The organism is Kiritimatiellia bacterium (assembly GCA_028715905.1).
In the GTDB taxonomy this organism is placed as follows: domain Bacteria; phylum Verrucomicrobiota; class Kiritimatiellia; order JAAZAB01; family JAAZAB01; genus JAQUQV01.
This window is the reverse complement of the sequence record JAQUQV010000013.1, coordinates 1-46,462: the sequence shown is the minus strand read 5'-3', so window position 1 is coordinate 46,462 and position 46,462 is coordinate 1. Positions and strand designations below refer to the sequence as shown.

Below are 46,462 nucleotides of genomic sequence, written 5' to 3'. Positions count from 1 at the left end.
GTAAAAGTTACCGTGCGGCATTTAAGCGCATTAAACGATCCAAACCTGGCAAACAATACAACGACTGCCGCCGGGACGGTCAGGGTCAAAGACCTCGGACCAAATTCAATCGGCCGGGGCTTGAACGATTACGATGGCGACGGCAAGGCCGATCCGACCATTTGCGCCGCCGACGGGTCAATCTGGAAAACCATGCTTTCCGGCGATAAATACACGAACATCGTGGAAGTGGACCCGGGCCGGAGCGGCTGGATAGACGTGCCGGGCGACTACGAAGGCGACGGGCGGACCGGGGTTGGGATTTACGTGCCCTCTTACAGCCTCTGGTATGTCTGGCTCACTTCCCGCGGACACGGAGAATACGGTTACCTGGGCGGACCGGACTTCATGGCCGCGCAAGGCGATTTTGACGGGGATTCCCTCACCGACCCAGCCGTCTACCGCGCAACGGACGGCTATTGGCTCGGTGGATTTTCGTCATGCCAATACGCGCTTTATGAAATTTATCTGGGTGGAGCGGGCTATTTACCTCTGCCGGCGGATTACGACGGCGACAGCCTGGCCGACCCGGCGGTTTATAACCAGAGGACAGGTCTCTGGATATTCAGTCTTTCCTGCATCGGTTATGAATGTATAACCGGATCATTTGGGTGCTCCGGACTGACGGCGGCCCCGGCCGATTACGATGGCGACGGCATAACCGACCCGGCCATTTACAATCCGGAAACGGCCGAATGGCAGATACTGCTTTCCGGCTCGCTGGAAAGCCAGGGACATCACACCCTCTGGGCCGGGACTGCCGGAAACATCGGCGGCCTACCGGTGCCGGCCGATTACGACGGCGACGGTCTTTCCGACTTGGCGGTGTATCATCAGGCAACCGGCGTCTGGGAGGGCCTGCTTTCGGCATATGGCTATTGCCTGATTTCGGGCGGCTTCGGCGGCCCGGATTATCTGCCGATTATTGAATAAGCGATTATTTCCGGCTACCCCGCTGAATTCAGGCCGGATTTTCAAAATCCGGCCTGAATGTTTTCTTCTCTCCAACGCCGACAGCGCCACCCCCTGCATTGCCGCGTTAATCGCTTGCATTACAACATCCGGAAAGTTAGAATGCGAGGCAATTTTCCGGAAAGAAAAAAAACGATGGCACACCGCATTGAAATCGGCCTGAAAGAAGGAATCCGCGACGCGCGCGGCGAAAACGTTGTCGCCGGGGCCCGCCGGTATTTCGGCATGGAACTCAAGGCCGCGCGGACCAGGACTGTCTATAAAATTGACGCGGAACTCACCCGGAATGAAATTGCGTCCGTTTGCCGCCATTTTTGCGACCCGGTCATTGAAGCCGCCGCGCTCGGCCGCCTGAGCCCGCCGGCCGGATTTGACTGGCTGATTGAGATCGGCTACAAACCGGGCGTTACCGATAATGTCGGCCGCACCGCGCTTATCGCCCTGCAAGACATCATTAACCGCGATCCCGGCGAAAACGCGCAGGTCTATACCGCGGCCCAGTATTTTATCAAGGCAAAAGGAATGACGCGTTCCGCCGCGCAAAAACTGGCCGGCGACCTGCTGGCCAATCCTTTGATCCAGACCATCACGGTTTATTCCGCCGCCGAATGGAAAAAAACGCATATTGACTCCGCCGTGCCGGCGATCCGCGAAAAAAACGAGCCGACGGTCGGGACTTACGACCTGCGCGGCAGTGATGCGGACTTGGCGAAAATCAGCCGGGACAACATCCTTTCTCTTTCCCTGGAAGAGATGCATGCCATCCGCGATTATTTCCAGCGCCCGGCCGTCAAAACCGGCCGTAAAAAAATGGGCCTGCCGGACCAACCGACCGATCTTGAGCTGGAATGCATCGCCCAGACCTGGTCCGAACATTGCAGTCATAAAATCTTTTCCGCAAAAATCAAATACACGGACGAACACGGACGGGTTGAAAACATTGATTCGCTTTTCAAAACATATATCCGCGGCGCAACCGAGAAAATCGGCAAAACGAAAAAATGGCTCGTTTCAGTGTTCAAGGATAACGCCGGCATTATCCGTTTCAACAAACGGCTGAACCTGGTTTATAAAATTGAAACGCACAATTCCCCCTCCGCGCTTGACCCTTACGGCGGTGCCATGACCGGCATTGTCGGCGTCAACCGCGATCCGATGGGGACCGGCATGGGCGCCAACCTGCTTTGCAACGTCTGGGGGTATTGCCTCGGTTCCCCATTTTACAGGGGAAACCTGCCGGCCGGCCTGATGCACCCGCGCCGCATCCGCGACGGCGTCCACCAGGGCGTGATTGAGGGCGGCAATCAGAGCGGTATTCCATGGATGCGCGGTTTTGAAATATTTGACGACCGCTACACCGGCAAGCCGCTTGTTTTTTGCGGCACGGTCGGCACTCTTCCCGTCAAAACCGGGGGAAGACCATCGGAGCGCAAGGAGGTTTTTCCGGGCGACGCCATTGTCATGCTGGGCGGCCGGATCGGCAAGGACGGCATTCACGGCGCGACTTTTTCCTCCGAGGAACTGCGCGAAAAATCGCCCGTCCAGGCCGTCCAGATCGGCGACCCGATCACCCAGCGTAAAATGTATGAATTTCTCATGGAAGCCCGCGACCGGGGACTTTACCGCTGTATCACCGATAACGGCGCCGGGGGATTGAGCTGTGCGGCCGGCGAAATGGGGAAATTGAGCGGCGGCGCCGACCTGGACCTGGCAAAAGCGCCGTTGAAATACGAGGGTTTGAAGCCGTGGGAAATTTTCCTCTCCGAGGCCCAGGAGCGCATGACGCTCGCCGTTGCGCCCGGCAAAATAAAGCCCTTTATGGACCTGGCAAAAAAACGCGACGTTGAAGCCGCCGTCCTGGGGACATTTACCGGCTCGCCCGAGCTCGTGGTGCGTTACGGCAGCCGGATAGTCGGACGGCTGGACATGGATTTTCTATACAACGGCTGTCCGGTTCTGCAATTAAAAGCCCGGTGGTCTCCGCCCGCCGCGCAAAAACCGCGCCCGCCGCGCAAAAACCGCGCCGACTATAACAAACTCCTGTGCGAACTGCTGGCCGACCTGAACATCTGTTCCAGGGAATTCAAGAGCCGGCAGTACGACGGCGAAGTCAAGGGCCTGAGCGTCATCAAGCCCTTTGTCGGCGTCTTCTGCGATGTGCCGGCCGACGCCGCGGTCATGCGGGTTGAATACAACCGCAATGAGGGCATCGTCCTTGCCGAAGGAATCAACCCGTTCTATTCCGACCTGGACGCTTATCACATGGCATCTGCCGTAATAGACGAGGCCGTCCGGCGCGCGGTAAGCGCCGGGGGCCGGTTTGACCGGATCGCCGGTCTGGATAATTTCTGCTGGCCGGACCCGGTGCTTTCGGAAAAAACCCCGGACGGTCTGCACAAACTGGCCCAGTTGGTCCGCGCCTGCCGGGCGCTTTACAACGTCACCACCGCCTACGGCGTTCCCTGTATTTCCGGAAAAGACAGCTGTAAAAACGACTCCACGCGCGGCGGTAAAAAAATTTCCATCCCCCCCACCCTGCTCTTTTCCACAATCACCAGAATTGACGACGTGCGCAAGGCGGTAACGGTTGACTTCAAGCGCTCTGGAGACATGATATATGTCGCCGGCCTCACGAAAAACGAACTCGGCGCTTCTGCCTTTTGCCGCCTAACATCAGAAAACACTTGTTCCGGCAAAGTGCCCGAACTCAACGCAATGTTCGGCAAGCGGGTCTGCCGGCAAATGGCAGCGGCGATCGGGCGCGGTCTGATCCGTTCGGCGCACGCCCCCGCCCGCGGCGGCCTGGCCGCCGGGTTTGCCTTGTGCGCCCTGGGAGCAAACCTCGGGGCGGAAATTGATCTGGCCGGCGCCCCGCGCGATGGAAACTTGTCTAATGACGAACTGCTCTTTTCCGAATCCAACAGCCGTTTCATTTTCAGCGCGGCGCCGGAAAACCGGAAAAAACTGGAAAACATTTTCAAGGATATTCCGCATGCCTGCATCGGCAAAGTAACCGGCGCAAAAAAACTCGCCATCCGGGGCGCGGATGGGCGCAGGATTGTGTTTATCGGGCTGGACAAGTTAAGAAAAGCTTTCAAAAAGACGCTCTATGGCGCTTAAACCTCCAATTCTGATTATTACCGGATACGGTGTGAACTGCGAGGCCGAATCCGCGCAGGCCTGGAAAATGGCCGGCGCAAAGCCGCGTATGATCCACCTGCATGACCTGCTGGAACGGCCGGCGCTCATGAATCAGTTCAAGGCCCTGATGTTTATCGGCGGATTCTCGTTCGGCGATCACATGGGCTCGGGACAGGTGCTGGCCCTGCGCCTGCGTTCGCGCGCCAAATATGAAATCATGAAATTTATCAGCCGGAACAGCCTGATCATGGGCGTCTGCAACGGTTTCCAGGTCATGGTCAAAATGGGTCTTCTGCCGGGATTTGACGGCAACTATCTCAAGCGCCAAATCACTCTGACCCATAACGACTGCGGCGTGTTCCAGAATTTCTGGGTCCGGCTCGGCTTTGAGCCGGAGTGCAAATGCGTCTTCACGCGCGGACTGAAGGAAATGCCCCTCCCAATCCGGCACGGCGAAGGCAAAATAATGGCATTGGATAAAAAAATTTTAAACCGGATTGAAAAGGATCACTGCGTTGTCTGCCGTTATCTTGACGCGCAAACGGGTAAACCGGCCCGGCGTTTCCCGGATAACCCCAACGGTTCAATGAACAGCATCGCCGGCCTGTGCGATCCGACCGGCCGGGTCTTCGGTCTCATGCCCCACCCCGAGGCCTATCTTTTCCCTGAAAATCATCCCCAGTGGCAGAGGCAGAATCTGGCCGGCACACTGCCGAAATACGGTCTGGGATTGCAGATATTCAAAAATGCGGTGGAATATCTTAACAAGTCGTGACAATAGAGTTGAGTTAATTTTGAAACCGTCGCTCGTCAAGCCCGAAGAATATTTTTACCACAGAGACGCAGAGGTCGCAGAGGTAAGATCAAATTTTAAAAAAAAGAAATCTTTCCTATCTCTGCGTTCTCAGCGCCTAGCGAAGCGAGCGGTGAACATTTTTTTATGAAAGAATCTTCTGAAAATCGGGATACAAATGATTGCCATTATTGATTATAAAGCCGGAAATCTGACAAGCGTCCAGCTTGCCTTCGCGTATCTGGGCGTGAAAGCGGAAATTACAGACCAACCCGAAAAAATCCTGGCCGCCGGCCGCGTCGTTTTCCCGGGCGTCGGCTCGGCCGGCGCGGCGCGGCGCAGTATCATGGCCCTGCGGCTGGAAAACGTGTTGAAAGAAATCGCCGCGCGCGGCACGCCCTTCCTCGGAATCTGCCTGGGCACCCAGATAATTTTTGATTCATCGGAAGAAGACGGCGGAACCGAAGGTCTCGCCCTGCTTTCCGGAAAGGTCCGGCGTTTTATGCCGGCCGACCGCGCCGACAAGGTGCCGCAAATCGGCTGGAATTCCGTCACAATCATTAAAAAACATCCGGTCCTGGAAGGAATTGAAGACCAGAGCGAATTTTATTTCGTCCACAGTTATTACCCCGAGCCGCGGAATAAGGCGGAAATTATCGGCGCAACCGATTACGCCGGAATAACCTTCGCTTCCATCGTGGGCAGAAACAACCTGGTAGCCACCCAGTTTCATCCGGAAAAATCGGGGAGGATCGGACTGAAACTGCTGGAAAATTTCAGCAGATGGAGCCCTTAGATTTTGGATTTTAGAATTTGGATTTTGGATTGAAAAATCATTCTTAAAAATAGAGTCATGAACGAACAGGAATTTAAAGACCGAACCAAATCATTTGCATTGAAGATCATTACGTTCGTTGATCAATTGCCGAAAACAACATCCGGCCTTATCATTAGCAAACAGTTGCTACGGTCGGCATGCTCTGTCGGCGCCAACTATCGCGCGGCATGCCGCGCGAAGTCAACGGCCGATATGATATCCAAGCTTTCGACGGCCGAGGAAGAAGCTGATGAATCCTTGTATTGGATGGAAATTCTTAATGACAGCGGAAAATGCGGTGCAGATAAACTTACCGCCATTATGACCGAATGCAATGAAATTACTGCCATTATCGTGGCATCAATCAAGACTTTGCGTAAACGATTGAATTGATATTCATAGTCTGTAATCCAAAATCGGCAATCCAAAATCCAAAATATAGCGATGCTGACAAAAAGAATAATTCCCTGCCTTGATATCAGGGACAAGAAAGTGACGAAGGGCGTCCGCTTCCAGGGCAATGTTGACGTGGGCGACCCCGTGGAAATGGCCGCCGCCTACAGCGCGGACGGATGCGACGAGATCGTTGTTTACGACATCACCGCCTCGGCCGAAAACCGTCCGATTGACCTGGAAATGGTGCGGGAAGTGGCGCGCGCCGTGCACATTCCCTTCGCGGTCGGCGGCGGCATTTCAGCCCTGCCCGACATGGAACGCGTCCTGCTGGCCGGCGCCGAAAAAATATCCATCAACTCGCTGGCGGTGAAAAATCCGCTTATCATCAGGGAGGGGGCCCGGGCTTTCGGATCGCAATGCATCGTCCTGGGCATGGACCCGGTGCGGGTGGCAAAAGAAAAATGCGCATGCGGATATGAAATCACGATCCGCGGTTTCCGGGAAAGAACCGGCCTGGACGCGCTCTCCTGGGCAAAAAAGGCCGTTGATCTGGGCGCGGGAGAAATCGTGGTCAATTCGGTTGACGCCGACGGCACGCAGGAGGGTTATGAGATTAACCTTACCAGGCTGATTGCACGGAGTGTTCCCGTGCCGGTGGTGGCTTCCGGCGGCGCGGGCAAACCCGAACATCTGGCAAAAATTTTCACCGAGGGCTGCGCCGAAGCGGCCATTATCGCCAGCATGATCCATTCCGGCAAATACACCATCCGCCAGATCAAGGAAGCGCTGGCCGCGGAAAATATTCCCGTGCGCCGGAAGTGGTAAAGCTTACAGGGAATGAAGCAGCAGGGCCACAAAGACGCCGAGCAACATTCCGAAAAACACCTCCAGCCGGGTATGCCCAAGCAGCTCCACCAGCCGGCCTTCCGTCACGCGCCGGGTTTTGAAAAGCTCGTCAATTATTTCATTCAGCACCCGCGCCTGTATGCCGGCCGCCCGGCGCACGCTCTGCGCGTCAAACATGACCACCAACGCTAATGCGCACGCCACTGCAAAAAGCGGGCCGCCTGTCCCCGCCCGCAGGCCGACGGAAGTCGCCAGAGCGGAGACAAAAGCCGAATGGGCGCTCGGCATGCCGCCGGTGCTGACCAGATAGGCAAAATTAATTTTCCGCGCGCGCGCGAAAAAAAAGGCCATTTTTATCGTCTGGGCCAGAAACCAGGCTGAAACCGCGGACCAGATGGTCGGATTGATTAAAAATCCCGGCAGATTTGAATTCATATTTCAACACTGTTTCATTGCAGGCATTCTTTTAAAATGATATAAATCAAGGCAAATAACAACACGAAAAACAAAAAAAATGCTTGCCCTTGTGAAATATGCCGCCGGCTCCGGCAACATGGAGCTGCGCGATATTCCTGAGCCTTCACCCGCCGCGGGCGAGGTAAAAATTGAAGTCAAGGCCGCCTCAATCTGCGGCTCCGATCTGCATATCCGCCGGGGAGATATCGGCATACCCATGAAATATCCGGTCGTGCCAGGCCATGAATTCAGCGGCATTGTCACGGAAACCGGCCAGGGCGTTGAGCGGGACTTGATCGGCGCGCGCGTAACCGGCGAAAACACCCGTTTTGCCTGCGGAAAATGCCGCTGCTGCGCCGCCGGCAGCTATAATCTCTGCAAGGAACGCCTTGCCACCGGATATGCTTTTGACGGCGCCTTCACCAGATACGTAATTATCCCCATCGCCCGCATCCACCGTCTGCCGCCCGAAGTTGACTTTGCCTCCGGGGCGTTGACCGACCCCTCCGCCTGCGCCTATCACGCCGTCCAGGAACTGACCCGCATCAATGCCGGCGATTTTGTTCTCGTGACCGGCCCCGGCCCGATGGGGCTTTTCTGCCTGCAATACGCGAAGGCCAACGGCGCGAAAGTGATCCTGACCGGAAGGGCGAACGACGCGCGCCGGCTGGAACTCGGCCGCCGGCTGGGCGCGGATTTTGTCTGCGCCGCCGATCAAGCCGAGGCGGAAATCATGAAAAGCTCCAACGGCAACGGCGTGGATGCCGCCATTGAATGCTCAGGCGCGGAAGCGGCCGCAAGCCTCTGTCTGAAAACCCTCCGGCGCGAGGGCATTTTTACGCTGGTTGGAATAGGCGGCCGCCCCGTACAATTTGATCTGGACCGGATACTTTACAAAGAACTGCGGGTTGCCGGCTCATTCAGCCAGAAATACTCCGGCTGGGAAAAGGCGCTGGAATTCTGCGCCGCCGGGCTGATCAAAGTTAAGCCGCTTATCACGCACGTTTTCCCTCTCGCCGAGTGGCAGAAAGCTTTTGACCTCTTTGAAAAAGGCGAGGGCATCAAGGTGGTTTTTGAAATGAAATAAGAGCGGACGGACAGCCATGAACGAAAAAAACAGCTGGACTGAAAAAAAATACTGACCCGGACTTTGCCGCGCGCCGCTTCATGCTAAACATAATTGAACACATGCCGCATGGGCGACCGGCAAAAGACCTGCCCGCTTTTTATTTCTGGACAAAAAAATTAATTATGGTGAGATTGTTGTTATTCATGGATTTTAAGGAGATTTGCGCATAATATTTTCCGACCGGGCCGGACATGAGCGTTCGCTATCAAGTAAAAGTTCTTAAAATATTCTGCAAAGGCTGCGGCCTGTGCGTCAATGTCTGTCCGCAGAAATTATTGGTCATTTCGCAAAATGTGAATAAAGGCGGATTTCATTTCCCGGAACAGGACAAAAAATCAGGCAAGTCGTGCGCCGGCTGCAAACAATGCGCGCTGATCTGTCCGGAAGCGGCCATTGAAATTTTCAGAATTGATGAAAAAAAACAAAAAAAGGCATGAGCCGCGCCGCCCCGCTGACACGGAAGAGCCCTGCGGTATTGCGCCGCAGTCTCCGCCGAAAACCGGCGGGAAACGGACATTCATGACGGGCAACGAGGCGCTGGCCGAAGGCGCAGTGCGCGCCGGATGTCGTTTTTATTCCGGCTATCCCATCACCCCGCAAAACGAGGTCCCGGCCTACATGGCCAAAAGGATGTCTGAATGCGGCGGAACATTTATTCAGGCTGAAAGCGAACTGGCGGCCATCAACATGGTTTTGGGCGCCGCGGCCGCCGGGGCGCGGGCCATGACCAGTTCCTCATCGCCCGGAATAAGCTTGAAGCAGGAGGGCATTTCATACCTGGCCGGCTGCCAATTGCCGGCGGTGATTGCAAACGTCCAGCGCGGCGGGCCGGGACTGGGAAGCATAGACCCGGCCCAGGGCGACTATTTCCAGGCCACAAAAGGCGGGGGACACGGCGACTATCATACGATCGTCCTGGCGCCGATGTCGGTACAGGAAATGCACGATTTCACCATCAATGCCTTCCGCCTCGCTGACAAGCACAGGATTCCGGTAACCATCCTGGCCGACGGCCGCCTGGGACAGATGATGGAACCGGTTTATTTGCACCGCGGCCCGCCGCCTCCTCCGCCGCCAAAACCCTGGACGCTGACCGGGGCCAGAAATCGCCGGCCGAACTGGATACGCTCTTTGCTGGTGAATGAAGGCGAACTGGAAAAACATAATTATAAACTCCAGAAATGTTACCATGAAATAGCGCGCCGGGAAACCCGTTGCGAGGAAATGCACGCGGCCAGTTGCGATTTGCTGGTTGCCGCGTGGGGTACCTGCGCGCGGATTGCAAAAGGCGCCGTCCTGGCCGCCCGCGCCCGCGGCTGGAAAGTCGGGTTTTACCGCCCAATCACCCTCTGGCCGTTTCCCGCGAAACGGCTTGCAACGCTCGCCCGGCAGGTCAAGGGAATCTTAACGGTGGAAATGAACTGCGGCCAGATGCTGGAAGACGTCCGCCTTGCCGCCGGCGGAGAGGCTCAAATCTTTTTCAGCGGCTATCCCGGCGGAAAGGTGCCGAGCGAATCCGAAATTTTAAAAACAATTTACAAAAACACCCGCCGTCTTTCCAAAATCCGGACACGCCGTCCGGAATAATGAGAAACGCGTTATGGCGAAAAAACAGAAAATTTACGGCCGACCCGAGGCCTTGTCGTCTTCCGTGATGCATTATTGCGCGGGATGCGGCCATAGCCTCGTGCACAAACTGCTGGCCGAGGTCATGGACGAGCTGCATATCCGGGATAAAACCATAGGGGTCGCCCCGGTGGGATGCGCCGTATTTGCTTATTATTACCTGAAATGCGATATATCCGAGGCGCCGCACGGCCGTACCCCCGCGGTGGCAACCGGTCTCAAGCGGGTCCGGCCCGGACGTATTATATTTTCCTATCAGGGCGACGGCGACCTGGCCGCGATCGGCATGTGCGAAACCATCCACACTGCTAACCGCGGCGAAAACATCACGGTCATTTTCATCAACAATACCGTCTACGGCATGACCGGCGGCCAGATGGCGCCCACGACCCTGGTCAAACAGCAGACCCCCACCTGCCCCGCCGGGCGCGAGACCGCCACCATGGGCGGTCCGATCCGTGTCTGCGAACTTTTAAACACGCTTGACCGGCCTTTTTATATTGAGCGCACCGCCCTTGACGGCATCCACGGCATTCTCAAAACAAAAAAGGCCCTCTTGACGGCTTTCAAGGCGCAAATGGACGAAAAAGGATACAGTTTTGTTGAAATCCTTTCGCCGTGTCCGACTTATTTCCGTCTTTCTCCGGAAGATTCGCTGAAATTTGTAAAAAACGAATTGAGCAGGCATTTTCCGGTCAGAGTTTTTCGAAAGGAAGGAGTTGTTATCAATGATTGAACGAATTATTATCGCGGGCACGGGTGGACAGGGGATTGTAACGCTTGGAAAAATGCTGGCCCGGACAGCCATGGATTCCTACCCTTTCGTAACTTTCTTTCCTTCTTACGGCGCGGAAGTCAGAGGGGGTGTGTCATCCTGCCAGGTGATTTTATCAACCGAGGAAATCGCATCGCCGCTGGCCGAAAAATTTGACACGGTGATCGCCATGAACCAGCAGGCGGCGGAACGCTTTGTCGCATATATTGAACGAAAGGGACTGGCGATTGCCAACAGCACGCTCTGCCGGGTCAACAGCCTGGACTGGCACTTTATCAGAGTACAAGCCACAAAAATTGCCGACCAGCTCGGCAACATCAAGGCCGCCAACCTGGTCATGCTGGGTTCCATGCTGGCAAGGAAATCAATAGTGTCGCTGACCAAAATGGAAAAAACGATAAGGAACAGTTTTGCGGGATTCCCCCAGACGATAATAAAAATCAACCTGAATGCCTTTCGGCAAGGACTTTCTATATAATTGCCGCGATTTATCCTTATCTGGCAAACGCGGCAATTTTGTTCCTTAGCTTGGGAAGGAATGGGGAATTTGGGTCAATTTTTGTCAGGAGCACCGTCATTCTTGTGGCCTGAACAGGATTCTTATTCCTGATATAACAATCGCCGGCCTGATAGGCGTACTCACATGCCGCCTTTTTCTGTCCCTGGCGCAGATACGCAAGGCTTATGTTGTAATACGCGCCGGCGGCGTCGGGATTGAGACGAATGGCCTGCTTGAATTCAACAATGGCGCCATCCAGATTGTCGTCGTCCCATTTTTGTATTCCAAGGGCATAATGCTTTTCCGCCTTCTCAAGCTGTTTCCGCCTGGTGCGGCTGCCGGTTTGTTCATCCTGGCGCCGGACGGTTCCATCATCCTGGCCGAAAACCTCCGAACCATCCATGCGCGCCCTGCTTAAAACAGCCTGCTCCGCCGCCAAAATATCGTTGGATGAGCGGCCGGTTTCATCCGGCGCTTTTTCCGGACTGGAAAAGGCATCAGTCGGGGATACCATTCCGGCCCGGTCAACGGCCGCGGGTTGTTCCGCCGGCAAAGACAATGATGCGCTTCTCATGGCAATGGCGCGCGTTTTATCCTCCAGCTCGTTTATCCGGGCTCTGCTTTCCTTTTCAAGTCCGGCCAGTTCGCGCTCTTTCTTCCTAAAAACAGCATTTGCTTCTTTTGCCGCAATCAGCGCGCGGCGTTTTTCTTCGGACTCTCTCATCTCGTTTTTGCCTTGCGCCAGTTTCTGTTCGGCTTTCCCCAGCTCAGCCTGAAGCGCGAGCTTTTCCGCGGCAAGCTGTTTCAGAATTTCTTCCCTTTCCCGGAAACGCCCGGCTGCCTCCTGAGCAAGTTCCGTTTCCTTGCTTAATTCTTCAGCCACGCGCGCGCTCTTTTGCAGTTCCTCTTCATTCCGCAGGATCAGTTTTCCGACTTCAATCAACTGCCGTTCCAGCTTCTCGTTTTCCTTCTCCAGAACGCCTGCTTTTTGCTCCAGTTGCTGCAATTCAGACTCAGCATCAGCGCGTTTTTTCCCCTGCTCGGCAAGCTGAAGCTTGACGGCGGACAGTTGATTTATATTCTTCTCATCCCGTCCCAGCTTTTCCCTGGCAAGAATCAGATTCTTGCCAAGCCGGCCTTTTTCATCCTCAACCGCCGCGAGTTTGCCGTTCTGCTGTTCAAGCCGCTCCGCGGCTTCCTGCGCCCGCGCGGTTTCTTTCGCAAGCTCCTGCTCCAATGCGGCAATGGATTCAGCCGTTTCCCTGTCCTTTTCCGACTGATTCTCGGCCACGGCGATCATATTCCTCAATTCCGCGGCGGACTGTTCGCTTTCCTTAAGTTTTCCTTCCATCGCATTCATTTGGGCGTCCGCCCCGGCCCGCTGGCGGCGCAGGCTTTCAAGACGGGACTGCAGGCGTTTTTTTTCGTTTTCATTTTGCGAGGTCAGGCGCGAATTTTTCCGGAGCGTGTTTAATTGTTTTTTCAATTCAACAACGGCGTTCCCGGCTGCGCGCTGCTCTTTTTCATATTTCTTGATTTTGTCCTCAATCTCTGCCAACGCCTGTCTTTCTTTCGTGATTTCGCTTTGTAGCCTGCCCGTCGGAGCATTTTGCCGAAAGCCGGAAAGGTTCTGCTCAAGCTCCGCCAAACGGCTGGCCAACACTAAACGCTCTTTTTCGGCTTGTCCGGCCGCAACCCGCGCTTTTTCAGCGCGCTTTAATGCTTCCGCCCTGCGCTTTCTTTCCGTCTTTAGGATTGCCGCTGTTTTTTTCTCATGTTCAAGCGTATCGTTGATTTCGGATAATGCGGCGCGGACCTGCTCAATTTTTGCTTGCAGTTCAATGGCTTGAGACAACGATTCGGCCAGTTGTTTTGAAAGCACGGCCTCGTTTGCCACCTCCGGCGGCTCGGCGCCGTTCGCGGCCGCCAGACAACCCGCGGCAAAAACAAAAAGCAATAAACATAATTTGTTTTTCATAAGCCCTCCCCGGATAAATTTCATGCGTCAAAGACGGTAAAACCACCGTTCAAAATTCCCGCAATGGCGCCGACGACGAACGAAGGCGGCTCGTTACATACATAAATGAAACATCGAACCGGCTGCATTTATAAACGCGGGAATGTTTTTTGGTTGCAGTATACTATCGAGGGCCGCGTCGTCAAGCAAAGTTTGGATACCCCGACCGCGAGGAAGCAGAGCAAAAAAGAAAAAATCATGCGCCCGTTCATGGCCGCCGATCTGGCAACCGCGCATGCAATCGTTGAATCGCAATTGCGAGTTGTCAAAGATAAATCCCTTCTGTCATGGGAGAGTCAATTCCTAAAACCCGGACTGCACTGCCGGCGGCAACAATGCGAATGATTGAAGCCGATAAAGTCCGGGCCTTGGCCGAAAAGCTGAACGCCAAGACATGGGGCAAGGTGAAAAAAGAATTGTTGCGAATATTGACTTGACCAATTACGGTCAATGTAGGATAGTAAAGCCATGACAACAGTATCCGTTACACAAGCTGCAAAAGACTTCGCCGGAACGCTTCGCCGCGTTACTGTCCAGCATGAAGCCGTTGTTCTCAAGCGTGGCCGCCGGGCTGTGGCCGTTATGTTGTCGCCCGCCGTGCTGGACGCGCTTGAAGACCTTGAAGACATCCGTCATGCAGATAAGGCAATGGCTGCGTATGAACGCGATCAGTCCGGCGCGATTACGTTGGAAGAATACGAACGCCAGCGCGAAGGCAAGGCGTGAGATACACTGTCCGGCTTGATCGAAGCCCCCAGAAATTCCTCGATGCTCTGCATGGTGATATTTATACCCGCATTATTTCCGCATTACACGCCTTGGTTGATGATCCCCGCCCGCATGGAGTTAAAAAGCTGAAAGGCTATCGGGATTACTGGCGAATCCGTGTCGGAGACTACCGCATTATCTACACAATTCAAGACGACCGCTTGGTTGTGATTGTCATTCGCATTGGCCACCGCCGGGAAGTGTACAGTTAAACTGTCACTACTTTGACCGCCTGCCACCGCCTTAAATGAAACTCCTAACCACAGTAACTTGGACACTCCGGCGCCGCGGCCGTCCTGTGGAATCATTACAGGGAATTGTGTTCAAAATCCGATGCTCGCAAATATTTCGCCGTTAAAATCCAGGGCGGAATCAGGGCGGAATGATGTCCTTTCTTGTCCTCTGTTGTCCTCTGCTATTCTCTACTTCCGGAAAATAATCCCAGCATTCTGATGCCGTAAATACAGAGTTTAATCAATGCTGGCGGATATAGAATTGAGTGGCACCCCCGGCAGGACTTGAACCTGCGACCACCGGATTAGAAATCCGATGCTCTGTCCAGCTGAGCTACGGGGGTATTGCATTACAGACAGCTCATTTTCAACGAATTAAACGCGAAATTTCTTTCATTTTAGACTTGCAACATGAGGCGGCCACCCGGCGGCAAATTGCATGAAAACAATCAAAAAAAAATGCCGCCAATCAGACTTTGGAAAGAGTCGGCCATTGTCTTTATCGTTCCGCAAAATCAAAAATATACTATGCCATCCTGAAACGCGCTGGCAAGCAAATAAAGCGTTCCCTGAAAACAACGGACCGCGCGTTTGCCGGACGCCGCCTTTCGGAATTACAGGAGAAAGCGGCCGGATGTCGTCCGGCGATTCAAGAGGGGGCGTCAAAAAATTGAACGGATTTCTCGGCAATACCTTGGTTTAAGGTTTTGCTTCTGCGTTTGCCGTCGCCGTTTCCGGCAACGCATTGATGATCTCATAACTTTGGTGAATTGCGATGCTTTCCCCCGGCCGCAATTCTTTTTCAACAGACCACAGCTCCCATGTAAACAGTTTATCCGCCGACGAGCAGTAGATGTAACACCGGCCCACCTCCGCCGCGCGGAAGCGGTTGATCACGCCAATTTCAGCCTTTTTATCCACAAAGCCCCATTCTCCATACGGCCGTTCCTCGCCTGTCAGCACAAGTTCCGCAATTTCCGGGGATCCTATATTTTTAGGCAAATCCGCCATTGTTTTCCGCTCCCAATTACCATCCTTCCGCTTGAATGCCAGAATGACTTCCTGCGGATTATCAAACGCAAATTCGGGATGAATTCGGAAGCATGCCTTACGTATTTGCTTGCCGATGTTGGTCAAGGTAGAGGTAATTTCCAGACAACGCCCGTCCGGAAGAAGTTCAAAACTGCGGCTCAACGTGAAATCATTGGGCAGCTTGGCGGCGAGCGTCAGCCGTTGCGCCGTAGATTCCTTAACCTGATAAGACTCGTGCCAGCCAGAAGAACGATATCCCTTGGTGCTGTATTCCTCATAGCCCCCCTCATTGATCTGGAACCCGCCTGGAGCAACCACTGTCCGGAATATTTCCCTGCCCGATGCCAAATCTTTCAAACACCAAATTCGTCCGCCTAACCCAGGCAGCACGTTGACTTCCAACTGCTTGTTTTTTATCTGCTTTACCGCAACCTTGACGCCGTCGCTGCGTTTTGCGGCGACCCAAAGGGCGGGATCTCTGTATTGTTCAAGAAGGCGTGTAACTTTTGCCGCCTTCATAATCCTTTCAAATTTATCCAGGAGGACTTCCTGGCTGGAAGCTTGTGGAATCAGCGTTTTCCCCTCCAAGCGGTAGAGGGGAAGCTCTTGTTCAAGGATCGTAAAGATAACAGGGAGCCGGGCCGTCTGGACTCGCTGAAGGAAAACGGCATCTCCCTGAACAAATTCCTCCGCACGGTCAAAAATCGCGCTGGCGCGGGAGAGGACTTCCGGTGTAAGAAAAGCCGCATCGGCCTTCGTATAGCAGGTCATTTCCGCTTTTGTTTCTTCCGCCGAATCGTGTATCAAATCAATGTATTCGCGCACGAAAGGCGCGGCGGGGCCATAGTAGCCGTTCAAAAAATCAGTCAACAGTTTCTCAAAATCCGCATCCGGATCCCAGAGGAGCTTTGCAATCAACCATGTTCTCAATTCCTGGAACTCGCCGCCTGCCGAATTATTATTTCCCGCGGCGAAAAAGCCTCTGACTCCGTTTTTGATAAAAAACTGAATATCCGGCTTCAGGGACCTGAGGTTGGGATGCGGAAGAAGATAATGCCTGAAATTAGTAACATAAGTCCAGACATAGAGCCGGGAAGCGATTTTTCCCCAGTTCCGCAAATCTTCACAAAACTTCCGGTTCTCTGCGGTTATGCCCGCCTCCAACGGCGTAGAGAACGAACACTCAATATTGCAGAGCCGCACGATCACATTAGAACGAGGCTTTGTCAGTTTGGGCGGCTTCCGGGAATAGCCATATGCAAAAGTATCTATGGCTGCGTTTGGAAACTCCGGTTCCACCCGCGCGGCAACCCGGTTTACAAACCGCAGCAACGAACCGGAATGGCTTTCTTCCGCTTCATCAACAGCTTTGCATTTAGCGCACTCACAGGCCCCATTGCCGTCATTTTGAGTTACGGAAACGATGGATGCGCCGGGATATTCCATGAGCCAGCGCTTGATGCCTTCCACGACCAGATCTTCAACCGCAGGATTTGAAAGGCAAAGCTGTGCGTGGACAACGGAATCCCCCCGATAGCGTCCGGAATATCGTTTGCCGGCGACTTCCGAAAAATATTCCGGGTGTTCAACGAAATATTCCTGGACTGGCACCAGATCATTGAAAGTATGAGCAGACCGCTTGGCGTACGACACATTGCCGCCGCGCTTCTCATCGGGCTTGGCGGCACGATGCCCGTTCAGCTTGTTGCGCACCGGAAAATTAGGATCGGCTTTCAAAACAAAGGAATCATGATCGCGAAATTCAAGGATCGGCGTGTAAAGCTTCTCAACGGAAGCCAGGTCAAAGACGCCCTCCCTGGGATAGATTCTGCAGTCCGGAGAGAACCAGCGCAATCCCAGAAAGTCTTCAAGCAGGGAGTAACAGGCATACAATACCCCGCGCTGTCCGCCGCACAAAAACAAATGCGGACCGGACGCCTTGATCAATATTCCGTCTTTGCCGAGCTTTTCCCAGTCAACATTGATTTTGCAATCTGTCAGCAGGCGGCTTTTCCCTATGACAAAAAAACTCCGTTTATCGCCGGCGGTTTCCGCGTCCTTGAGGATTGGAAGCGCCCGGCCTGTCAGCAGCTCAAAATGATATTGCAGTTCTTTGGCGGCAAACTGTTCAGGTTTGGATGGAACATCGGGAACGACGATGGCATGCGACCGCGCGTGCAATGCTTTTCCTCCAAGCAAAATTTCGCAATGCCCCAGCGCTTTCCTGCGTTTTTCCAGGTCAATGCGCGCGGTTTCAAGAGTTGCCCGCAATTTTTCCGCTTCATCAAGACAGACTTTTGACCGCCCCCGGCCGGAGCGCATCTGCTCAAGAAAGGCGTCCGCCGAATTGAGCGCCGCCATCCATTCGCCGCACATTACCGGATCCATTGAAGCGGCGCACGACTGTAAAAGTTCCGCATAAAAATTCCAGACGGCTTTCACATCAGGGGCCAGCAGCAATACCGCCCCGAAAATTTCCGCTTTTTCAGATACGCTGCAATCCGCGACAATCGCCTTGAAACGCTTGGTGCCTTCCTGATACTCCAAACCGCCGAGACGCGCCATTTCAAGCGCATGGGAACGGCGCTGTTCATATGTCGGCGCACTCTGTGCCATAAGACAGGCAACGTCGGCTTTCAGGAGATCACCGGCGCCGTCTGTCAAATCAATTGCTTTTTGGAATTCCCCTTTGGAAACCCAAAACCGGGCCAGCAGCCGCCGTTCGTCCGCGGATAAATTATTTTTTGCCGTCAACGCGGCAATGGTTTCGTCCACGTTTTTGATTTTTTCCAGCCTGACGTCATCAATCCATGCCTCCCAGTTTGACGCATCGGAAAAAAACAACGGTCTTACATAAAGCTTCTTGTCAAATGGAGATAAAATTATTTCAACCTGCGTCCAATCCGGGCTCTCCGCGAGAGACGCCTTGTGCATGTTTGCCCATCTGAAATCTGTTTGATGGCAATAAAGCGCATATGCGTTGCCGGCGCCGGCCTTTGCTTTGACCCATGCGCTGAACCGGTAAGTCGCAAAAGGTTCCACCTCAACGCATTTCATCAAGGCCGGGTCATCTTTTGCCCGTTGTTTCCGCTCTATCTTCAAATGTCCAGCCTTGGCGCCTGTTCTGGAATTGCCGGATTCGCCGCAGATTTCAAAACTTGGATCCGGATAGACGTTCCGTGCGGACAGACGGGAGCTTCCGAGCAGGAAAAAAGCCAGCGCCATAGAGCCGGCCGGAATCAGCCAATGGTTTATCTTTGCTTTCATAGTTTTTGCTTTCATAGGAATAAGAAACCGCTTTTTAACCGACGAGGACATGCATCCGCTGGAATCGGCGCAAACGCGCATTTGCATGGCTGGCATATTGTAAAATCCCGGCGGAAATGTCAAGCAATGAGAAACATGTTTTGCGGGAGCATTTTTATATTGACCGGCCGAACCGATTCCATAAGATGAACGGTTTCCTGAACAATTCAACGAGGAGAACAAAAACATGCAACAAGCTGACATAGGATTGATCGGTCTGGCGGTTATGGGTGAAAATCTCGTCCTGAACATGGAAAGCCACGGCTATACCGTGGCCGTCTTCAACCGCACGGTTTCCAAGGTTGACAATTTCGTCAACGGCCGCGCCAGGGGCAAAAAAATAATCGGCGCCCACTCCATCCAGAAGCTGGTTGGCGCTCTGAAAAAGCCGCGCCGGGTCATGCTCATGGTCAAGGCCGGCCAGGCGGTGGATGATTTTATTGAGCAGTTGCTGCCCGTGCTGGAAAAAGGCGATATCATCATTGACGGCGGCAACTCGCATTTCCCCGACACCACCCGCCGCACAAAATACCTGGAAGGAAAGGGTTTCCGGTATATCGGCACCGGCGTCTCGGGCGGCGAGGAAGGCGCCTTGCGCGGCCCCTCAATGATGCCGGGCGGCTCGCCTTCGGCCTGGGAGTTCGTCAAGCCGATCTTCCAGAACATCTCGGCCAAAACCGAAACGGGGGAACCCTGCTGCGACTGGGTCGGCGAAAACGGCGCCGGCCACTTCGTCAAAATGGTTCACAACGGCATTGAATACGGCGATATGCAGATGATCTGCGAGACCTACCAGATCATGCGCCAGGGCCTGGGCATGACCAACGCGCAGATGCATAAAGTCTTTGACGAGTGGAACAGGGGCGAGTTGGATTCCTACCTGATTGAAATCACCCGCGACATACTCGGCTACAAGGATGAGGAAGGCCGGGAAGTGGTGGATGTAATTCTGGACGCCGCCGGCCAGAAGGGCACCGGCAAATGGACCGTCATGTCCGCGCTGGACGCCGGCCAGCCGTTGACTCTGATCGCCGAAGCCGTCTTCGCCCGCTGCCTCTCGGCGCTGAAGGAAGAGCGCGCGGCCGCCGCCAAAATTCTACCCGGCCCGACCGCCAATTTTTCGGGCAGCCGGGATGAATTCACGGACGATCTCCGGCAGGCACTCTACGCCTCAAAAATAGTATCCTACGCGCAAGGCTACCAGCTGATGCGCGCCGTGGCCGGGGAATTCGGCTGGAACCTGAACTACGGCGGCATTGCGCTCATGTGGCGCGGAGGCTGCATCATCCGCTCCGCGTTCCTGGGAAAAATCAAGGAGGCCTTTGTCAACAACCCGAAACTGGTCAACCTGCTGCTTGATCCGTTCTTTGCGGACGCGGTCAAAAAGGCGCAGCCTTCCTGGCGGCGCGTTGTGCAGACGGCCGTGCAGCTCGGCATCCCGGCGCCCGCCATCAGCAGCGCCCTGAATTATTATGACGGTTACCGCGCGGAACGTCTGCCGGCCAATCTTCTGCAGGCGCAGCGCGATTATTTCGGCGCGCACACTTATGAACGCGTTGACAAGCCGCGCGGCCAGTTTTTCCATACCAACTGGACCGGACACGGCGGCTCCACGGCGGCATCCACCTACACGGTTTGATAAAAAAAAGCGGCCGGACCGCGGAAATCCTCATGAAGCAGATTCCCGGATTCACCAGAAACGATTTGGCCCGTTTCAAGCCGGAGCATGATTTTTTTGTCGGGATTGACTCGGACGGCTGTGTTTTCCCGACCATGGAGCTCAAGCAGAAAAAATGCTTTCACCGCGTAATTATCCGCCATTGGAAACTGCAAGAAATTGAAAAGCATCTGCGCGAAACCGCCGAGTTTGTCAATCTTTACTCAATTTACCGCGGCCGGAACCGCTTTGTGAATCTGCTCCTGACCTTTGACCTGCTCCGCCGCCGGCCGGAAGTTGCGGCCGCAAAAGTCAAACTGCCGGAACTCAAATCATTGAAAAACTTCATCGCCTCCGGCGCGCCCTTGAGCAACGCGGAACTGGCCAGGGCGGTTAAAAATTCCGGCGATGAGGAACTGCGTTCCGTCCTGCAATGGAGCCGAAAAATCAACGCCGTTGTCGCCGCAACCGTTAAAAACGTCAGGCCATTCCGGTGGGCCGTTAAAAGCCTGCGAAAAATCAAAAAAAACGCCGACGTTATCTGCGTTTCGCAGACCCCGGCCACGGCGCTCGCGCGCGAATGGAAAGAGCATAATCTGACGGACTTCGTGCGGGTCATCGCCGGCCAGGAACTGGGGACGAAGGCGGAGCATATCCGCCTCGCCGCCGGGAACCGCTACGGCCGGGACAAAATTCTCATGATCGGCGACGCTCCCGGCGACCGGCGCGCGGCAGCGGAAAATCACGCTTGTTTTTATCCGGTCAATCCGGGCCGTGAGGAGGAATCGTGGAAAAGGTTTTACAAGGAGTCATTCGGCAAATTTCTTGACGGAACGTACGGCGGCGACTATGAAAACAGGCTGATCAGGCAGTTTGAAAAATTTTTGCCGGCCGCGCCGAAGTGGAAATCGAAAAACTTGCGGAAATAAAGACCGAAGGCGCGAGTAAAAGGCAAAAAAACAAAGGGAAAAGCAATGATAAAAAACGGATTCATTGATTTGCAGGTCAACGGCTACAAGGGGGTTGACTTCGCGTCGCCCCGATTGACGCTTGAGCAAATTCATCGGGCCACCCGCGAACTGGTCAAGGCCGGAACCGCCGCTTATTGCCCGACGCTTGTAACCAACAGCCTTGAAATCTACAAACGCAATCTGCGCCTGTTCGCCCGGGCGATGAACGGAACGGAACTGAAAGGCCGCATCCTGGGAATCCATATTGAGGGCCCATTCATCTCCCCGCTGGAAGGCGCGCGCGGCGCCCATGCGCCGAATTTTATCCGCCGGCCGGGCGTTGGACTGCTGAAACGTTTCCAGGAATGGGCGGAAGGCCGCATCGTTCTGATAACCATCGCCCCGGAAACCAGGGGCGCGGCCCACCTTATCAAATATTGTTCCCGCCAAGGCATCAGGGTTTCCCTGGGACACCATTTCGCCGGAAACGACGCCCTGGAAAAAGCCGTTCAGGCCGGCGCCGCCGCCTGCACCCACCTCGGCAACGGTCTGCCGAACATGATCAACCGCCATCAAAACCCCCTCTGGCGGCAATTGGCCTGCGACAATCTGTACGGAATGTTCATCACCGACGGACATCACCTGCCCGCCGATTTCATCAAAGTCGCCCTGCGCGCGAAAACAGCGGAAAGATTTATCGTGGTCAGCGACGCGGTTGATTTGGCCGGCCTGCCGCCGGGCCCATACGAATTCGTGGGCCGGAAAGTTACCCTGGCCCCATCCGGCCGGATCAGTTTCGCCGGCACCCCCTACCTGGCCGGCTCCTCGGCCAACATGGTCCAGTGTATGAACCATCTGGCATCGTTAAAACTATTGACAGAAAAAGAGCTTTGGCAGGTGGGCCGTGATAATCCCCTGAAATTCCTGGGAAAAAATCCGGCCGTCCTCAACAACATGCCAAAGCCGAAAATCCAATTCAAGAACAACAAGTTTCGCGTCAGACAATGAGACGCCGGCGACCGACGTCTTCCGGCTCTACCTGCTCTTGGACGGGCGGAAACTGCCGGCTACTCCGCTCCCGGCTCCAGAAATCGGGAAAGGAGATTTTGCAAGTCTGTGCAGTCCGACACGTCTGTCCCAAAATCGCCAACGCTAACTGCGCCAAGCAGACGGCTTTTTCACTCATACATGGAGTAAAAGCTGGATCAATGAAGCCATCAGAATAGCAAAGAGTCAACGGGGACAATTTTCATATACGGATTCAGCGAAATTCTTGCTCATTTATCCGTCGAAATACCGATAAATAAAATATGAGCGAATACCAATATTACGAATGGCAGGCCATTGAGCGACGCCTTACGGAAGATGAACAGGAATCGGTCCAAAGATTATGTGCTGGATAAGGCCGGACAGTTAAGCGAAACAGGAGGGAAAACCGCCTTCTTTAACCCGAAAAATTCCTAATTCGGAATGGCTGCCCCGTGTCCGCGGAGGGAGGCGAAATTTGCATTAGCCGGGGGGGGGGGTCTTCTGGTGGGCCGTACTGGATTTGAACCAGTGGCTTCTACCGTGTGAGGATAGCACTCTTCCGCTGAGTTAACGGCCCGTTACATTCAAGGCGTAAAGGATGCCCGTTTCCCTGCCGGTTGTCAAGAAAATGAAAACAAGATATAATAACTTGCTTTTTTAAGCAGACATGCTATAAGGTGAATCCGGAAACGGAAAAGAACACAGACCGTTTTCGGAAAACAACAGCCCATCAACGGCTGTCAGGTGTTGGATGGCGGCATTGCCACATCAGGAGGTACCATGAAAAAAGCAATAAGAACAAGCAAAGCAGGCTCTTCGTCCAAACGCGTAACATTTGAAGTGTCGGCCAATCCCGGCAGCAAGGTTTACCTGGCGGGTACGTTCAACAACTGGGATCCCCAGCGGCACCAGATGAAAGATACGCGCAAAAACGGCAAATACAGCATCACGCTGATGCTTCCGAAAGGCGAATACGAATATAAGTTCGTGATCAGCGGCAACTGGGTCGTTGATCCGGAATGCCAGGATTGGACCCGTAATTCATTCGGCACACTCAACAGCGTGCGAAAAGTGGAATAGTTTTCATTTACGCGTTCAGAAGCCAGTAGTCAGGGGCTCTTGCAGAGCGGGGATGTTTTTCGTTCCGGCTTCTGACTATTGAAATTTACTTTCCGCAGATTCCCACCACCGGACAATATGGCTTCGTGTCGCGCGTTGTTCCGCGGGACGATCGCCGGCTTCAGTTCGCCCCCGGATTGATTACATGGGCGGATGGATAAAGCGACAAAAGGAAAGAAGGCCGGATTGAAATTGAATAAAAAACCGCGTCCGCCGCGCAGCGCCCCGCCCGTCCTTCACTCTGAAATTCTCCGCAATGATCCGTACCTCCGGCCCTATCAGGATCATATCATCCGGCGCCTGGCCCTCGGCTATGAGACGGAATGGCGGCTGACGGGGGGCAAGATGGCGCTGGCCGATTTCGCGTCCGGCCACGAGTATTTCGGGTTGCATTTCAACGGCAACGAATGGATTTTACGCGAATGGGCGCCGAACGCCGATAAAATCACCCTGATCGGAGATTTTTCCGGATGGAAGGAAAATGAGGAGTATGCTTTTGCGCCCGCCGGCGGCGACGGCGTCTGGGAACTGCGCCTCCCGCGCGGCAAACTCGCTCACGGCCTCCTTTATCGCCTCCGCCTCCATTGGCCGGGCGGCGAAGGCGACCGCATCCCCGCCTATGTCCGGCGCGTAGTGCAGGACAACACAACCAAGATATTCAACGCCCAGGTCTGGCGGCCGGAAACCGCCTACCGCTGGCAGCATGCGAATTACCGCCGGCCTCCCAAGTCGCCGTTCATTTATGAGGCCCATGTCGGCATGGCCCAGGAAGAGGGCAAAATCGGGACCTACCGCGAATTCCGCGAAAAAATCCTGCCGCGGATCATCGCGGCCGGTTATAACACGATCCAGTTGATGGCCGTTCAGGAGCATCCCTATTACGGTTCATTCGGCTATCATGTCACCAGTTTTTTCGCCGCCTCCTCCCGTTTCGGCACCCCCGAAGAACTGAAGGAACTGGTGGATGCCTGCCATGGCGCGGGAATCGCCGTGATCATGGACCTGATCCATTCGCATGCCGCGCGCAACGAGGTGGAAGGCCTCGGCCGTTTTGACGGCACCCTTTACCAGTATTTCCACGACGGACCGCGCGGGGTGCACGAACTCTGGGATTCACGCTGTTTTGACTACGGCAAGACGCAAGTCCTCCATTTCCTGCTCTCCAACTGCCGCTTCTGGCTGGACGAATATAAGTTTGACGGGTTCCGCTTTGACGGCATTACCAGCATGCTTTACCACCATCACGGACTCGGAAAGGCTTTCACCTCCTATGACGATTATTTTGATCGCAGCGTTGACGAACAGGCCTACGTTTATCTGACGCTGGCCAACAAAACGATCCATGAGGTGCGGCTGGACGCGATCACTGTGGCGGAGGACGTCAGCGGTATGCCGGGTCTGGCCGCCCCCCGCAAATCCGGCGGAATCGGCTTTGACTACCGCCTTGCCATGGGCATCCCGGATTACTGGATCAAACTGACCAAGGACACCCGCGACGAGGATTGGCACGTCGGCGGAATATGGCATGAATTGACCAACCGCCGGCGCGATGAAAAAACAATCTCCTATCCCGAATCGCACGACCAGGCCCTGGTCGGCGACCAGACGCTTATCTTCCGGCTGATTGAGCGCGACATGTATGACTGCATGGCGGTTGACCGAAGAAACCTGCGGGTGGACCGCGGCTTGGCCCTCCATAAAATGATCCGTCTGGCCACCCTTGCCACGGCCGGCCATGGTTACCTGAATTTCATGGGCAACGAATTCGGGCATCCGGAATGGATTGATTTTCCGCGCGAAGGCAACCGCTGGTCTTATCATTACGCCCGCCGCCAGTGGCACCTGCGCGACGATCAGAATCTCGTCTATCATTTTCTTGCCGATTTTGACAAGGCCATGCTTGAGCTGGCCGCGCTCGCCGGCCTGCTTGAAAATGCCGGCCCGCGCCTGGCCGCCGAACATTTTGACGACAAGGTGCTCGCCTTTGAGAGGGCCGGTTTGCTTTTTGTTTTCAACTTCCACCCGCACGCGTCCTACCCCGATTACGCCCTTCCCGCTTTCGCAAAGGAATACCGCCTGGTTCTGGATACCGATGCGGCCTGCTTCGGCGGGCACGGCCGGCTTACTCCCAATCAGGTCTATTTTGCCGGCATTGACCAGACCCAGCGGGCGGCGATCAAGGCTTACCTGCCGGCCCGTTCCGCCCTCGTGCTGCGCGCTAAAAACACGCGCAGGAACACCTGACAGAACAACTGTTATTCCGGCGGATTTTTTTCTTTGATTAACCGTCCGAAGCCGTTATATTCGGCGGGAAAGGAAAAAAATCATGCGGGTGTTATCGGGCATTCAATCATCGGGCAAACTCCATCTCGGCAATTATTTCGGCATGCTGAAACCGGCCTTGGAAATGCAGGCGAAAAGCGACGAAACTTACCTGTTTATCGCCGACTATCACGCCTTAACCACCGTGCAGGACGCGTCCGCCCTGCGCGCGGCCATTAACGAAATCGCGCTTGATGCCCTCGCGCTCGGACTTGACCACTCCCGAACGGCTTTTTACCGGCAGAGCGACGTGCCCGAAGTCCAGGAACTCGCCTGGCTGCTTTCGGTCGTTACCCCTATGGGTTTGCTGGAGCGGTGTCATTCATACAAAGATAAAATCGCCCGCGGCATTGCGCCCAGTCACGGCCTGTTTGCCTATCCGGTGCTCATGGCCGCCGATATCCTGGCGGTCCAGGCGGACATTGTGCCGGTGGGCCAGGACCAGAAACAGCACGTTGAGGTAACCCGCGATATCGCCATAAAGTTCAACCATCAGTTCGGGGAAACATTCAAAATACCCAAGCCGTTGATCAAAAAAGAAGTGGCGGTAGTGCCGGGCATTGACGGGCAGAAAATGTCCAAATCCTATGACAACACCATCAAGGTTTTCACCTCGGAGGATGAACTGCGCAAGACGGTTATGCGGATCGTTACCGACAGCAAGACCGTGGCCGATAAAAAAGACCCCGAAAAATGCAACCTGTTTGCCTTGTATAAACTGTTCGCCCCGCCGGACCGCTGCCAGCAGTTGGACGAACGCTACCGGAAAGGCGGTCTCGGTTACGGAGAGGTGAAAAAAGAACTGGCCGGCCTTATCTGGCTTTTCTTTGCCGAAGCCCGCGCCCGGCGTGAAAAACTCCGGTCGGACCCGGCCGAAGCGGAGCGTGTTCTGCGCCAGGGCGCCGAACGGGCGCGGGCGGTGATCCGGAACACCCTGCAGAAAGCAAGAAAGGCCGTGGGATTGGAATAGCGGGGCAAATCATATGCAAGTTCAGGACGAGTTGAAAATCAAGCTGGAGGTTTTTGAAGGACCGCTTGACCTCCTGCTTTATCTGATCAAAAAGGACGAACTGGATATTTACGATATCCCCATTGAGCGCATCACGAACCAGTACATGGAATACCTCGGCTTGATGCGCATGCTGGACCTGGATATCGCCGGTGACTTCCTGGTCATGGCCGCCACCCTCCTCATGATCAAGAGCCGGATGCTCCTGCCGCCGGAAGAACGTCCCGCGCTTGAGCCGGAGGAAGAGGATCCGCGCTGGGACCTCATCCGCAAGCTGGTGGAATACAAGAAATTCAAGGACGCCGCCGGAACCCTGCAGGAAATGGAGGCAATCCAGGGCAATTCGTTCCTCCGCCAAAGCGAAGAACCGGCGATACCCCAGTCGCCGGAAATTGAGCTGGATGAGGTAACCATCTTTGACCTGATATCGGTCTTCAACGATGCCTTGAAAAAGGTTCAGCCGGAGGTGATCGGCGAAATCATCGCCGAAGGGATAACAGTGGCCGACAAGATTGAAATGCTCCTGGCCGTGATCAAGGAAAAAACAAGCATCCCGTTCGTAAAACTTTTTGACCAGGCCGCGACCCGGCATGAAATAATCTGCACGTTTCTGGCCGTGCTGGAACTTGTCAGACTGCACCAGATAAACGCCCGGCAGGACAAAACCTTCGGCGAAATCATGGTGCTCCGCGCCGGAGAATGAAAAAAAAGCAGAAGTCAGCAGACGGAACAGAACAGGAAACTCAAATGAACACGAATGCCTTGACTCCCGACAGACAATTGACGCTCAAAAAGATAATCGGCGCCATGCTTCTGGCCGCCAGAAAACCGGCCGCCGCCGCCGACCTGAAAAAAATTTTCACCCAAACCGCCGAAGAGGAGAACGACCAGGCCTGCCGCCAGTTTGCCGGCATAAAGGAAAGCGAAATCTGCGCCGCGCTGGAACAGATAAAAATTGACCTGATTCAAAGCGCATGCGGCATTCACCTGGCCGAGGTGGCCGGCGGATTCCGCCTGCAAACCGATCCGGAATGCGGCCCCTGGCTGCGCCGGCTGTTGAACGCCGGCCGGCCCAGCCGTCTCTCAAAGCCGGCCCTGGAAACCCTGGCGATTATCGCCTACCGCCAGCCCGTCACCCGGGCCGAAATTGAAAGCGTGCGCGGAGTTAACATTGACAATATCGTGCGCCATCTGCTGGAATGCCAGTTGATAAAGATCGCCGGCCGCAGTAAACTGCCCGGCCATCCCATGCTTTACGGCACCACCCAGCTTTTCCTGGAACACTTCGGCCTCCAGAGCATCTCCCATTTGCCGGGGATTGAACAACTGCGCCGCAGGGAGGATGAAAAAATACGGGCCGACCGCCGGAAAGCCGGCCGGGAAAAACCAATCGGGGAAGATTTTGAAGAAGAGAACAAGGATGACGAAAAAGATAAAGACAGCGGAAATGAGAGCGAACAACCCGGTCACCCCCCCCCGCTTCCGACCGAACAGACGCAGGCGGAAACGGAAAACCAAACCGGCGCAAACATTCCAAAACAATCAAATGAAAATTAAGAAAATATCAGAATCACGCAAGCAAATTGACGGTCTTGACCGGGAAATCGTCCGGCTCCTGAACCGGCGGGCCGAACTGGTCCTGGCCATCGGGAAAGCGAAAAACCGCGCGCGCGCGGAAACCTATGTTCCGTCCCGCGAAAAGGCCGTCATGAATAATGTCGCCCGGGTCAACCGCGGCCCGCTCTCCTCGTCTTCCCTTGCGTCAATTTACAGGGAAATCATGTCGGCCGCGCTGGCGCTGGAAAAAAACATCAAGGTGGCTTATCTCGGCCCCCCCGCCACGTTCTCCCACCAGGCCGCCCTGCGGCGTTTCGGGGAAAGCGTCGCTTATCGCCCCTGCGAGACCATTGACGACGTGTTTGATTGCGTCCAGCGGGAAGAATCCGATTACGGCGTGGTTCCCGTTGAAAACTCAACTGAAGGCGCGGTTGCCAGCACGCTTGACCGGTTCGCGGATACGCCTTTGAAAATCTGCGCGGAAATTTATCAGCCCGTCTCCCATTATCTGCTCGCATCCGGAACGTGCAACAAGGTCAAACGTATTTTCACTCATCCCAATGTTTTCGGCCAGTGCCGGAAGTGGCTGCGCGAGGAAATGCCGCAGGCGGAACAGATCCCCGCCGCCAGCACCGTGCGCGCGGCGGAAATTGCGGCGCGCGACAAACACGCCGCGGCAATCGCTGGCCGGCTGGCCGCCGAGTTCTACCGCCTGAAAATACTGGCCGCCGACATCCAGGACGTCAGCGGCAACATGACCCGTTTTTTTGTCATCGGCAAATCGCCCGCCCAGAAGACCGGCGCCGACAAAACATCCCTGCTCTTCTCGGTCAAACACCATGCCGGTTCGCTCCACCGGGCGCTCGGCGCTTTCAGAAAATACAATCTCAATATGACCAGGATTGAATCGCGCCCCAGCCGCCTGAAAGCATGGGAATATCTGTTCTTCGTTGATATTGAAGGCCATCCGGACGACGTAAAGGTCCGGAAAGCCCTGCATGAACTGCATAAAAACTGCCTTTTGCTGACGGTGCTGGGGGCTTATCCGAAAGCGGTGGAATGAAAAGACAGAAGAAACTTTCAATATTGAACGCGTCCAACGCCGACACAACCAGAACGGATTGTATGTCTTACCTGAATTTTACACGCAAAGCGCGCAAAATTCACCCGAAAAAAACGGTTTAACATGAAAACCATCGCCAAGAAATGGCTGACAAAACTCGGCCGGTATGAAACCGGCAAACCGATTGAGGAAGCGGCCCGCGAACTCGGATTTGACAACGCGGAGAATATCATCAAACTGGCCTCCAACGAAAACGCGCTGGGGCCCTCGCCGCGGGCGGTGCGCGCCATGAAAAAAGCCGCCGCGCAAATGCACCGCTATCCCGACAGCGGCGCCTTTTACCTGCGCAACGCCCTGGCGGAAAAACTGCGCATCCAGCCGGACCAGATTTTAATCGCCAACGGCAGCAACGAAATCATTGAGTTCATCGGCCATGTTTTTCTGGACCGCGAAGCGGAGGCCGTGATCTCCGACCACGCCTTCGCCATTTTCCGGTTGATTGTTGAAATGTTTGAGGCGCGGCCGGTGATCGTTCCGATGCGCGATTTCACGCACGACCTCAGGGCCATGCGCGCGGCCGTCACCCCGCGCACAAAAGTCGTCTTTGTCGCCAATCCGAACAATCCCACCGGCACCATGGTCAAACCCGATGAACTGCACGCCTTTATGGAAAAGGCGCCGCCGCACGCGGTTGTCGTTCTGGACGAGGCTTACCTTGAATTGCTCCCGCCGGCGCAGCAGCCCGACACTCTGCGTTATGTGCGCGCGGGGCGCAAGGTAATTGTTTTGCGCACTTTTTCAAAGACTTACGGGCTGGCCGGCCTGCGGGTCGGTTACGCAATCGCGCCGGCCGAAGGAATTGAAATGATGGCAAAAATACGCCAGCCGTTCAACGTCAACGCCATGGCGCTGGCCGCCGCGGCGGCCGCCCTCAAAGACGACGTTTTCGTCGCCAAAACGCGGCAAATGGTCGGAGAAGGGCTTCGTTTCTTTGAAGATGAATTCAGGCGGAGCGGCATTGAATACATTCCTTCGGCCGCCAATTTCATGCTGGTCAAGGTCGGCAACGGACGCAAAATTTTCAATGAAATGCAGAAAAAGCAGGTTATTGTCCGTCCCATGGACGGCTATAATCTGCCGGAATACATCCGCATCACCGTGGGCCGTCCCGCGGAAAACAAGCGCTGCCTGCGCGCCCTGCAACAGGTGCTGTCCGGCGCAAAAATCCGTCGGGCATGAGTTTCGGTAAAAAACCGGCGCGCGCGGGTCATTGAAGCGCATCATGCCGCGCCGCAAATTTAAGCGGACTTTACATTCCGGCAATGTTCGGCAATGACGATTGCGCGCAGTTGTTTGTAAGCCTGTTCCAGCCGGTCGTTAACCACCATATACCGAAAAAAACGTCCGGCCTTCATTTCCCGCGCGGCGTTCTTTAACCTGGTTCTAATTTCATCGGGGTGGTCCTTCCCGCGTTTTAAAAGCCTCTTTTTCAATTCACCGACGCTGGGCGGCACAATGAAAACATCCGCAAAGGCCGCTTTCAGGCCTTTATGGGAGCCTTTTTTTATGCAATTGCGGATAATTCCGGCGCCTTGCACGTCAATTACCAGCAGCACGTCCCGGCCGGATGCCAGGGCCGCCAAAACCGGCGCGCGGGGCGTCCCATAGTGGTGGCCGTGCACAACGGCCGACTCAAGGAATTTGCCGCGCTGCAGGCATTTCTCATATTCCTGCAAAGTGATGAAATAATAATCGCGGCCATGTGTTTCGCCCGGGCGTTTTTCGCGGGTGGTACAAGAAATGGAACGGGTCATGTGCTGGAACTCCTTCAGGAGCAGGTCGCAGAGCGTGGTCTTGCCTGCGCCCGAAGGGGCGGAAACAACCATCAAGAGCGGCTTGTCTTTTGCAATCGTCATTCTATATTCTGAACCTGTTCGCGAATGGATTCAAGCTCTGATTTGTACTTTACCACCAGATTTGAAATTGCGCAATCATTTGACTTGGCGCCGATGGTGTTGATTTCGCGCATCAGCTCCTGAACCAAAAAATCCAGCGTGCGTCCGGCCGGACACTTCCCTGCCAGAAGTTCTTTAAACTGCGCAAAATGGCTCCGCGAGCGTTCCAGTTCTTCGGCAATATCGCCGCGCTCGGCAAGCGCGAGAATGTCGCGCAATATTTTCTTGTTGCCGGCGTTTTCCGCCGCCGAAGTTAGCAGCGTCCGGATGCGTCCCTTGTATTGGCGCGCGGCCGCAGGGCGGCGGCGCGCAATGCCGGCCAGCATTGTTTCCAGCGCGCGCAGGCGGCGGCGCATTTCGCGTTCCAGTGCCCGCCCTTCAAAGACGCGCATGCGGCGCAATTGCCGCAAGGCCCGGCGGACGGCGCGCAACGCCGGTTTTTTCAATTCCACGGCGCTTCCATCCGCGGGAATTATCCTGGCTACTCCCGGAATATTAAAAAGCGAGCTGACGCCGAAATCATCCGGCGCTTTATATTGGCGCGCGGCGCGGCGCGCCTCTTGAAAACACTGCCGCGCCAGGCCATGATCAAACGCGATCCGTTGAACGGATATTTTCCCGCCCGAAACAACATGGCCGCGGCACGCCACCGAGCCCCGCGCCAGAACGGCGTGGATTTGCCGGCGCATTTCCATCTCCAGGCTTGCGAGACAAGGCGGCAGATCAAGCCGCAGGTCAAACTGGCGGTGATTCAGCGAACTGATTTCCATTATGACCCGGGCGCCTTTGAAAAAAACCTCGCCGACGCCGTGTCCGGTCATGCTGTTGATTGACATCCTACTTTGTGCCTTCTTTTTTTGCCCCTGTTTTCCTTCTTTTGAATTTAATATAGGGAAGGATAAACAAATCCAGGTTGCCTTCAAGCACATTCATAACGTTTCCGCATTCCACCCCGGTGCGGTGGTCCTTGGCGAGCGTATACGGCTGGAGAACATAGGAACGGATCTGGCGGCCCCAGGCGATCTCCCCCTTTTCACCGTAAAATTTTTCCATCTCCTGGCGTTTCTGGTCCTGCATGAATTCATAAATCCGCGCGCGCAGCAGCTTCATCGCCTTGGTGCGGTTGGCATGCTGAGAACGCTCTGACTGGCAGGCGACCACGATGCCGGTCGGCAGGTGCGTGATGCGGATGGCGGAATCGGTCTTATTCACGTGCTGGCCGCCGGCCCCTCCGGAACGGAAAGTATCCACGCGCAAATCGCCCTCCTTGATTTCCACTTCAATATCCTCGGCAATTTCGGCAATGACATCCAGCGAGGCGAAGGAGGTGTGCCGCCGCTTGTTGGCGTCAAAGGGGCTGATGCGCACCAGGCGGTGCACCCCGCGCTCGGCGGAGAAATAGCCGTACGCATGCGGCCCGGACGCCAGGAACGTAACGCTTTTGATGCCGGCCTCGTCGCCCGGCATCATGTCCATGATGCTCACCTCAAAACCGCGGCTTTCGCAATAGCGGCGGTACATGCGCAGCAGCATGGCCGCCCAATCGCAGGCTTCCGTGCCGCCGGCGCCGGCATGGAGGCTTAAATAGGCGTTCCGGGAGTCCATTCGGCCGTCAAAGAGGGATTCAAACTCGCGCTTGGCATAGTCCCGCTCCAGCGCTTCCAGGTCGCGCGCGATTTCCGCCAGAACGGACGCGCGCTGTTTTTCATCATGCTCCGCTTCCGCCATCTCAAGCAAAAGGGAACAATCCGCCAGCCGTGTTTCCAATTCCTTGAACGGATTCAAAACAAGGCGGTGACGGTTGGCCTCGTCAATTACGGCCCGGGCGGCGGGCTGGTCGTTCCAGAATCCGGGCGCGGCCATTTTTAATTCAAGATCCCGCAGTGTTTTCTGACGCCCGGAAACGTCAAAGATAACCCCGCATTTCTTCAATGCCGGCCGCGACCCGGGCGATTCGGTCTTTCAATTCTTCATTCATAAAAAAACTTTCCAGCGGGAGGCGCATCCATTTAGCTATCCGTAGAAGAATTTTGACAGGATAACAGGATAGGTTTTTTATCTTGTAAATCCAGATATTTTTTTGTCTGATCTTATTTGGACAACATTGAGTCTGCCTGAGCGTAAAGAAACCTGAACTCGGACCATCCCATTCCGTCCGGATCCGACTGGACAAACCAACACCGGATGGCGCGTAAAAGCGCACATCGTGATTTACTGGATAATCCTGTTATCCTGTCATTCTTTCTGTAAATGGCTAAAAGATTACCGGGAGGCAATATACACAAAAACGCCCGATGGTGAAAAGAATTATTTTTCCGGAATGGTTAACGGACCAGCGGTAAAAATTTTTGCGCCGGACAGCGCGGCCGCCACGCGGGCAATATTGGCGCCGTGATTTTTTGCGACCATGAGCGCGTCTTCGGATACGCCGGTTTGTTCAAAACTGGACGAGGCGGTCCTGGCGCACGGCCCCCATTGCAAACCCGCTCCGGCATAGCCGGGAGTTGATTTAGGGAGAGGAATCAGGATCATGCCCAACTCGGCCAGGTTGTTCAGCATGGCCAGCATGGTGACTTCGGCGCCGCCGCCGGTGCCGCCATAACCGCTGCCAGTCGCAAAGACTCCCCCGACTTTCCCCACGCCGGCGTCTTTCATCCAGGCCTGGCTGCAAACGCCGTCAATAAATTTTTTCACCCTCCAGTCAGGGCTTCCCATGTGCACTGGCGTGCCCAGGATCAGCGCATCGCAGGCGGCCAGGTCATCCGCGGCGGCCTGCTCGGCCGGCTTCAGAAGCGCCTGGCAATCCGGGACGGAATTAACGCCGGCGGCGGCCGCCTCCGCCATTTTTAAAGTGTTCTGGTAATCGGTCGCGTAGACAATCAGGACTTTGATCATGGTTTTATCCTCCTCCAAATGCGGCCATTATGCAAACAACCTTTCAGGATCACGGGATACCGCTTATTTCAGTTTTAATTCGCCGTGTTTGGCGGCTATGTTTTCGGCCAGGGCGGAAAGCGCGGCAAAATCAGACTCGCGCGGCAGGCCCTTGCACATGACCGGCTTCAATATTTCCACCTTCAGATTCGGGATCAGGCCGGCGATCGTTTCAACGGCCTTGCTGCTCCAGCCGTAAGACCCGATGACCGAGGCGAATTTCGCCTTGGGCCTGAGCGCATTGGCCAAACCGGCGGCGTAACTCACGACCGGGTGCGGCCCGACGTGAACGGTCGGGGTCCCGATCACGATGGTGGCGGCGTCCACCAGGGCGATCGCCAGTTTGCCGATGTCGGTTACGGCCAGGTCAAACGGCTGGACCGCCACCCCTTTCCCGGCCAGTTCGCCGGCCAGGAAATTCACCATTCTGGCGGTGCTTCCGTGCATGGAAATGAAGGGTATGACGGCCAGGTTGCGCGGCGGCCCGGAGACCCAGTCGCGGTAGGCATCCATGATAAACGCCGGTCGCCGGGACAGAGGCCCGTGGCTTGGCGCGATGATTTCAATTTCAAGCGCCTTCAGTTTTTCAAGGTTGCCGGCGATGATTTGGCGGAACGGCATCATGATCTCGGCGTAATAGCGCTTGGCGGCCTCGCAGACCGCGCCTTCATCGGCGACAAAGACGCCGGAAGCCGCGAGGTGCGATCCGAAAAAATCGCAGCTGAAAAGAATTTTCTCCTCAACCAGATATGTCGTCATGGTTTCGGGCCAATGGACCCAGGGCGTGTAAACAAATTTCAGCGTCCGGCCGCCCAAACCGATCGTTTCGCCGTCCTGAACGGCGCGGATCCTGTTTTCAGAAATGGCAAGGTGATCCGCCAGCATGCCCCGCCCCTTGACCGATGCAATCACTTCCGCCTGCGGATACTTGGCCGCCACAACCGGGATCAGGCCGGAATGGTCCTGCTCGGCGTGATTGGAAATGATGTAATCAATTTTTTCAACATCGGAAAGCTGGGACATCAATTCGCCGGCCATAACCGGATCGGCCGCGTCAATCAGGGCCGTTTTTTCATTTCCGCGGACAAGATAAGCGTTGTAGCTGGTGCCGTCGGGAAGCGGAATCAACGCATCAAACAACCTCCGGTGCCAGTCAACGCACGGCAGCACATGAATGTTTTTCCTGATTTCCTTTTTTTTCATTGGGCCTCCCGTTTTATGATAATGCCGTTCCAGTCGCGTTTAAAGCCGAGCAATGAATAGTAAATTCCGTAATCCGGATAACTTTCCCGCAAAACCTGCAGATTGGCAAGGGGGTCGTATACCACCGGCAATCCGGTAACTTCTGAGCCGAGGCACTGCTGGAGCAGGTCAATTCTTTTGGTCATCCAGGCCTCGGCAAAGACCGGCACGCCGAATTGCGAAAGGCTCAAGACCAGTTCGTTGCGCCCGATCACCGGCTGGGTAATGATAAATTTTGCGCCGGCGGCAATCTTGCGCTTCATTTTCAGCATTTCATGTTCAACCGGCTCGTAATGGTTGAAGGCTGCGCCGCAGATGAAATGGCCGCCGTAGGCCTTTTCAATGTAAGCGAGCAGTTCCACGGAAGTAACCGTCTCAACGTTTACGCCGAGGTCGGACGGAGCCAGCCGGGCCAGGCGCTGGCTGCCGTCGCCGCTGACGCAAAGCAGGTAACGGACCCCCATCTCTTTCGCCTGGGTCAGCAGAGCGTCCAAATCTTTTTTGGCGTGAAAAGTGTTGAGATGGATGAGGCATAGTTCCGGGTCAATTTCCAGGGAAAGATAGGAAAGCACTTCCGGCGCGGCAAAGTGAAGGTTGCCCAGCGGGTTGTCGGTGATGGAAGCCACGCCGTTGTGATCCATGATTTTTTTATAGCGTTCGCCAAAAGTGCGCAAGTCGGTTTCAAAATCCGGCGCATCCTGTTTCGGGGTCAGTATTTCAATCAAATCGGACGACTTGAAAAATTTCATGCAAATCATCTCCTTGTATCAGTGCTGACGTTTCACAGCAGTTGTTTATTTCATTGAGCCGCTTGCAAAAGGCTGCTTTTGCAAGCAGAATTACGCCGCAAACCACAATTGTTTCATTTTAATCCCGGCCGCCGCCAGCCCAGCCGTTACCTTGGCGGGACAATTGCGCAATTTGCCAGCTATCGCCTCCTTATCCTGGCCGGCCGCGACAAAAATCACTTGTTGAATCCTGGCAAGCATGTCAACGCTGACACTCACGCGCCTAACTCCCCCGGGCCCGGCAGACGCAATGGCGTAGCGCCCGCGGCCGCGCGCCAGGTCTTCCCGGGAAAAAAGCGAGGCGGTATGCCCGTCGGCGCCCAGGCCGAGCAGGCCGAGCGGAATGATCCCGCCGCCGTTAAAAAAAGCGCGCAGAGCCCGGTCGTATCGCTCGGCCGCCAATTCCGGCTGCAAATCCGGGCTGACGCCGATAATCTGGCTCTCCGCAAGGCCCAAAGCCTCAAACATGAAACGCATATTTCCGCAATTGCTTTCCGGCGATGTTATCGGCACCAGGCGCTCATCGCTGACGAAAACCCGCAGGCCGCGGGAAACAACGCATTTTGAACCGGCCACAATGCGATACGCGCCGAAAGGGGTTTTGCCGCCGGCAAGCATAACGGCATGATGGCAGGGATATTCACGCTCAAAATGATGCCGGAGCAGTGCGGCCACCGCGGTATCCAGAGCGGAAAGACTCTCAAAACGGCGGAAAACAATATCAAACATGATGCCCAGTATGCCAAATCCGCATGCGGCAAACAAGCCTGAAAAGCCGGTCTCTTTAAACACTGGCGCACGCAAAAAATCTATCCGTCCTGCGCCGCCGGCGACAGCACCACAAAAGTCGGCAGGCCCAGCACGCCGAATTCGCGCAGAATTGTTTTTGTTGCCTCGTCCGCTGGATTTTCCGCATCGTATTTTATCAGGATGAAATCATTCATCCTTTTCTCAACCAGCGGATACTTAAGCGTCGTTGCGCTCATTGTCCGGCAGCTTTTGCACCAGGTTGCCCAGAAATAAATCAGGACCGGCTTTTGCTCCCTGTCCGCCGCCGCCAAACCTTCCGGAAAATCCAGCCATTTGCCATCCGCATCGCGGACAAGGGCCGCCGCGCCGCGCCCGGCGTCCGCCGGAAAATTATATCCGGCAGAAAGCAATTTCGCGCCCATGTAAAAATAGTAAACCGATGCCAGCAGTATAACCGCCGCAAAGACATGCTTGACCCGTGCCATCCACTTGCCGGGTTTGGGAAGAAAAGAAAGCCCCGCCCCGGCAAACGGCCAGGGCAAGGCCATGCCCAGCCCCAGGAAAAACGGCATAAAAAGTCCGGCCGCCTGACCCTGCGCGTATAAATCCGTTGCCAGCAGGAGCACGGCAATCACCACCGGCGCCACGCAAGCGCCCGCCAGCAGGGCCGATACGGCCCCCAAAAACGGAATAAAAAACATCCCCTGCCCTTTCTTCAAATGGAAACGGTTCTGAAACCTTGAAAAGTCAATCATGAACGCATCCAAAAGCGCCAATCCCAGAATTAAAAAAACGGCGGCGACCGCCAGGTTGAACCAGCCAGAGGCGTTGAGCGCGCCAAACTGCGCGCCCGTCAAAACCGTTGCCAGACCAAGACCGCCGTAAGCCAGCACAATTCCAAGGCCATAGAGCATGCCCCGCAGAAATCCCTGCCGGGCGGACGCTGTCCGGATACCCGCGCCGATAATCGCAAGGTTGACGGGGATAAGGGGCAGCACGCAGGGCGTCAGGTTAAGCGCCAGGCCGCCCAAAATCATCAGGAACATGCTGATCCAGACCCGCCCGGACCGCCAGGTCTTTTGAATGGAATCGGGTTCCGCTTTGCTTTTTGCCGGTGAATCCAGAAACGACAAAAAATCGCGGGCGGACATATACCCCGAACGAACCGCGGCAATTTTGTAATTGCGCTTGAATGCTGAAAGCCATTCCGGATGTTCATTCCCGGCTCGCATGGCAACAACGGCGGTTTTCAGCTCCGGCGGGGAACGGGTTGGATCCAGACTGATTTTTTTTTCGGCAGGAAGAAAACAGACGGCTTGATCGCACCCCTGATATGAAATTTTAATATTAACCGGTCCGTTCGTGAAATTTTCAACCAGATAAACGGCGGTAAACGACCGGTCGTAGACCTGTTTTTCCCCGCCTGACAAAACATCCTGTTCCTTGCGCGGCGCCGGCAGGGAAAGGGGGATAATTTTATACGGCGCGGCGGCTTCCACGCGGAACTGATCGGCGTAAAGCTTGTGTCCGGCAGGAATACCGGCCTGAACGGCCAGCCGGGTTTCGCCGGCCTCCCCCGCCACCAACACGGCGTCAAACAGGAAAGATTCGTCGGCCGCGATAGCAGAGAAAGCAAGCCACACGGCTTGAAATAAAACGGCAAATAGTGTTCCGGTCTTCTTCATTCTGGATTCCGGATTCCGGAAAAACCTTTAGCCGCCGCGGTATTGCGCGCAGTGTTACAAACCGGCAATATCTTCCGCCGCCACGTTCCGACCTTGGCGGGCACAGGCCGTGAGCGGACAAACTACCAGTTTTCCGCCAACAATTCATAATAAGCGCGCGGATGGGCGCAGGCCGGGCAAAGTTCCGGCGTATCTTTGCCGGCATGCAGATATCCGCAATTGCGGCAGCGCCAGACCACGGGGGTTTCCCGCTTGAAAACCCTGCCCTTTTCTATATTGACCGCCAGACCAAGATAGCGCTTTTCGTGTTGTTTTTCGGCAATGGCGATGGATTGGAATATCTTCGCAATTTCTTCAAAACCCTCCTTGAGGGCAACCTCCGCAAAACCGGGATACATTTCCGTCCATTCGTAGTGCTCGCCGGCCGCGGCGGCCTTGAGATTCTGCAGAGTGGGCCCAAGCCCGCCGGCCGGAAACGCCGCGAAAATTTCAACCTCGCCGCCTTTCAAGAGCTTGAAGAGGCGATGGGCGTGTTCCTTTTCCTGGAGGGCGGTCTCCTCAAAAATGTCCATGATCTGCATGAGCCCGTCTTTTCTGGCCTGGCCTGCAAAATAATTGTAACGGTTCCTGGCCTGCGACTCCCCCGCAAAAGCCGTCAGAATGTTTTTTTCAGTCTGGCTTCCCTTCAGTTCCATGACTTTTTGCCTCCTTTATGATTTTTATCATTACTGTTCCGGCGAAAACTCGTCTTTGCCGACGCCGCACTCCGGGCAGGTCCAGGAATCCGGCAAATCCTTGAATTCGGTTCCCGGATTGACGCCGTGCTCCGGATCGCCGAGTTTAGGATCATAAACGTAGCCGCACACGTTGCAGATGTATCTTTTCATAACGCCCTCCCCTCCCACTTTCTTTGTATTTTGTTTGCGGTCGCAAAGCGCCCTTTGGGCGCGGGCGGGTTTCCCGCGCCGGTCCGGCCGCCGGCCGGACTGTAACGGAATGGGTTACCCTTGCCCGGTATAAATATGCCAAATCATTTCTTGTTTCCAGCCAAAAACGCCGAAAAATGGCGTTCAAGGTGCGCCCGCATTTCCGACTCGTATTCGGCGGAGTTTGCGCGCAAAATGTTTTCAATTTTATCCGCGAACAAAAGGCGCCCGGTCTCTCCGCGGGCGGTCAGCACCGAGCCGTAGGTAACATGCAGCGCCTGGCGCAAATCGTCATTGCCGGCGCCGGATTGCAGCAGGCCGGAGATTTCATCCCCGCTTGATTTCGCCAGATCGGGGATTTTTTCGGGCGCGCAGCTCAATTCATAAGTGGCGCGGTCCTTGTTGAATTGCGCCAGGGAAAAGCCGAAAATATCCATGAAAAACTGCTTGTCATGGCGGGCGACTATTTTCAAGTCTTCAAGGTAATATGTCCCGGCGGTTTTTAAATGAAAATTATTTTTCAAGACGCGCGCCACAATGGGATAAATTGAAAACTTGTCGCTGCCGGAGTGGACGCATACCCGGAAGTTGTTTTCCGCGGCGGCCGCGGCGATTTCCTTCAGATAAGCCTCAAAAGCGCCCGTATCCTTGTTTTTTTTGCCGCCCGCGATCTCCGCGTAATAATCAATTGCCTTTTCAAAATAACCGGGGAAACGCGGGGCGATTTCGTTGATCAGAATTTGCTTTGATTTCAAGGCCGACACCAGCCTGACAATTTCCGCAACGTCGGTGGTCGTCTCGCCCTCGTCCAGGGAAATTTCGGCCGTGAAACATCCTGCGCCTCTTATTGCGCGCGTCAATCCGTAAAGTTTGCCGGCTTTTTCCACGACGGCGTCAAACCCCTTTTCCAGCTCGGCGGTGACATCGTAGGTAAAATGGGTGCAACCGGCCTCCGCGGCGGCGGTTACCTCTTGTTCATTCCGCAAATGATCGCCGTCCGCCCCCCAGGGCCGTTGCAGCCCGGCCTCAAAAGCGCTGACCGTGGCGCTGTCAATAACATCTTGAAACGAGCGTCCGGTCCGTTCAATTTCCCGCGCCGACTGCTGGGCAAGCATGACATTGAGCCCGTGTCCGGCGGCGAAACGCGCCTGGCAAACATTGCCAAGCCGCCAGGGCGGACGATACCCCAAACCGAATATTGGCCCCTTGTCAATCACCGCGGGATTTGTAAATGGATGTTTTTTCCTTAATTCCGAAGCGTTTCCATTCATTGTGTTATCTTTCCGTTAACGCCCAAATTGGGCGATTCTCAAGCAATTGCAAAGCCAAGGGATCAGAACGGGTAAAAGTATGAAGGGCACGCGAAAATAAATCAAGTGGAAACGCAATTCCCCTGAAAGCGATTGTCCTTGTGTTCGCCCCGTGTTTCAGCTAACATTCTGAAAAAATCGGCGTGTTTAACATCTCCGCATGAAGCCTTTAATTCTCACGGTTGTTCTTCTCCTGGCAGCCCTGGCGAACAACGCAGTCCTGGCGGCGGACAGGGATGTTTTTGAAAGTCCGGCCAGCGCGACCCCGGAAAGCCGGATTGATAGAATCGTCAGCCGCAATCTGTCAAAACTGCGCATCCCGCCCCCCCCCCTCTGCTCCGACGCCGTATTTGTCCGCCGCGTATTCCTGGATACGATCGGCACCCTGCCGGCTGCGGACGAGGCGCGCGAATTCATCCATGACCAGACCCCGGACAAACGCGGCGCTCTGGTTGACCGCCTGTTGGAGCGGAGCGAGTTTGCCGATTACTGGGCGATGAAATGGGGCGACATTCTCAAGATAAAGGCCGAGTTCCCCGTCAACCTCTGGCCCAACGCGGCCCAGGCGTATCACCGCTGGGTCTGGGTCTCGCTCCATGACAACAAACCCTACGGCCGGTTCGTTCGGGAAATGCTCACGTCCAGCGGAAGCAATTTCCGCGTCGGCCAGGTCAATTTTTACCGCGCCATGCAGAACAAGACCCCGGAAGGCATAGCGGCGAGCGTGGCTCTGGCATTTATGGGCGCAAGAACGGATCGCTGGCCGAAAGACCGCCTGGCCGGCATGGCCGCGTTTTTCTCACAGGTCGCCTACAAGCCCACCCGCGAATGGAAGGAGGAAATTGTTTTCCGGGACCCGGACAGAGAGCCGGCCGCGCCAACCGGCCAACCCGCATCCCAAATCTCAACCAACAACGCCGCCCGGCAAACCGGCGAAAAAACGGCTTTGCCGGCGCCCACGCAGACAGTCCGCGCGCTCCGGCAAGAAGCCGTTTTCCCGGATGGGACCAGGCTGAAAAGAATCCCCCCCGGCAAAGACCCCAGGGAAATATTCGCCGACTGGCTGATCACGCCGAAGAACGCCTGGTTCACCGGCAACATCGTAAACCGCATCTGGGCCTGGTTGTTGGGACGCGGCATTATCCATGAACCCGACGATATCCGGCCGGATAATCCGCCCTCCAATCCGGAATTACTGGCCTTCCTGCAAAGTGAATTTACCGCGCACAACTACGACATGAAACACATCTGCCGGCTCATACTGAAATCCAGTACCTACCAGTTTTCATCCATCCCCCCGAAGCCCGACGTCCCCGGGGCCGAGGCCAATTTCGCCTTTTATCCCCTGCGCCGGCTGGACGCGGAGGTATTGATTGACGCGATCAACAAGGTTACCGGAACGTCGGAACTCTATACCAGTCCCATACCGGAGCCGTTCTCTTTCATTCCGGAAGACAAACGGGCAATCACACTGCCCGACGGCAGCATCACCAGCCCTTTCCTGGAGTTGTTCGGACGGCCGGCGCGCGCCACCGGCATGGAAAACGAGCGCGTTAACCGGGCCTCGCCCATACAACGGATGCATATGCTTAATTCAAGCCATATCCAGCGCAAACTGGAACAGGGGCCCAAGCTCAAGAAAATCATCAAAACCGGCCGGACGCCGCGGGAAATCATGGAAAACATTTACCTGACAATCCTTTCGCGTTTCCCCACGGACGACGAGCGAAAAATCGCGGCAGACTACGCCGGCGCGGGCGCGGTAAAGGGACGCGAGGCGTGGATTGATCTCGCCTGGGTTTTGATCAACAGCGATGAATTTCTTTACCGTCATTGATAAAAACAATTCCGGCCCGGCCGGACGCGGATGACAGGAACGAATCAAACATATGGGCGCTAAAAACAAAACAAAGCGCAATTTTTCCGGTTTTGATCCGGCGGATATTTTTCGCGATTTCAGCGCGTCAATATCCAGACGCGAGGCCATGCGCCGCGGTCTCATATTCGCGGCAGGCCTTTTCATGGCCGATAAACTGTCTTTTGCGGCTCCCGTCAGCGCCGCGCAGGTTGCAAAAACCCAGCCCCGTCAAAAAGCCAAGGCGGTTATCCAAATTTTTTTATGGGGCGGAATGTCGCACACGGACACCTGGGACCCGAAACCAAACGCGGGTTATGACTACACCGGTCAGTTCAAGGGCACGCTCCCGACCAACGTGGACGGAATACAGATCAGCGAGTTGTTTCCCGCGCTGGCCAGGCAAGCCGACAAATATTCCATCATCCGCAGCATGACGCATCATAACAACGGCCATGAAACGGCGGCCTACCTGATGCAGACCGGCCATCTGCCCGGCGAACAGATTTCCTATCCGTGCATCGGCGCCATTTTCGCGCTCCTTAAGGGATACCAGGCTGGCTATAAAGGCCTGATTCCGCCCTATGTGGTGCTGACGCAATCGCAGGGAAGATTTCCCGAATCGGGTTTTTTAAGCTCGCGTTACAAGCCTTTTGCCACGGGCGGCGACCCGAACGCGTCCCGCTTTGAGGTGGAAGGCGTCGTTGCCCGGGGCATCAGCGACGAGCGCCAGAAAGCCCGGCGCGAATTTCTGCAGAAGATGAACACCATGGGCAACCTCATGGAGGGCAATCCGGAACTGGCGGTTGCCCGGGAAGCCGAGCGGCAAGCCTATGACCTTATTCTCGGCAAGGGCAAGGACGTGTTTGATCTCTCCCGGGAAGATCCGGAATTGCGAAACCGATATGGCCGCAATACTTTCGGCCAGGACTGCCTCATGGCGCGGCGGCTGGTGGAAGCCGGCGTCGTTTACGTGACCATCAACTATCCCGGCGGATGGGATACGCACTCCAATCATTTCCAGACCATGCGCCGGCAATGCCCGCATTTGGACCAGGGGCTGGCCATGCTTCTTCAGGATTTGTCCGACCGCGGTCTGCTGAAAGATACAATCGTCTGGTGCTGCGGCGAGTTTGGCCGCACCCCGAAGGTTGACTGGCAGCCGCCCTGGAACGGCGGGCGCGGACATTACGGCAATGTCTTTTCCGTCCTCGTGGCCGGGGGCGGATTCAAGGGCGGCCGGATCGTCGGCGCCTCGGATGAAAAAGGCGAGGAAATCAAGGAACGGCCCGTGTATCCGATTGACCTTCTCGGCAGCATCTATGATCTGGCCGGCATAGATACCGATACAAAACTGCCCCACCCCCTCGGGCTTGACGCCCGCGTGCTGGCGCCCGACGAAAAAGGAGCGAAGTCGGCCGGCCGTCTGAAAGAAATCATGGAGTTATAATGAAAGAATTCCGGCAATACGCGGCCGCGGCACTGGTCGTCCTCGCGGCGTTAACGGCGTGCGCCCAGCAACGGCCGTACATCGGTTTTGTTTATCCCGCCGGCGGACGACAGGGCGCCTCTTTCCAGGCAACAATCGGCGGACAGTTTCTGGACGGCGTCTGCGGCGCGCATGTCTCCGGCCCCGGCGTCCGGGCCGGCATAGTGGAGTATAACAAAATGTTGAGCAACCAGCAGATCGCGCTCTTGCGGGAACAACTGAAGGAGCTGAAAAAGACGCCCGCTCAAAAACCAGATGAAAAAACAGAAAAACTGATCGCAAAGCTTGAAAAAATCATCAGCGAGGACGTCCGCCGGCCGGCCAGCATGGCAATTGCCAACCGTGTAATCGTGGCGATAACAATCGCATCCGATGCGGCGCCCGGCCGGCGAGAAATAAGGCTGGTTACCGCGCGCGGCATTTCAAACCCGCTCGTCTTTAATGTGAGCCAGCTTCCAGAATTCGCAGCCCCGCCCCTGCCGACCAGTCCGCAACAGGTGCTCGGCAAGGAACAGGAGACCGTCCGCATGAAAAAACGCGTTCAAAAACAAGAACACGCCATGGAAATGGCGGACACGATGATGATGACGGCAACGGAGGCGGAAAACCGGTCGCCGCCGGACAAACATGCAGACGACGCAGATAACGCCACGGAGGCGCGCGTAAAGACGCCTTGCATTCTCAACGGCCAGATTTATTCCGGTACCGTTGACCGGTTCCGCTTCGGGGCGCGCAAGGGCCAGCGCCTGGTCATCAGCGCCCAAGCGCGGGAACTGATTCCTTATCTGGCCGACGCCGTCCCCGGCTGGTTCCAGGCCGTATTGACGCTTTACAATGCGGCGGGCAGGGAAGCGGCGTATAATGACGATTACCGGTTCAAGCCCGACCCGGTTATCCTTTACGAAGTGCCCGCCGACGGCGAATATGTCCTCGCCATCCACGACGCCGTCTACCGCGGCCGCGAGGATTTTGTCTATCGCGTTGCCATCGGCGAGCTTCCGTTCCTGACAAGTATTTTCCCCCTCGGCGGGCGGGCGGGGACACAAACAACAGTGGAAATCAACGGCTGGAATCTAGCCGAAAACAGCATAACGCCCGATATTGCCGCGCAAGAACCGGGCACACATGCAATCACCGCGCGCGGAAAAAAGGGGGGGCTTTCCAATCCATTGCCTTTTGCCCTGGACACCCTGCCGGAATGTTTTGAGAAAGGGATCCACGATACACCCGCCTCCGCGCAGGAAGTAACGCCGCCCGTTATTATTAACGGCCGGATTGAAACACCCGGCAACCGGGACATGTTCCGCTTTGAAGGCCGGGCCGGCGACGAGATTGTGCTGGAAGTCAAGGCGCGCCGTCTGGATTCCCCTCTGGATTCCATTCTGAAACTCATTGACGCCGCCGGCAACTGCCTGGAATTAAACGACGACTACGAGGACATCTGCTCGGGACTGAACACGCACCATGCGGATTCCTATATCCGCGCCGCCTTGCCTTCCAACGGAGTCTACTTTGTCCAGTTAAGCGACGCCCAGCAGAAAGGCGGAAATGAATACGCCTACCGCCTGCGCATCAGCGCGCCCCAGCCTGATTTCGCCTTGCGCGTTACGCCTTCCGGCGTCAATATCCGCGACAAAGGATCCTCCCCTGTAACCATCCGTGCCGTCCGGCGCGACGGATTTGCCGGCGAAATCAAGCTCTCCCTGAAAAACGCGCCGGAGGGATTTGCGTTAAGCGGCCGCATCAGCGGCGCCCAGGAAGTGGCGCGGGTTGCGTTGAAAACCAGCCTGGCCGGGACAATAGAGCCGGTCCCCCTGCTCGTAGAAGGCCGCGCGATTATCGGCACGCAAGAGGTCGTCCGCGCCGCCGCGCCGGCGGAAGACAGGATGCAGGCTTTTTTATGGCGGCACCTCGTTCCAGCGCAAGAACTGGACGTTTTTGTCTTTACCCCGCCGCCCCCCAAAATCAAACCGGCCG

40 protein-coding genes and 2 tRNA genes are annotated in these 46,462 nt (G+C 55.5%); 26 read left to right on the top strand and 16 right to left on the bottom strand.

The features are described from left to right. The 6 genes from PHP98_04405 to hisF all read left to right on the top strand — a co-directional run. A partial coding sequence (locus tag PHP98_04405) for a hypothetical protein (protein MDD5482874.1) occupies positions 1-972 on the top strand: 972 nt, incomplete at its 5' end. A gap of 174 nt (positions 973-1,146) precedes the next feature. Next, complete coding sequence (locus PHP98_04400; protein MDD5482873.1) at positions 1,147-4,131, top strand: AIR synthase-related protein; 2,985 nt, start codon at positions 1,147-1,149, stop codon at positions 4,129-4,131. Then, positions 4,121-4,927, top strand: a complete 807-nt coding sequence (locus tag PHP98_04395; GenBank protein ID MDD5482872.1) for a phosphoribosylformylglycinamidine synthase subunit PurQ — start codon at positions 4,121-4,123, stop codon at positions 4,925-4,927. The genes PHP98_04400 and PHP98_04395 overlap by 11 nt, the downstream gene beginning before the upstream one ends. Before the next feature lie 196 nt (positions 4,928-5,123). Then, positions 5,124-5,741: an imidazole glycerol phosphate synthase subunit HisH gene (gene hisH, locus PHP98_04390; protein MDD5482871.1), complete on the top strand. Its 618-nt coding sequence runs from the start codon at positions 5,124-5,126 to the stop codon at positions 5,739-5,741. Positions 5,742-5,798: 57 nt separating this feature from the next. After that, the gene (locus PHP98_04385) at positions 5,799-6,155 is read left to right on the top strand and encodes a four helix bundle protein (protein ID MDD5482870.1); all 357 of its coding nucleotides are present in this window, start codon (positions 5,799-5,801) and stop codon (positions 6,153-6,155) included. A gap of 51 nt (positions 6,156-6,206) precedes the next feature. After that, positions 6,207-6,983 carry an imidazole glycerol phosphate synthase subunit HisF gene (gene hisF / locus PHP98_04380; GenBank protein ID MDD5482869.1) on the top strand — a complete coding sequence of 259 codons (777 nt, stop codon included), beginning with the start codon at positions 6,207-6,209 and terminating at the stop codon, positions 6,981-6,983. 3 nt (positions 6,984-6,986) lie between these two features. On the opposite strand, the gene PHP98_04375 is transcribed toward hisF, so the two are convergent. Next, a complete protein-coding gene (locus PHP98_04375; GenBank protein ID MDD5482868.1) occupies positions 6,987-7,439 on the bottom strand; it encodes a divergent PAP2 family protein in 453 nt (150 codons plus the stop codon). A gap of 79 nt (positions 7,440-7,518) precedes the next feature. On the opposite strand from PHP98_04375, the gene PHP98_04370 reads away from it, so the two are divergent. The 5 genes from PHP98_04370 to PHP98_04350 all read left to right on the top strand — a co-directional run bounded on the left by PHP98_04370 (position 7,519) and on the right by PHP98_04350 (position 11,468). Beyond that, positions 7,519-8,547 carry an alcohol dehydrogenase catalytic domain-containing protein gene (locus PHP98_04370; protein ID MDD5482867.1) on the top strand — a complete coding sequence of 343 codons (1,029 nt, stop codon included), beginning with the start codon at positions 7,519-7,521 and terminating at the stop codon, positions 8,545-8,547. A 233-nt stretch (positions 8,548-8,780) separates the two neighbouring features. Beyond that, entirely contained in the window at positions 8,781-9,026 is a 246-nt protein-coding gene (locus PHP98_04365; GenBank protein MDD5482866.1) for a ferredoxin family protein, read from the top strand. An 82-nt stretch (positions 9,027-9,108) separates the two neighbouring features. Then, positions 9,109-10,176: a 3-methyl-2-oxobutanoate dehydrogenase subunit VorB gene (gene vorB, locus PHP98_04360; GenBank protein MDD5482865.1), complete on the top strand. Its 1,068-nt coding sequence runs from the start codon at positions 9,109-9,111 to the stop codon at positions 10,174-10,176. Positions 10,177-10,189: 13 nt separating this feature from the next. Beyond that, positions 10,190-10,951, top strand: a complete 762-nt coding sequence (locus PHP98_04355) for a thiamine pyrophosphate-dependent enzyme (GenBank protein ID MDD5482864.1) — start codon at positions 10,190-10,192, stop codon at positions 10,949-10,951. Continuing rightward, complete coding sequence (locus PHP98_04350; protein MDD5482863.1) at positions 10,944-11,468, top strand: 2-oxoacid:acceptor oxidoreductase family protein; 525 nt, start codon at positions 10,944-10,946, stop codon at positions 11,466-11,468. The genes PHP98_04355 and PHP98_04350 overlap by 8 nt, the downstream gene beginning before the upstream one ends. 16 nt (positions 11,469-11,484) lie before the next feature. On the opposite strand, the gene PHP98_04345 is transcribed toward PHP98_04350, so the two are convergent. Continuing rightward, a complete protein-coding gene (locus tag PHP98_04345) occupies positions 11,485-13,467 on the bottom strand; it encodes a tetratricopeptide repeat protein (GenBank protein MDD5482862.1) in 1,983 nt (660 codons plus the stop codon). Positions 13,468-13,974: 507 nt separating this feature from the next. On the opposite strand from PHP98_04345, the gene PHP98_04340 reads away from it, so the two are divergent. Both PHP98_04340 and PHP98_04335 read left to right on the top strand, forming a co-directional pair. Then, positions 13,975-14,232, top strand: a complete 258-nt coding sequence (locus tag PHP98_04340) for a type II toxin-antitoxin system Phd/YefM family antitoxin (GenBank protein MDD5482861.1) — start codon at positions 13,975-13,977, stop codon at positions 14,230-14,232. Further along, positions 14,229-14,486, top strand: a complete 258-nt coding sequence (locus PHP98_04335) for a type II toxin-antitoxin system RelE/ParE family toxin (protein ID MDD5482860.1) — start codon at positions 14,229-14,231, stop codon at positions 14,484-14,486. Before PHP98_04340 ends, PHP98_04335 begins: the two co-directional genes overlap by 4 nt. Before the next feature lie 288 nt (positions 14,487-14,774). Here PHP98_04335 and PHP98_04330 read toward each other — a convergent pair. Together PHP98_04330 and PHP98_04325 are read right to left on the bottom strand one after the other, a co-directional pair. Beyond that, a tRNA-Arg gene (locus PHP98_04330) sits at positions 14,775-14,851 on the bottom strand. Between the two features lie 355 nt (positions 14,852-15,206). Beyond that, positions 15,207-18,806: a DUF4838 domain-containing protein gene (locus PHP98_04325; GenBank protein MDD5482859.1), complete on the bottom strand. Its 3,600-nt coding sequence runs from the start codon at positions 18,804-18,806 to the stop codon at positions 15,207-15,209. A gap of 226 nt (positions 18,807-19,032) precedes the next feature. Between PHP98_04325 and gnd the strand changes: the two genes are divergently transcribed. The 3 genes from gnd to PHP98_04310 are packed head-to-tail and all read left to right on the top strand — an operon-like array spanning position 19,033 to position 22,460. Continuing rightward, entirely contained in the window at positions 19,033-20,484 is a 1,452-nt protein-coding gene (gene gnd, locus PHP98_04320; GenBank protein ID MDD5482858.1) for a decarboxylating NADP(+)-dependent phosphogluconate dehydrogenase, read from the top strand. Between the two features lie 32 nt (positions 20,485-20,516). Next, positions 20,517-21,431, top strand: a complete 915-nt coding sequence (locus PHP98_04315; protein ID MDD5482857.1) for an HAD family hydrolase — start codon at positions 20,517-20,519, stop codon at positions 21,429-21,431. Positions 21,432-21,476: 45 nt separating this feature from the next. Next, the gene (locus tag PHP98_04310) at positions 21,477-22,460 is read left to right on the top strand and encodes an N-acetylglucosamine-6-phosphate deacetylase (protein ID MDD5482856.1); all 984 of its coding nucleotides are present in this window, start codon (positions 21,477-21,479) and stop codon (positions 22,458-22,460) included. Between the two features lie 523 nt (positions 22,461-22,983). On the opposite strand, the gene PHP98_04305 is transcribed toward PHP98_04310, so the two are convergent. Further along, positions 22,984-23,058, bottom strand: a tRNA-Val gene (locus tag PHP98_04305). Between the two features lie 203 nt (positions 23,059-23,261). Here PHP98_04305 and PHP98_04300 point away from each other — a divergent pair. The 7 genes from PHP98_04300 (at position 23,262) to hisC (ending at position 30,790) form a co-directional block, all read left to right on the top strand. Continuing rightward, entirely contained in the window at positions 23,262-23,561 is a 300-nt protein-coding gene (locus PHP98_04300; protein ID MDD5482855.1) for an isoamylase early set domain-containing protein, read from the top strand. 330 nt (positions 23,562-23,891) lie between these two features. After that, positions 23,892-25,844: an alpha amylase C-terminal domain-containing protein gene (locus tag PHP98_04295; GenBank protein ID MDD5482854.1), complete on the top strand. Its 1,953-nt coding sequence runs from the start codon at positions 23,892-23,894 to the stop codon at positions 25,842-25,844. 82 nt (positions 25,845-25,926) lie between these two features. Then, complete coding sequence (trpS, locus tag PHP98_04290; GenBank protein ID MDD5482853.1) at positions 25,927-26,892, top strand: tryptophan--tRNA ligase; 966 nt, start codon at positions 25,927-25,929, stop codon at positions 26,890-26,892. Positions 26,893-26,905: 13 nt separating this feature from the next. Continuing rightward, positions 26,906-27,634 carry a segregation/condensation protein A gene (locus tag PHP98_04285; GenBank protein ID MDD5482852.1) on the top strand — a complete coding sequence of 243 codons (729 nt, stop codon included), beginning with the start codon at positions 26,906-26,908 and terminating at the stop codon, positions 27,632-27,634. 44 nt (positions 27,635-27,678) lie between these two features. Then, positions 27,679-28,488, top strand: a complete 810-nt coding sequence (gene scpB / locus PHP98_04280) for an SMC-Scp complex subunit ScpB (GenBank protein ID MDD5482851.1) — start codon at positions 27,679-27,681, stop codon at positions 28,486-28,488. Next, positions 28,478-29,551, top strand: coding sequence for a prephenate dehydratase (gene pheA, locus PHP98_04275; protein ID MDD5482850.1), 1,074 nt, complete (start codon positions 28,478-28,480; stop codon positions 29,549-29,551). The genes scpB and pheA overlap by 11 nt, the downstream gene beginning before the upstream one ends. Positions 29,552-29,674: 123 nt before the next feature. Further along, positions 29,675-30,790: a histidinol-phosphate transaminase gene (gene hisC / locus PHP98_04270; GenBank protein MDD5482849.1), complete on the top strand. Its 1,116-nt coding sequence runs from the start codon at positions 29,675-29,677 to the stop codon at positions 30,788-30,790. 59 nt (positions 30,791-30,849) lie between these two features. Here the strand turns inward: hisC and gmk are convergent, their stop codons facing one another. The 11 genes from gmk to PHP98_04215 form a co-directional block, all read right to left on the bottom strand. Continuing rightward, positions 30,850-31,467: a guanylate kinase gene (gene gmk / locus PHP98_04265; GenBank protein MDD5482848.1), complete on the bottom strand. Its 618-nt coding sequence runs from the start codon at positions 31,465-31,467 to the stop codon at positions 30,850-30,852. Beyond that, on the bottom strand, positions 31,464-32,342 hold the full coding sequence (locus PHP98_04260) for a YicC family protein (GenBank protein MDD5482847.1): 879 nt from the start codon (positions 32,340-32,342) through the stop codon (positions 31,464-31,466). Before PHP98_04260 ends, gmk begins: the two co-directional genes overlap by 4 nt. 1 nt (position 32,343) lies before the next feature. Then, positions 32,344-33,484, bottom strand: a protein-coding gene (gene prfB, locus PHP98_04255) for a peptide chain release factor 2 (GenBank protein ID MDD5482846.1) whose coding sequence is annotated in 2 segments (ribosomal slippage) — positions 32,344-33,414 and positions 33,416-33,484 — 1,140 coding nt in all. Because the reading frame shifts where the segments join, the coding sequence is not laid out codon by codon here. Between the two features lie 329 nt (positions 33,485-33,813). Beyond that, entirely contained in the window at positions 33,814-34,401 is a 588-nt protein-coding gene (locus PHP98_04250; GenBank protein MDD5482845.1) for an NAD(P)H-dependent oxidoreductase, read from the bottom strand. A gap of 63 nt (positions 34,402-34,464) precedes the next feature. Then, entirely contained in the window at positions 34,465-35,643 is a 1,179-nt protein-coding gene (locus PHP98_04245) for an FprA family A-type flavoprotein (GenBank protein MDD5482844.1), read from the bottom strand. Next, the gene (locus PHP98_04240) at positions 35,640-36,431 is read right to left on the bottom strand and encodes a methylenetetrahydrofolate reductase (GenBank protein MDD5482843.1); all 792 of its coding nucleotides are present in this window, start codon (positions 36,429-36,431) and stop codon (positions 35,640-35,642) included. Before PHP98_04240 ends, PHP98_04245 begins: the two co-directional genes overlap by 4 nt. A 90-nt stretch (positions 36,432-36,521) precedes the next feature. Continuing rightward, a complete protein-coding gene (locus tag PHP98_04235) occupies positions 36,522-37,199 on the bottom strand; it encodes a 6-phosphogluconolactonase (protein MDD5482842.1) in 678 nt (225 codons plus the stop codon). A gap of 80 nt (positions 37,200-37,279) precedes the next feature. Continuing rightward, a complete protein-coding gene (locus PHP98_04230; protein ID MDD5482841.1) occupies positions 37,280-38,905 on the bottom strand; it encodes a cytochrome c biogenesis protein CcdA in 1,626 nt (541 codons plus the stop codon). 122 nt (positions 38,906-39,027) lie between these two features. After that, on the bottom strand, positions 39,028-39,600 hold the full coding sequence (locus tag PHP98_04225) for a rubrerythrin family protein (GenBank protein ID MDD5482840.1): 573 nt from the start codon (positions 39,598-39,600) through the stop codon (positions 39,028-39,030). A 30-nt stretch (positions 39,601-39,630) separates the two neighbouring features. Next, the gene (locus tag PHP98_04220) at positions 39,631-39,792 is read right to left on the bottom strand and encodes a rubredoxin (protein ID MDD5482839.1); all 162 of its coding nucleotides are present in this window, start codon (positions 39,790-39,792) and stop codon (positions 39,631-39,633) included. Positions 39,793-39,935: 143 nt separating this feature from the next. Continuing rightward, positions 39,936-41,102: a tagaturonate epimerase family protein gene (locus PHP98_04215; protein ID MDD5482838.1), complete on the bottom strand. Its 1,167-nt coding sequence runs from the start codon at positions 41,100-41,102 to the stop codon at positions 39,936-39,938. A 199-nt stretch (positions 41,103-41,301) separates the two neighbouring features. On the opposite strand from PHP98_04215, the gene PHP98_04210 reads away from it, so the two are divergent. The 3 genes from PHP98_04210 to PHP98_04200 all read left to right on the top strand — a co-directional run. Then, positions 41,302-42,978 (top strand): DUF1553 domain-containing protein, encoded by a 1,677-nt coding sequence (locus PHP98_04210; GenBank protein MDD5482837.1) that lies wholly within the window; start codon positions 41,302-41,304, stop codon positions 42,976-42,978. A gap of 52 nt (positions 42,979-43,030) precedes the next feature. Continuing rightward, a complete protein-coding gene (locus tag PHP98_04205; GenBank protein MDD5482836.1) occupies positions 43,031-44,446 on the top strand; it encodes a DUF1501 domain-containing protein in 1,416 nt (471 codons plus the stop codon). After that, positions 44,446-46,462, top strand: a 2,017-nt coding sequence (locus tag PHP98_04200; protein ID MDD5482835.1) for a hypothetical protein, incomplete at its 3' end; no start/stop codon positions are given. The genes PHP98_04205 and PHP98_04200, both read left to right, overlap by 1 nt.

Excerpts from the sequence above, each read along its gene's own strand:
- PHP98_04385 (MDD5482870.1), top strand. The coding sequence starts at position 5,799 with ATGAACGAACAGGAATTTAAAGACCGAACCAAATCATTTGCATTGAAG.
- PHP98_04220 (MDD5482839.1), bottom strand. The coding sequence starts at position 39,792 with ATGAAAAGATACATCTGCAACGTGTGCGGCTACGTTTATGATCCTAAA.
- PHP98_04240 (MDD5482843.1), bottom strand. The coding sequence starts at position 36,431 with ATGAAATTTTTCAAGTCGTCCGATTTGATTGAAATACTGACCCCGAAA.
- PHP98_04370 (MDD5482867.1), top strand. The coding sequence starts at position 7,519 with ATGCTTGCCCTTGTGAAATATGCCGCCGGCTCCGGCAACATGGAGCTG.
- gmk (MDD5482848.1), bottom strand. The coding sequence starts at position 31,467 with ATGACGATTGCAAAAGACAAGCCGCTCTTGATGGTTGTTTCCGCCCCT.
- hisF (MDD5482869.1), top strand. The coding sequence starts at position 6,207 with ATGCTGACAAAAAGAATAATTCCCTGCCTTGATATCAGGGACAAGAAA.
- PHP98_04250 (MDD5482845.1), bottom strand. The coding sequence starts at position 34,401 with ATGATCAAAGTCCTGATTGTCTACGCGACCGATTACCAGAACACTTTA.
- PHP98_04245 (MDD5482844.1), bottom strand. The coding sequence starts at position 35,643 with ATGAAAAAAAAGGAAATCAGGAAAAACATTCATGTGCTGCCGTGCGTT.
- PHP98_04235 (MDD5482842.1), bottom strand. The coding sequence starts at position 37,199 with ATGTTTGATATTGTTTTCCGCCGTTTTGAGAGTCTTTCCGCTCTGGAT.
- pheA (MDD5482850.1), top strand. The coding sequence starts at position 28,478 with ATGAAAATTAAGAAAATATCAGAATCACGCAAGCAAATTGACGGTCTT.
- PHP98_04230 (MDD5482841.1), bottom strand. The coding sequence starts at position 38,905 with ATGAAGAAGACCGGAACACTATTTGCCGTTTTATTTCAAGCCGTGTGG.
- PHP98_04340 (MDD5482861.1), top strand. The coding sequence starts at position 13,975 with ATGACAACAGTATCCGTTACACAAGCTGCAAAAGACTTCGCCGGAACG.
- PHP98_04205 (MDD5482836.1), top strand. The coding sequence starts at position 43,031 with ATGGGCGCTAAAAACAAAACAAAGCGCAATTTTTCCGGTTTTGATCCG.
- PHP98_04345 (MDD5482862.1), bottom strand. The coding sequence starts at position 13,467 with ATGAAAAACAAATTATGTTTATTGCTTTTTGTTTTTGCCGCGGGTTGT.
- PHP98_04210 (MDD5482837.1), top strand. The coding sequence starts at position 41,302 with ATGAAGCCTTTAATTCTCACGGTTGTTCTTCTCCTGGCAGCCCTGGCG.
- PHP98_04260 (MDD5482847.1), bottom strand. The coding sequence starts at position 32,342 with ATGTCAATCAACAGCATGACCGGACACGGCGTCGGCGAGGTTTTTTTC.
- PHP98_04395 (MDD5482872.1), top strand. The coding sequence starts at position 4,121 with ATGGCGCTTAAACCTCCAATTCTGATTATTACCGGATACGGTGTGAAC.
- PHP98_04350 (MDD5482863.1), top strand. The coding sequence starts at position 10,944 with ATGATTGAACGAATTATTATCGCGGGCACGGGTGGACAGGGGATTGTA.
- scpB (MDD5482851.1), top strand. The coding sequence starts at position 27,679 with ATGAACACGAATGCCTTGACTCCCGACAGACAATTGACGCTCAAAAAG.
- gnd (MDD5482858.1), top strand. The coding sequence starts at position 19,033 with ATGCAACAAGCTGACATAGGATTGATCGGTCTGGCGGTTATGGGTGAA.
- vorB (MDD5482865.1), top strand. The coding sequence starts at position 9,109 with ATGACGGGCAACGAGGCGCTGGCCGAAGGCGCAGTGCGCGCCGGATGT.
- PHP98_04315 (MDD5482857.1), top strand. The coding sequence starts at position 20,517 with ATGAAGCAGATTCCCGGATTCACCAGAAACGATTTGGCCCGTTTCAAG.
- PHP98_04325 (MDD5482859.1), bottom strand. The coding sequence starts at position 18,806 with ATGAAAGCAAAGATAAACCATTGGCTGATTCCGGCCGGCTCTATGGCG.
- PHP98_04400 (MDD5482873.1), top strand. The coding sequence starts at position 1,147 with ATGGCACACCGCATTGAAATCGGCCTGAAAGAAGGAATCCGCGACGCG.
- PHP98_04355 (MDD5482864.1), top strand. The coding sequence starts at position 10,190 with ATGGCGAAAAAACAGAAAATTTACGGCCGACCCGAGGCCTTGTCGTCT.
- PHP98_04375 (MDD5482868.1), bottom strand. The coding sequence starts at position 7,439 with ATGAATTCAAATCTGCCGGGATTTTTAATCAATCCGACCATCTGGTCC.
- PHP98_04310 (MDD5482856.1), top strand. The coding sequence starts at position 21,477 with ATGATAAAAAACGGATTCATTGATTTGCAGGTCAACGGCTACAAGGGG.
- hisC (MDD5482849.1), top strand. The coding sequence starts at position 29,675 with ATGAAAACCATCGCCAAGAAATGGCTGACAAAACTCGGCCGGTATGAA.
- PHP98_04300 (MDD5482855.1), top strand. The coding sequence starts at position 23,262 with ATGAAAAAAGCAATAAGAACAAGCAAAGCAGGCTCTTCGTCCAAACGC.
- PHP98_04215 (MDD5482838.1), bottom strand. The coding sequence starts at position 41,102 with ATGAATGGAAACGCTTCGGAATTAAGGAAAAAACATCCATTTACAAAT.
- PHP98_04225 (MDD5482840.1), bottom strand. The coding sequence starts at position 39,600 with ATGGAACTGAAGGGAAGCCAGACTGAAAAAAACATTCTGACGGCTTTT.
- PHP98_04365 (MDD5482866.1), top strand. The coding sequence starts at position 8,781 with ATGAGCGTTCGCTATCAAGTAAAAGTTCTTAAAATATTCTGCAAAGGC.
- hisH (MDD5482871.1), top strand. The coding sequence starts at position 5,124 with ATGATTGCCATTATTGATTATAAAGCCGGAAATCTGACAAGCGTCCAG.
- PHP98_04285 (MDD5482852.1), top strand. The coding sequence starts at position 26,906 with ATGCAAGTTCAGGACGAGTTGAAAATCAAGCTGGAGGTTTTTGAAGGA.
- trpS (MDD5482853.1), top strand. The coding sequence starts at position 25,927 with ATGCGGGTGTTATCGGGCATTCAATCATCGGGCAAACTCCATCTCGGC.